The 56,131-nt window shown below is 63.7% G+C and carries 52 protein-coding genes (2 of these 52 only partly in view); 19 read left to right on the plus strand and 33 right to left on the minus strand.

What is annotated here, in order from left to right; genetic code table 11:
• The 6 genes from dapC to CLU86_RS07600 form a co-directional block, all read left to right on the plus strand.
• A protein-coding gene (gene dapC, locus CLU86_RS07575; RefSeq protein WP_099741186.1) for a succinyldiaminopimelate transaminase crosses the window boundary here: on the plus strand, positions 1 to 550 show its 3' end. The gene continues 656 nt to the left of window position 1, outside the view; the window shows 550 of its 1,206 coding nt (coding positions 657-1,206); its start codon lies beyond the left edge, outside the window; its stop codon occupies positions 548 to 550.
• A 5-nt stretch (positions 551 to 555) separates the two neighbouring features.
• The gene (dapD, locus tag CLU86_RS07580; protein WP_099743398.1) at positions 556 to 1,389 is read left to right on the plus strand and encodes a 2,3,4,5-tetrahydropyridine-2,6-dicarboxylate N-succinyltransferase; all 834 of its coding nucleotides are present in this window, start codon (positions 556 to 558) and stop codon (positions 1,387 to 1,389) included.
• Between the two features lie 95 nt (positions 1,390 to 1,484).
• Complete coding sequence (locus CLU86_RS07585) at positions 1,485 to 2,645, plus strand: PilT/PilU family type 4a pilus ATPase (protein WP_099655529.1); 1,161 nt, start codon at positions 1,485 to 1,487, stop codon at positions 2,643 to 2,645.
• 41 nt (positions 2,646 to 2,686) lie between these two features.
• Entirely contained in the window at positions 2,687 to 3,880 is a 1,194-nt protein-coding gene (gene dapE / locus CLU86_RS07590; protein WP_099741187.1) for a succinyl-diaminopimelate desuccinylase, read from the plus strand.
• On the plus strand, positions 3,877 to 4,788 hold the full coding sequence (gene prmB, locus CLU86_RS07595) for a 50S ribosomal protein L3 N(5)-glutamine methyltransferase (protein WP_099741188.1): 912 nt from the start codon (positions 3,877 to 3,879) through the stop codon (positions 4,786 to 4,788). The genes dapE and prmB overlap by 4 nt, the downstream gene beginning before the upstream one ends.
• A gap of 109 nt (positions 4,789 to 4,897) precedes the next feature.
• Positions 4,898 to 6,943, plus strand: coding sequence for an ABC-F family ATP-binding cassette domain-containing protein (locus CLU86_RS07600; RefSeq protein WP_099741189.1), 2,046 nt, complete (start codon positions 4,898 to 4,900; stop codon positions 6,941 to 6,943).
• Between the two features lie 914 nt (positions 6,944 to 7,857).
• On the opposite strand, the gene phbB is transcribed toward CLU86_RS07600, so the two are convergent.
• The 3 genes from phbB to CLU86_RS07615 form a co-directional block, all read right to left on the minus strand.
• Positions 7,858 to 8,595 (minus strand): acetoacetyl-CoA reductase, encoded by a 738-nt coding sequence (gene phbB / locus CLU86_RS07605; RefSeq protein WP_099655533.1) that lies wholly within the window; start codon positions 8,593 to 8,595, stop codon positions 7,858 to 7,860.
• Positions 8,596 to 8,801: 206 nt separating this feature from the next.
• Positions 8,802 to 9,980: an acetyl-CoA C-acetyltransferase gene (locus CLU86_RS07610; protein WP_099655534.1), complete on the minus strand. Its 1,179-nt coding sequence runs from the start codon at positions 9,978 to 9,980 to the stop codon at positions 8,802 to 8,804.
• Between the two features lie 103 nt (positions 9,981 to 10,083).
• Positions 10,084 to 11,784: an alpha/beta hydrolase gene (locus CLU86_RS07615; protein ID WP_099741190.1), complete on the minus strand. Its 1,701-nt coding sequence runs from the start codon at positions 11,782 to 11,784 to the stop codon at positions 10,084 to 10,086.
• A 104-nt stretch (positions 11,785 to 11,888) separates the two neighbouring features.
• Between CLU86_RS07615 and CLU86_RS07620 the strand changes: the two genes are divergently transcribed.
• A complete protein-coding gene (locus CLU86_RS07620; protein WP_099741191.1) occupies positions 11,889 to 12,215 on the plus strand; it encodes a hypothetical protein in 327 nt (108 codons plus the stop codon).
• Here the strand turns inward: CLU86_RS07620 and CLU86_RS07625 are convergent.
• The 3 genes from CLU86_RS07625 to CLU86_RS07635 all read right to left on the minus strand — a co-directional run bounded on the left by CLU86_RS07625 (position 12,135) and on the right by CLU86_RS07635 (position 14,175).
• Positions 12,135 to 13,052, minus strand: a complete 918-nt coding sequence (locus tag CLU86_RS07625; RefSeq protein WP_233194866.1) for a polyphenol oxidase family protein — start codon at positions 13,050 to 13,052, stop codon at positions 12,135 to 12,137. The two genes, CLU86_RS07620 and CLU86_RS07625, sit on opposite strands and share 81 nt — an antisense overlap.
• Positions 13,049 to 13,717, minus strand: coding sequence for a maleylacetoacetate isomerase (maiA, locus tag CLU86_RS07630; RefSeq protein WP_099655537.1), 669 nt, complete (start codon positions 13,715 to 13,717; stop codon positions 13,049 to 13,051). The genes CLU86_RS07625 and maiA overlap by 4 nt, the downstream gene beginning before the upstream one ends.
• Before the next feature lie 77 nt (positions 13,718 to 13,794).
• Positions 13,795 to 14,175 carry a MarR family winged helix-turn-helix transcriptional regulator gene (locus CLU86_RS07635; protein WP_233194868.1) on the minus strand — a complete coding sequence of 127 codons (381 nt, stop codon included), beginning with the start codon at positions 14,173 to 14,175 and terminating at the stop codon, positions 13,795 to 13,797.
• 283 nt (positions 14,176 to 14,458) lie between these two features.
• On the opposite strand from CLU86_RS07635, the gene CLU86_RS07640 reads away from it, so the two are divergent.
• The 3 genes from CLU86_RS07640 to CLU86_RS07650 all read left to right on the plus strand — a co-directional run bounded on the left by CLU86_RS07640 (position 14,459) and on the right by CLU86_RS07650 (position 16,351).
• Positions 14,459 to 15,154 carry a fumarylacetoacetate hydrolase family protein gene (locus tag CLU86_RS07640; RefSeq protein ID WP_099741193.1) on the plus strand — a complete coding sequence of 232 codons (696 nt, stop codon included), beginning with the start codon at positions 14,459 to 14,461 and terminating at the stop codon, positions 15,152 to 15,154.
• 164 nt (positions 15,155 to 15,318) lie between these two features.
• Positions 15,319 to 15,870: an NUDIX hydrolase gene (locus tag CLU86_RS07645; protein ID WP_099655540.1), complete on the plus strand. Its 552-nt coding sequence runs from the start codon at positions 15,319 to 15,321 to the stop codon at positions 15,868 to 15,870.
• A 10-nt stretch (positions 15,871 to 15,880) separates the two neighbouring features.
• Positions 15,881 to 16,351 carry a hypothetical protein gene (locus tag CLU86_RS07650; RefSeq protein ID WP_143226680.1) on the plus strand — a complete coding sequence of 157 codons (471 nt, stop codon included), beginning with the start codon at positions 15,881 to 15,883 and terminating at the stop codon, positions 16,349 to 16,351.
• Between the two features lie 132 nt (positions 16,352 to 16,483).
• Here the strand turns inward: CLU86_RS07650 and CLU86_RS07655 are convergent, their stop codons facing one another.
• From CLU86_RS07655 to smc, 5 genes are all read right to left on the minus strand, one after another.
• Positions 16,484 to 18,949 (minus strand): penicillin-binding protein 1A, encoded by a 2,466-nt coding sequence (locus CLU86_RS07655; RefSeq protein ID WP_099741195.1) that lies wholly within the window; start codon positions 18,947 to 18,949, stop codon positions 16,484 to 16,486.
• A 199-nt stretch (positions 18,950 to 19,148) separates the two neighbouring features.
• Positions 19,149 to 21,236 carry an NAD-dependent DNA ligase LigA gene (gene ligA, locus CLU86_RS07660; protein WP_233194870.1) on the minus strand — a complete coding sequence of 696 codons (2,088 nt, stop codon included), beginning with the start codon at positions 21,234 to 21,236 and terminating at the stop codon, positions 19,149 to 19,151.
• Entirely contained in the window at positions 21,217 to 21,798 is a 582-nt protein-coding gene (locus CLU86_RS22590) for a hypothetical protein (protein WP_143226681.1), read from the minus strand. Before CLU86_RS22590 ends, ligA begins: the two co-directional genes overlap by 20 nt.
• Positions 21,795 to 22,943 carry a cell division protein FtsZ gene (locus tag CLU86_RS07665; RefSeq protein WP_099741196.1) on the minus strand — a complete coding sequence of 383 codons (1,149 nt, stop codon included), beginning with the start codon at positions 22,941 to 22,943 and terminating at the stop codon, positions 21,795 to 21,797. The genes CLU86_RS22590 and CLU86_RS07665 overlap by 4 nt, the downstream gene beginning before the upstream one ends.
• Positions 22,944 to 23,045: 102 nt before the next feature.
• Entirely contained in the window at positions 23,046 to 26,570 is a 3,525-nt protein-coding gene (smc, locus tag CLU86_RS07670; protein ID WP_099741197.1) for a chromosome segregation protein SMC, read from the minus strand.
• A 398-nt stretch (positions 26,571 to 26,968) separates the two neighbouring features.
• On the opposite strand from smc, the gene CLU86_RS07675 reads away from it, so the two are divergent.
• Positions 26,969 to 27,625 carry a gamma-glutamylcyclotransferase gene (locus tag CLU86_RS07675; RefSeq protein ID WP_099741198.1) on the plus strand — a complete coding sequence of 219 codons (657 nt, stop codon included), beginning with the start codon at positions 26,969 to 26,971 and terminating at the stop codon, positions 27,623 to 27,625.
• A 166-nt stretch (positions 27,626 to 27,791) separates the two neighbouring features.
• Here CLU86_RS07675 and CLU86_RS07680 read toward each other — a convergent pair whose 3' ends face one another.
• From CLU86_RS07680 to imuA, 6 genes are all read right to left on the minus strand, one after another.
• On the minus strand, positions 27,792 to 28,247 hold the full coding sequence (locus CLU86_RS07680) for a hypothetical protein (protein ID WP_099741199.1): 456 nt from the start codon (positions 28,245 to 28,247) through the stop codon (positions 27,792 to 27,794).
• A 56-nt stretch (positions 28,248 to 28,303) separates the two neighbouring features.
• Complete coding sequence (locus CLU86_RS22595; RefSeq protein ID WP_143226682.1) at positions 28,304 to 28,693, minus strand: hypothetical protein; 390 nt, start codon at positions 28,691 to 28,693, stop codon at positions 28,304 to 28,306.
• An 86-nt stretch (positions 28,694 to 28,779) separates the two neighbouring features.
• Positions 28,780 to 29,430, minus strand: a complete 651-nt coding sequence (locus CLU86_RS07685) for a hypothetical protein (RefSeq protein WP_143226683.1) — start codon at positions 29,428 to 29,430, stop codon at positions 28,780 to 28,782.
• 223 nt (positions 29,431 to 29,653) lie between these two features.
• Positions 29,654 to 33,028, minus strand: coding sequence for an error-prone DNA polymerase (locus tag CLU86_RS07690; protein WP_099741201.1), 3,375 nt, complete (start codon positions 33,026 to 33,028; stop codon positions 29,654 to 29,656).
• Positions 33,021 to 34,727, minus strand: a complete 1,707-nt coding sequence (locus tag CLU86_RS07695) for a hypothetical protein (RefSeq protein ID WP_099741202.1) — start codon at positions 34,725 to 34,727, stop codon at positions 33,021 to 33,023. The genes CLU86_RS07690 and CLU86_RS07695 overlap by 8 nt, the downstream gene beginning before the upstream one ends.
• Positions 34,690 to 35,580, minus strand: coding sequence for a translesion DNA synthesis-associated protein ImuA (gene imuA, locus CLU86_RS07700; protein ID WP_099741203.1), 891 nt, complete (start codon positions 35,578 to 35,580; stop codon positions 34,690 to 34,692). Before imuA ends, CLU86_RS07695 begins: the two co-directional genes overlap by 38 nt.
• A gap of 210 nt (positions 35,581 to 35,790) precedes the next feature.
• On the opposite strand from imuA, the gene CLU86_RS07705 reads away from it, so the two are divergent.
• A complete protein-coding gene (locus CLU86_RS07705; protein ID WP_099741204.1) occupies positions 35,791 to 36,315 on the plus strand; it encodes a superoxide dismutase family protein in 525 nt (174 codons plus the stop codon).
• Between the two features lie 158 nt (positions 36,316 to 36,473).
• Positions 36,474 to 37,100, plus strand: a complete 627-nt coding sequence (locus CLU86_RS07710) for a DUF4124 domain-containing protein (RefSeq protein ID WP_233194871.1) — start codon at positions 36,474 to 36,476, stop codon at positions 37,098 to 37,100.
• Positions 37,101 to 37,198: 98 nt separating this feature from the next.
• On the opposite strand, the gene CLU86_RS07715 is transcribed toward CLU86_RS07710, so the two are convergent.
• The gene (locus CLU86_RS07715; RefSeq protein WP_099741206.1) at positions 37,199 to 37,789 is read right to left on the minus strand and encodes an NTP transferase domain-containing protein; all 591 of its coding nucleotides are present in this window, start codon (positions 37,787 to 37,789) and stop codon (positions 37,199 to 37,201) included.
• Between the two features lie 499 nt (positions 37,790 to 38,288).
• On the opposite strand from CLU86_RS07715, the gene CLU86_RS07720 reads away from it, so the two are divergent.
• From CLU86_RS07720 to CLU86_RS07730, 3 genes are all read left to right on the plus strand, one after another.
• Positions 38,289 to 38,771, plus strand: coding sequence for a GreA/GreB family elongation factor (locus CLU86_RS07720; protein ID WP_099741207.1), 483 nt, complete (start codon positions 38,289 to 38,291; stop codon positions 38,769 to 38,771).
• A 295-nt stretch (positions 38,772 to 39,066) separates the two neighbouring features.
• Positions 39,067 to 39,549, plus strand: a complete 483-nt coding sequence (locus CLU86_RS07725) for a hypothetical protein (protein WP_233194872.1) — start codon at positions 39,067 to 39,069, stop codon at positions 39,547 to 39,549.
• 32 nt (positions 39,550 to 39,581) lie between these two features.
• On the plus strand, positions 39,582 to 39,791 hold the full coding sequence (locus CLU86_RS07730; RefSeq protein ID WP_099741208.1) for a hypothetical protein: 210 nt from the start codon (positions 39,582 to 39,584) through the stop codon (positions 39,789 to 39,791).
• 291 nt (positions 39,792 to 40,082) lie between these two features.
• Here CLU86_RS07730 and CLU86_RS07735 read toward each other — a convergent pair whose 3' ends face one another.
• From CLU86_RS07735 to CLU86_RS07750, 4 genes are all read right to left on the minus strand, one after another.
• Positions 40,083 to 41,534, minus strand: a complete 1,452-nt coding sequence (locus CLU86_RS07735; protein ID WP_158236320.1) for a toll/interleukin-1 receptor domain-containing protein — start codon at positions 41,532 to 41,534, stop codon at positions 40,083 to 40,085.
• A gap of 319 nt (positions 41,535 to 41,853) precedes the next feature.
• The gene (locus CLU86_RS07740) at positions 41,854 to 44,127 is read right to left on the minus strand and encodes a xanthine dehydrogenase family protein molybdopterin-binding subunit (RefSeq protein ID WP_099741210.1); all 2,274 of its coding nucleotides are present in this window, start codon (positions 44,125 to 44,127) and stop codon (positions 41,854 to 41,856) included.
• Positions 44,128 to 44,140: 13 nt separating this feature from the next.
• A complete protein-coding gene (locus CLU86_RS07745; protein ID WP_099741211.1) occupies positions 44,141 to 44,602 on the minus strand; it encodes a (2Fe-2S)-binding protein in 462 nt (153 codons plus the stop codon).
• Positions 44,603 to 44,800: 198 nt separating this feature from the next.
• Positions 44,801 to 45,373 carry a TetR/AcrR family transcriptional regulator gene (locus tag CLU86_RS07750; RefSeq protein WP_099741212.1) on the minus strand — a complete coding sequence of 191 codons (573 nt, stop codon included), beginning with the start codon at positions 45,371 to 45,373 and terminating at the stop codon, positions 44,801 to 44,803.
• A gap of 364 nt (positions 45,374 to 45,737) precedes the next feature.
• On the opposite strand from CLU86_RS07750, the gene pdxH reads away from it, so the two are divergent.
• The 3 genes from pdxH (at position 45,738) to CLU86_RS07770 (ending at position 47,677) form a co-directional block, all read left to right on the plus strand.
• Positions 45,738 to 46,376, plus strand: a complete 639-nt coding sequence (gene pdxH / locus CLU86_RS07760; RefSeq protein ID WP_099743408.1) for a pyridoxamine 5'-phosphate oxidase — start codon at positions 45,738 to 45,740, stop codon at positions 46,374 to 46,376.
• Positions 46,377 to 46,540: 164 nt separating this feature from the next.
• A complete protein-coding gene (locus CLU86_RS07765; RefSeq protein WP_099743410.1) occupies positions 46,541 to 47,122 on the plus strand; it encodes a hypothetical protein in 582 nt (193 codons plus the stop codon).
• 198 nt (positions 47,123 to 47,320) lie between these two features.
• Complete coding sequence (locus CLU86_RS07770) at positions 47,321 to 47,677, plus strand: hypothetical protein (RefSeq protein WP_099743412.1); 357 nt, start codon at positions 47,321 to 47,323, stop codon at positions 47,675 to 47,677.
• 350 nt (positions 47,678 to 48,027) lie between these two features.
• Here the strand turns inward: CLU86_RS07770 and CLU86_RS07780 are convergent, their stop codons facing one another.
• The 11 genes from CLU86_RS07780 to CLU86_RS07825 all read right to left on the minus strand — a co-directional run.
• Positions 48,028 to 48,735 (minus strand): SDR family oxidoreductase, encoded by a 708-nt coding sequence (locus CLU86_RS07780; RefSeq protein WP_099741213.1) that lies wholly within the window; start codon positions 48,733 to 48,735, stop codon positions 48,028 to 48,030.
• Positions 48,736 to 48,798: 63 nt separating this feature from the next.
• On the minus strand, positions 48,799 to 49,800 hold the full coding sequence (locus CLU86_RS07785; RefSeq protein ID WP_099741214.1) for an NADP-dependent oxidoreductase: 1,002 nt from the start codon (positions 49,798 to 49,800) through the stop codon (positions 48,799 to 48,801).
• Positions 49,801 to 49,939: 139 nt separating this feature from the next.
• Positions 49,940 to 50,551, minus strand: a complete 612-nt coding sequence (locus CLU86_RS07790; protein ID WP_099741215.1) for a TetR/AcrR family transcriptional regulator — start codon at positions 50,549 to 50,551, stop codon at positions 49,940 to 49,942.
• Between the two features lie 331 nt (positions 50,552 to 50,882).
• Positions 50,883 to 51,098, minus strand: a complete 216-nt coding sequence (locus tag CLU86_RS07795) for a molybdopterin-binding protein (RefSeq protein WP_015013774.1) — start codon at positions 51,096 to 51,098, stop codon at positions 50,883 to 50,885.
• A 70-nt stretch (positions 51,099 to 51,168) separates the two neighbouring features.
• Positions 51,169 to 51,990, minus strand: a complete 822-nt coding sequence (locus CLU86_RS07800) for an ATP-binding cassette domain-containing protein (protein WP_099741216.1) — start codon at positions 51,988 to 51,990, stop codon at positions 51,169 to 51,171.
• Positions 51,991 to 51,994: 4 nt separating this feature from the next.
• Positions 51,995 to 52,996, minus strand: a complete 1,002-nt coding sequence (locus CLU86_RS07805; RefSeq protein ID WP_099743414.1) for an aliphatic sulfonate ABC transporter substrate-binding protein — start codon at positions 52,994 to 52,996, stop codon at positions 51,995 to 51,997.
• 17 nt (positions 52,997 to 53,013) lie between these two features.
• Entirely contained in the window at positions 53,014 to 53,901 is an 888-nt protein-coding gene (gene ssuC, locus CLU86_RS07810; RefSeq protein ID WP_099741217.1) for an aliphatic sulfonate ABC transporter permease SsuC, read from the minus strand.
• 8 nt (positions 53,902 to 53,909) lie between these two features.
• Positions 53,910 to 54,272 carry a VOC family protein gene (locus tag CLU86_RS07815; RefSeq protein ID WP_099655565.1) on the minus strand — a complete coding sequence of 121 codons (363 nt, stop codon included), beginning with the start codon at positions 54,270 to 54,272 and terminating at the stop codon, positions 53,910 to 53,912.
• 31 nt (positions 54,273 to 54,303) lie between these two features.
• The gene (gene ssuD, locus CLU86_RS07820; RefSeq protein ID WP_099655566.1) at positions 54,304 to 55,467 is read right to left on the minus strand and encodes an FMNH2-dependent alkanesulfonate monooxygenase; all 1,164 of its coding nucleotides are present in this window, start codon (positions 55,465 to 55,467) and stop codon (positions 54,304 to 54,306) included.
• Positions 55,468 to 55,547: 80 nt separating this feature from the next.
• Entirely contained in the window at positions 55,548 to 55,700 is a 153-nt protein-coding gene (locus tag CLU86_RS22895) for a hypothetical protein (RefSeq protein ID WP_199173420.1), read from the minus strand.
• Between the two features lie 48 nt (positions 55,701 to 55,748).
• On the minus strand, positions 55,749 to 56,131 hold the final stretch of the coding sequence (locus tag CLU86_RS07825) for a sulfonate ABC transporter substrate-binding protein (protein WP_099741218.1). The gene runs 589 nt beyond the window's last position; 383 of the gene's 972 nt are visible here — the last part of the coding sequence; the start codon falls outside the window, past its right edge; it ends in the stop codon at positions 55,749 to 55,751.

The following is a 56,131-nucleotide window of genomic DNA, read 5'->3' on the forward strand; positions in this document are numbered from 1 at the left end:
TGGACTCGAAGCTGCTCACAAGCTGGGGCGCCACGATTTCAAAAACCTGATCTCCTTCACCAGCCTGTCCAAGCGCAGCAACGTGCCGGGCCTGCGCAGCGGCTTTGTGGCGGGCGATGCGGCCCTGATGAAGAGCTTCTTGCTCTACCGCACCTACCACGGCAGCGCCATGAGCCCTATCGTGCAAGAAGCCAGCATTGCCGCCTGGGCCGATGAAGAGCATGTGGTGCAAAACCGCGCCCTGTACCGCAAGAAGTTTGCCCAGGTCACCCCGCTGCTGGCGGGTGTGATGGAGGTGGCCCTGCCCGACGCCGGCTTTTACCTCTGGGCCAAAGTGCCCGACGCACTGGGCATGACCGACGCCGAATTCGCGAAGGCGCTTTTGGCTCAATACAATGTCACGGTGCTGCCTGGCAGCTACCTGGCCCGCGAGGCCCAGGGCAGCAACCCCGGTGCCCAGCGCGTGCGCATGGCCCTGGTGGCCGACACCGAAGAATGCGTGGAAGCCGCGCTGCGCATCGTCCAATTCATCCAATCCCGTACTGCTTGAACAACATGAGCCAACAACTGCAAAACACCATTGAAACCGCATGGGAAAACCGTGCCAGCCTCTCCCCAGCGTCCGCCCCCAAGGAAGTGGTCGATGCCGTGGACCAGGTGATTGCCGAACTGAACAACGGCACCCTGCGCGTGGCAACACGTGAAGCCGTCGGCCAATGGACCGTGCACCAATGGATCAAGAAGGCTGTGCTGCTGTCCTTCCGCCTCAAAGACAACGAAGTGATCCAGTCGGGCGACCTGACCTTCTACGACAAGGTGCAAACCAAGTTTGCGCACCTGAGCGCTGATGAACTCAAGGCCACTGGCGTGCGCGTGGTGCCTCCAGCCGTGGCACGCCGTGGCAGCTACATCGCCAAGGGCGCCATCCTGATGCCTTCTTACGTCAACATCGGCGCCTACGTGGGCGAAGGCACCATGGTGGACACGTGGGCCACCGTGGGTTCGTGCGCACAGATCGGCGCAGGCGTTCACCTGTCGGGTGGCGTAGGCATTGGTGGCGTGCTGGAACCACTGCAAGCAGGCCCCACCATCATTGAAGACAACTGCTTCATCGGCGCCCGCTCTGAAGTGGTCGAAGGCGTTGTGGTCGAAGAAAACTCGGTGCTGGGCATGGGCGTGTACCTGGGCCAAAGCACCCCCATCTTCAACCGAGCCACCGGCGAGATCAGCTATGGCCGCGTGCCTGCTGGCTCCGTGGTGGTCAGTGGCAACCTGCCCAAGACGGCCGCCAACGGCGCGCCTTACAGCATGTATGCCGCCATCATCGTCAAGCAGGTCGATGCGCAAACGCGCTCCAAGACCAGCATCAACGACTTGCTGCGCGACTGATTTCGCCCAACTGCGACGCGCCCGCGTGATTGCCGCCGAAAATTTGAACAAAGCCCGCTGAGGCTGTTGGCAGACCGATACGAGAGGGATACACCATGAGTACGATGGAGCGGATTCTTCGCCTGATGAGCGAGAAAAAAGCGTCAGACGTTTACCTGTCTGCCAACGCCCCGGCGCTGATCAAAATTAACGGCGAGTGCATCCCGATCAACAACCAGATCCTTCCGCCGGATGCACCGCGCAACCTGCTGTCTGAAATCGTTCCCGCAGAACGCATCGAAGAGCTGGAAGAAACGGGTGAGTTGAACATGGGCGTGCCGCTCAATGGTGTGGGGCGCTTTCGCGTCAGCGCCATGCGCCAGCGCGGCAGCTACGCGGTGGTGATTCGCTTCATCTCGCAGCAGATCCCGGAGTTCTCTACGCTGAACCTGCCCCCGGTACTCACCGAGCTGATCATGGAAAAGCGCGGCCTGATTCTGGTGGTGGGCGCTACGGGCTCTGGCAAAAGCACGACGCTGGCGTCGATGATCGACACGCGCAACGCCGCCATGTCGGGGCACATCCTCACCATCGAAGACCCTGTGGAATACCAGTTCCGCAACAAGAAATCGATCGTGAACCAGCGCGAAATTGGCAGCGACACCCAGTCACTGCAAACCGCGCTCAAAAACGCGCTGCGCCAGGCCCCCGATGTGATCTTGATTGGCGAAATCCGCGACCGTGAAACCATGTCCTCGGCCATTGCCTATGCGCAATCCGGTCACCTGTGCCTGGCCACCCTGCACGGCAATAACAGCTACCAGGCCCTCAATCGCATCTTGAGCTTCTACCCCGTGGAAGTGCGCCCCACCATGCTGGGCGACCTGGCTTCAGCACTCAAAGGCGTCATCTCACAGCGCCTGGTGCGCACCACCGACGGCGGCCGCGTGCCAGCGGTGGAGGTGATGCTGAACACCAAACTGGTGTCTGATCTGGTGGAAAAAGGCGACTTTTCTGGCGTCAAAGAGGCCATGGAAAAATCCATGGCCGAAGGCTCGCAGACCTTTGAAGAAGCGCTGGCCCACCTGATCGTGGAAAAAAAGATCGACCGCAAGGAAGGCATGGCCTACGCGGATTCACCAACCAACCTGATGTGGCGCCTGCAAAACGACTTTGCCCTGGCCGCCAATGCCGCCAAGGCGCAAAAAGAAGCCCGCGACACCCCCGATGACCAGCCCTCGTTCACCGAGATCGTGCTGGACGTCAAAGGCGGCTGAGCCGCAACGGCACAGCGCCCCTCGAAACCTTGTGATTGCCAATGACCCGTACCCTGCAACTGGCTGAACAGCTGATCTCCCTGCCCTCCGTCACGCCTTTGGACGAGGGCTGCCTTGAACTGCTGGCAGCGCGCTTGCAGCCCCTGGGCTTTGTGTGTGAACGGCTGGACAGTGGCCCCGCAGACTTTCGGGTCAGCAACTTATGGGCAAAAAGGCCTGCAGCGCACTCCACAAAAGCGCAAGCAGCTATCAAAACCATAGTATTCGCAGGCCATACCGATGTGGTTCCCACGGGTCCCTTGGCCCAGTGGAACAGTGACCCGTTCACGCCGACGCACAAAGACGGCAAGCTGTATGGCCGAGGCGCCAGTGACATGAAAACCTCGATCGCCGCCTTTGTAGTGGCGGTCGAAGAGTTTCTGACGGCTTCGCCGGATGCGCCCCTGCACATGGCCTTCTTGCTGACCAGCGACGAGGAAGGCCCATCGGTCGACGGCACCAAGGTGGTAGTGGAGCAACTCAAGGCGCGGGGCGAAGTGCTGGACTATTGCATCGTGGGCGAGCCCACCTCGGTCGAGCGCACGGGCGACATGATCAAGAATGGCCGCCGTGGCACGCTCAGCGGCAAGCTCACCGTGCGCGGCATCCAGGGGCACATCGCCTACCCGCAACTGGCGCGCAACCCCATTCACCAAGCCATGCCCGCCCTGGCAGAGCTGGCAGCCACTGAGTGGGACCAAGGCAATGCCTTCTTCCCGCCCACCAGCTGGCAGGTCAGCAATATCCACGGCGGCACAGGCGCCACCAACATCATCCCGGGTGACGTGGTGATCGACTTCAACTTCCGTTTTTCGACCGAATCCACCGCCGACGGCCTGCAGCAGCGTATGCACGCCGTGCTGGACCGCCATGGCCTGGAATACGACCTGCGCTGGACGCTGGGCGGGCAACCCTTCCTCACCACGCCGGGTGAATTGGTCGAGGCAGCGCAGCAAGCCATCTTGGGCGAGACAGGGCTGACCACCGAACTGTCCACCACTGGCGGTACCAGCGATGGGCGCTTCATTGCCCAGATCTGCCCTCAAGTGATTGAACTCGGCCCGCCCAACGCCACCATCCACAAAATCGATGAGCATGTGGTGGTGGCCGACATCGAGCCACTCAAAAACATCTACCGCCGCACGCTGGAAAACCTGCGCACCCAAGCCCTGGACCGTGCGGCGGTGGCCGCATGAGCGCCCCCATCACACTGTCTGCACTCGTCGCGCAGGCCGCACACCAGCTGCAATCTGCAGGCCTGGCGTTTGGCCATGGCACCACCAATGCGCAAGATGAGGCCGCCTGGCTGGTGCTGTGGCGCCTGGGCTTGCCACTGGACACCGACTTGTCAGAGGCATCGGACTCCGAAGCGCAGCGCAGTGTGTCCGCAGACGAGCAGGCCGCGGTGGCGGCATTGCTGGAGCAGCGAATCCATACCCGCAAACCCGCCGCATACCTGACCCAGGAGGCTTGGCTGCAAGGCGTACCGTTCTACGTGGATGAGCGCGCCATCGTGCCGCGCAGCTTCATTGCCGAGTTGCTGGCCGACGGCAGCATTGACGATTTTTTGGGTGAACACACACGCCGCGTACTGGACCTGTGCACCGGCAACGGGAGCCTGGCTGTGTTGGCGGCCATGGCTTATCCCGACATTGAAGTCACCGGCGCCGACATTTCTTCCGATGCACTGGCGGTGGCGCGCATCAACGTGGACAAACATGACTTGGCGTCGCGCATCACGCTGCAGTTGTCAGATGGCTTGTCCGCACTGCCCGGTCCTTGGGATTTGATTCTGTGCAACCCGCCTTACGTTAACGCCCAAAGCATGTCTAGCCTGCCGGCAGAATACCGGGCCGAGCCTGAGCTGGCGCTGGCGGGTGGCACTGACGGCATGGACTTCATCCGCCAACTGCTGCAAGACGCCCCTTCGCGCATGAGTGAACATGCCGTGCTTGTGCTCGAGATCGGCAACGAGCGCGAATTCTTTGAAGCAGCCTTTCCCACATTGCCTGTGTTTTGGCTGAATACCAGCGCGGGTGAAGACCAGGTTTTGCTGGTGACTCGGCAGGCCTTGACCGCCCAATCCCGGCTCACGGCACAATAGAGGGTTACGGGCCCCCTTTTTTGCGTCGGTTGCCCCTATAAGGCAGCCTTTAGCCCCAGCTTCTTAACGCCACCCGCCCCGTGCGGGTGCGCTTTTTTCTGAACTCCGGATGATCACCCTCAAGAACGTTACCTTGCGACGCGGCGCCAAAGTCGTGCTCGACAGCGTTTCCGCCACCATCAACCCTGGCGAAAACGTGGGCCTCGTAGGCCGCAATGGTGCAGGCAAGTCGAGCCTGTTTGCCTTGCTCAGCGGCAAACTCCATGAAGACGGCGGAGACTTCCACATCCCCAGCAGCTGGCGCATGGCCGAGGTGGCGCAGAACATGCCCGAGACCGACCAATCGGCCACCGACTTTGTGCTGGAGGGCGATACCCGCCTGGCCGAAGTCCAGCAACAGTTGCTCGACGCAGAAGCCAGCGACGACGGCATGGCCATCGCCCATGCCTATTCAGACCTGCACGACGCCGGCGCCCACGATGCCGTAGCACGGGCACAGGCATTGATTTTGGGCCTGGGCTTTCGCGTCAGCGAACTGGACCACCCCGTCAACAGCTTTTCGGGTGGCTGGCGCATGCGCCTGCAACTGGCCCGCGCACTGATGTGCCCCAGCGATTTATTGCTGCTGGACGAGCCCACCAACCACTTGGACTTGGACGCCCTGGTCTGGCTTGAAGCCTGGCTCAAGCGCTATGCAGGCACCATGATCGTGATCAGCCACGACCGCGAGTTCCTCGATGCCATTACCAACGTCACCCTACAAATCCAGCAAGGCGAGTTGAACCGCTACGGCGGCAACTACAGCAAGTTCGAAGAATTGCGCGCCCAGCAGCTTGAACTGCAACAGGCCAGCTTCTCCAAGCAACAGGAAAAGATGGCCCACCTGCAGAAGTTCATCGACCGCTTCAAGGCCAAGGCCAGCAAGGCCAAGCAGGCGCAAAGCCGCGTCAAGCAGCTCGAACGCATGGAGAAGATTGGACCGGTGCTGGCCGAAGCCGACTTCACCTTTGAATTCAAGGAACCGGCCAACCTGCCCAACCCGATGCTGGCCATCAGCGATGCGTCGTTCGGCTATGTGGACGACGAGGGCACGCCCACCACCATCCTCACGGGCGTCAACCGCTCCGTGCTGGCCGGTCAGCGCATTGGTATTTTGGGCGCCAACGGCCAGGGCAAATCCACTCTGGTCAAAACCATCGCCCGCACCATGAAAGCCCTGGGCGGCAGCGTGACCGAAGGCAAGGGCCTGAACATCGGCTACTTTGCCCAGCAAGAACTCGACGTTTTGCGCCCCAGCGAAAACCCGTTGGAGCACATGATCCGCCTGGCCAAGGAACTGGGGGCCGACGCCAAGCAACCCAGCCGCGAGCAAGATCTGCGCAGCTACCTGGGCACCTTCAACTTCACGGGCGACATGGTCAAGCAGGCCGTGGGCACCATGAGCGGGGGCGAAAAAGCCCGCTTGGTGCTGGCCATGATCGTCTGGCAGCGCCCCAACCTGCTGCTGCTGGACGAACCTACCAACCACCTGGACTTGGCCACCCGCGAAGCCCTGGCCATGGCCCTCAACGACTTTGACGGCACCGTCATGCTCGTCAGCCATGACCGCTCGCTGCTGCGCTCGGTCTGCGAAGACTTCTGGATGGTGGGCCGTGGCGTCGTGGGGCCCTTTGATGGCGATCTGGACGACTACCAGCGCTACCTGCTGGAAGAATCCAAGCGCCTGCGCGAGCAGGCCCGCCTGGATGAGGTGGCTGCACGCTCTGTGGCGACCACAGCACCATCAACCCCTGCACCTGTGCCCGAAAAGACCGCCGAAGTGGCCAAGCCCCCAGCAGCCCAACCACCGGCGACAGCCCCTGCAGTGCGCGACAGCAAAGAGCAACGCCGCCTGGACGCCCAAACCCGCCAACAACTCGCAGACAAGGCTCGCCCCTTGAAGAAAGAGCTGGAGCAAATCGACAAACGGCTGGCGGCACTGTCTGCCGAGCGCGCAGACCTGGAAGAACGCCTGACACAACCGCTGCCCCCTGCAGAGATTGCAGACTGCGGTAAACGGCTCAAACAAGGAAACGATGAAACCCAGGCGCTGGAAGAACGGTGGCTGGAAGTTTCTGGAGCCCTTGAAGAAATGGGCGCCACCAGCACACTGTAATATGCAATAAAGTGTATATTTTTTGCGATCATATCGGGCTCTATCGCTTACCTATTCGGCGTAGAGCGCTGCATTTTTTATAGCAGCCCCGTCCATCGCAAAATCGTTGCATTTTTTTGCAGAATGGCGTCAACCTGCACTGCGGCGAGCGCGTTGTTGGTCTATCACAGGAGTTTTCCAGTATGAACCGCACCGCAATCTTGACCGCTTGGCCCGACGACGAACGCGATCGCAAACGCGCCCCAGCGCGCTGCTGAAGCGTTATGCGGCCCCTCACAGGACCGCTTTGCACCTGAACCTCCCCCTTCATTCCTTAAACCCCGCTCTGCGGGGTTTTTTATGTCTTACCGCCCAGCTGCCTTAAAAAATATTGCAGCAGCCTGTCAACCCAAGGTAAACGGTGTGCGTTGTAGGTCTATCTCAGGAGTTTTTCTCGTATGAACATCACTGCAATCACCACCGCTTGGCCCGACGACGAACGCGATCGCAAACGCGCTCCAGCCCGTTGCTGAAGCAGGATACCGTTCCCAAGAACGGATGCATTTTCAGATTACCTCCTTTCAAAACCCCGCTTTGCGGGGTTTTTTCATGGGCAGATGTGATGTCATTTTTCTGGATTGACCTGTCAACCGTCTGTTTCTAAGCCGCGTTAAAGATCCATCTAAGGAGCTTTTCAGCATGACAACCACCGTAATTTTGAACGCCTGGCCTGACGATGAACGCGATCGCAAGCGCGCTCCAGCCCACGCTTGACAACGAAAGTGCATCAATCCGCATGCGGTGTCATCTAAGCGCCCAATAAAAAACCCCGCTCAGCGGGGTTTTTTATTGGGCGCTTAGCCCTGTAGCTTAGGCGATGGCTGTGGGGTTCACTCAAAGAGCAGGCCCATACAGCACGCCCACCGGCATCGGCTTTAGCCCATGTGCAAGCCGCCATTCACGGAGAAGTCGGCCCCCGTGGCGTAGCCGCCCTCTTCCGAGGCCAGCCAGGCGATGATGGACGCGATTTCGCTGGGCTCACCCAGGCGCTTGACGGGCACGGTGGCCACAATTTTTTCCAGCACGTCCGGGCGAATGGCCTTGACCATGTCCGTACCGATGTAGCCAGGGCTCACAGTGTTCACCGTTACGCCCTTGGTGGCCAACTCTTGCGCCAAGGCCATGGAGAAGCCGTGCATGCCCGCTTTGGCTGCAGAGTAGTTGGTCTGGCCTGCTTGGCCCTTCTCGCCATTCACGCTGCTGATATTGATGATGCGGCCCCAGCCCTTTTCCACCATGTCGGCAACCACTTGCTTGGTCACGTTGAACATGCTGTTGAGGTTGGTTTCGATCACCGCATCCCAGTCTTCGCGAGACATTTTCAAGAACATGCGGTCACGGGTGATACCTGCGTTGTTCACCAGCACATCGATGGTGCCGTGCTCGGCCTTGGACTTGGAAAAGGCTTCCACAGTGGAATCCCAATCGCCCACATTGCCCACCGATGCGTAGAACGAGTACCCCAGAGCCTTTTGTTCTGCCAGCCATTTGCCATGGTCGCGTGTAGGGCCACAGCCAGCGATGACCTTGAAGCCATCTTTGTGCAAACGCTGGCAGATGGCGGTGCCAATGCCGCCCATGCCACCGGTTACATACGCTACTTTTTGGCTCATGCGATTTCTCCTTGTGTTAGTGATCTGCCTCGCACCACTCTACCCAAGATTTATGTGCTCCCAGTGCAGGTAAACACTGGGGCATGTGGTCTTTTTGAAAAAAAGCACGGAAACAGCTGAGCCGTCGCATGGCTACAACGGGCACGAAAAAGGCCGCGTACCTTGCACGGTGCGCGGCCTTGACACGATCAAGCCAGTCGAAGAACTTAGCGTTCCAGCGCCAACGAAACCCCCATGCCACCGCCGATACACAGTGCAGCCAAGCCCTTCTTGGCGTCACGGCGCTGCATTTCATGCAGCAGCGTCACCAGGATGCGGCAGCCAGAGGCACCAATGGGGTGGCCAATGGCGATGGCGCCACCGTTGACGTTGACCTTGGCAGGGTCAATGGCCAGTTCTTTGTTGACGGCGCAGGCTTGCGCAGCAAAAGCCTCGTTCAGCTCAAACAGATCGACATCGGCCGCATTCCAGCCTGCGCGCTGCAGCGCCTTGCGCGATGCGGGCACCGGGCCCATGCCCATGGTGGCGGGGTCCAGGCCGCTGGTGCCGAAGGCGGCAATGCGGGCCAGGGGTTTGAGGCCCAAGGCCGCAGCCTTTTTGGCGCTCATCACCACGACAGCGGCAGCGCCATCGTTGATGCCAGAGGCATTGCCCGCCGTCACGCTGCCAGCCTTGTCAAAGGCGGGGCGCAGGCCGGCCAGGGCTTCAGCGTTGGACTTGCGATTGATGAACTCGTCGGCATTGAACAGAATCGGGTCGCCCTTCTTCTGCGCCAGGCTCACGCCCACGATTTCATCGGCAAATTTGCCTGCGTCTTGCGCCGCTGCTGCCTTTTGCTGGCTGGCCAGGGCCAGGGCGTCCTGCATGTCGCGGGTGATGCCGTATTGCTTGGCCACGTTTTCGGCGGTGATGCCCATGTGGTATTGGTTGTAGACGTCCCACAGGCCGTCCACGATCATGGTGTCCACCATCTTCCAGTCGCCCATGCGCTGGCCGTCGCGCGAGCCATTGAGCACGTGGGGCGACAGGCTCATGTTTTCCTGGCCACCCGCCACAACGATCTCACTGTCGCCCCAGGCAACGGCCTGGGCCGCCAGCATCACGGCCTTCAGGCCAGATCCGCACACGGCGTTGATGGTCAGCGCCGGGGTTTCCTTGGCCACACCGGCCTTCATCATGGCCTGGCGTGCTGGGTTTTGCCCTACGCCAGCGGCCAGCACCTGGCCCATGATGACTTCACCAATCTGATCGGACGACAGCCCGGCGCGTGCGATGGCTTCACGGATCACCACAGCGCCCAACTCGGTCGCAGGCGTCTTGGCCAAAGAACCACCAAACTTGCCCACCGCAGTGCGGGCAGCAGAAACGATAACGATGTCTTCCATGAAAGTCCTTTCTAGGTGAATAGGTGCACAGACTGCGGCAGCAATTCAACGCTGCCGCAACCTGCGGGGGTTGTCTCGGTGAATATTCTCGCAGCCCTTCAAGTCAGGACTTTTGCTTAACGTAGCGGCCCGGCGCGGGCTCGATGGCCTTGAACTTGGCGCCCTTGCCGTAGGCCTTGGGGGCGGCAACCTGCTTGCCCGCATGGGCCTTGAGCCATGCAGACCAGTCGGTCCACCAGCTGCCGGGGTGCTCGGTGGCGCCGCTGAGCCATTGGTCCAACGTGGCGGGCAGTTTGCCGTCGGCACGTATCCAGTGGCTGCGCTTGTTTTTGGCGGGGGGGTTGATCACGCCTGCGATGTGCCCCGACGCGCCCATGACAAAGCGCTTTTTGCCTGGCAGCACCTGGGTGGAAGCATAGGCTGCGTTGATCGGCACGATATGGTCCTCGCGCGAGCCGTAGATGTACACCGGCAAGGTGAGCTGCCCCAGGTCCATCTTCTCGCCACACACGGTGAGCTTGCCGGGCTGCACCAGGTTGTTTTCAAGATAGAAATTACGCAGGTACCAGGCGTAAAACGGCCCTGGCAGGTTGGTGCTATCGCTGTTCCAGTAAAGCAAGTCAAACGGCGGCGGCGTTTCGCCCTTGAGGTAGTTGCCCACCACGTAGTTCCAAACCAGGTCATTGGGGCGCAAAAAGCTGAAGGTGGACGCCAGATCCTGCCCCTTCATCAGCCCACCCTGGCCCATCTGCAGCTCGCGGAACTTCACGAACGCCTCGTCGATGAACACATCCAGGATGCCGGTGTCGGTGAAATCGATCAGCGTGGTGAGGAAGGTGGCGCTGGCCACGGGCTCTTGCCCCCGCGCCGCCAGCACGGCCAGGGCATTGCTCAAGATGGTGCCCCCCACGCAAAAGCCCAGCGCGTTGATCTGATCGGCCCCGGTGATGCTCTGCACCACGTCAATCGCAGCCATGGCACCGTCTTCCACGTAGTCGTCCCAGGTCTTGTGGGCCAGCTCGTCGTGGGGGTTGCGCCAGCTCACCACAAAAGTGCGGTGGCCCTGCTCCACTGCGTAGCGGATGAGCGAGTTGTCGGGCTGCAGGTCGAGGATGTAGAACTTGTTGATGCAAGGCGGCACCAGCAAGAAGGGCCGCTCGTACACCTTGGCCGTGAGCGGCTTGTATTCAAGCAGTTGGAACAGCTCGTTCTCAAACACCACCGCGCCCTCGGTGGTGGCCACATTGCGCCCCACTTCAAACAGACTTTCGTCGGTCATCGACACATGGCCCTGGCGCAGGTCGTGCAGCAGGTTCTGCATGCCTTTGGCGATGCTCTCGCCCTTGGTCTCGATGGCTTTTTTCTGCGCCTCGGCATTGAAGGCCAGGAAGTTGCTGGGGGCCATGGCCGCCATCCACTGCTCCACGCCAAAACGGATGCGTGCCCGGGTTTTTTCGTCGCCTTCCACCGCGTCGGCCAGACCCATGAGGGTGCGCGCGTTGAGCAGGTAAGCGGCGGCTGAAAATGCCGCCACCGGGTTGCTGGCCCAGCCCTCACCGCTGAAGCGGCGGTCTTTCACCTCGGGCGTGCCTTGCAGGCTTTGAGCCCACAGCGCCTGGGCTTCTTTCATGTACTGATCTTGTAGCGCCTGCAGCTTGGCAGGGGCCAACTGCACGGAAGGCGCCTTGCCCGGAACGCCTCCTAAGTCCAGGTGCTGGAAGGATTGCAGTGCCTTGGCCCAGCTGTCTCCAAAGATCTGTTGGAATTGCTGGGCGCTTTGGGCCCAGAGTGCTTCAGAATTCATGCTGCTTCCTCAAAGGTTAGTCAGTCGCACGGGGCTTTGAAGTCATTGTTGCCCACTGCCTGGGGCATGGCAACCCGCATTCAGCGTTTCACCCACATACACCAATGTACCTTGTCCTTATTGCCTGGCTTTACGTGACCCTGATGATGGCGGTGGCCGAGGCCAGCAGCCCCACGGGCACCCTGTTTGGCGCCATCATGACCTTTGTGCTGTATGGCCTGCTGCCCATGGGCATCGTGGGCTACATCCTGGGCACGCCATCGCGCAAGCGGGCCATCAAGGCGCGTGAGATGGCAGAGCAAGCAGCCCATGAAGAAGCCCAGGCGCGCAAATCTGAGGAGGCAGCAGCTTCAGCCGCGCCAGATGCAAGCGGCCAGCCGCCCGCTGCCGCCGAGCACCGCAGTGTCCCGCCGGTGCGAAAAGAACCGTGACGACTGCGTGACGGTGCACCAGCCTGGGCTGCTGTCGTTGCCGTAGATGGCCGTGACGCCCAGGGCCTGCAAGCACAAACGGGCCAGCGCAGCCAGATCGGCCAGCCACTTGCCAGGCTGGGTGGGTGACGGGGCAAAACAGGTGGTGTATTGCGGCGCGTGGGCACAAAACGCCTCACGCACTTCAGCACCCACCTCAAACGCATGGGGCCCAATGCACGGCCCCAGCCAGGCCAGGGTGTCGGCAGCCGCAGCAGCAATCCCAGCCCCATCATTTGCTACATTTTTAATAGCTGCCTGCGCTTTTTCATTAAGCGCTAGCGCCGTATTTTGTTCAAAAACGGAGCGCATGGCAGACTCCAGAACCCCCACCCCACCCTGCCCCGCCAGCCCCCGCCAACCCGCGTGGGCTGCAGCCACCACCGCACCGCTGCGGTGGGCGAGCAGCACGGGCAGGCAATCGGCCACCATGATGGTGCAGACCACGCCCGGGTCGGTGGCCACGCAGGCATCGGCCTCGGTGCCATCGGGGGTGGATTCGCTCAGTGCGGCCACCGCTGTACCGTGCACCTGGCTCAAGAAAACGGGGCGGGCCCCCGGTGTGCGCTGGGCCAGCAAAGCTTGCAGCCGGGCGCGGTTGGCTTGCACGGCCTGCGGGTCATCGCCCACGTGGCTGCCCAGGTTCATGCTGGCGTAAGGCCCCTGGCTCACCCCGCCCGTGCGCGCCGTGCACAGGGCATGCACACCGGGCGGTGCAGGCCATTGGGGCACCAGCCAGTGCTCGGGCAGGGCCCATGCGGCAGGCTGTGTGGGCACAGCGTCTGTTGCGCGCGTCACGCCGCGTTGTCCGGGCAGGCCGAGGGCTGGGCTTGCTGAAATGCGGGCAAAGCCATGCACGCATCAAACGCCGCCATGGTCAGCGGCAAGCCGTCCAGGTTCACATCAAAGCGCTTGCCGTTGAAGATCTGCGGCACTAGGCAGCAGTCGGCCAGGGTGGGCGCATCGCCCCAGCAATACACCGACGGGGCCAGGCCAGCGGCAGCGCGCTCAGTGGCCAGCAGCACCAGTTGGCGCTCAAATGCCTCCAGCCCCTGGCGCACCCAGTGGCGGTACCAGGTGGTCTTGGCGTCTTCGTCTGCGCCCAGGGTGCCGGTCAGGTACTTGAGCACGCGGGGGTTGTTCAGCGGGTGGATCTCGCACGCCACCATTTGCGCCAGGGCGCGCACGCGGGCACGCGCCAGCGGGGTGCTGGGCAGCAGGGCGGGGCTGGGGTGCAACTCTTCCAAGTATTCCATGATGGCCATGGACTGGGGCAGCACGGCGCCTTCGTCCGTCACCAGCGCGGGCACCAGCGCATCGCCCACCAGGCTGGCATAGGCCGGGTCGCGGTGCTCGCCGCGCAGCAGGTGCACCGGCAGGTAGTCATACGGCAGGCCCTTGATGTGCAGCGCAATGCGCACACGGAAAGAGGCCGAAGAGCGAAAGTAGTTGTAGAGCTTCATGGTGAGTGGCCCATCGACAGGCAACAAAAGACGAAAGAAGGCGCGGTGGCGTGGACCGTCGCGGGGCGGCAGGCCTATCAGGTTGCGCAGGCACTGCCCCCCGGCAGGTTGCCGCTGAACACCAGCTTGGTCAGCAGCGCATTGAGCTGGCGTTGCTCTTCCGGCGTCAGGGGTGCCACCAGGCGCTCTTGCACCCGCTGGGCGGCGGGGCGCATTTTCAGCACGGCGGCTTCGCCCTCGGGGGTGATCCACAGCAGCTTGCGGCGGCGGTCCTGGGTGTCGGGCTCGCGCCGCACCCAGCCGCGGGCCTCCAGGCGGCCAATGACCGAGCCCGAGGTGGCCGCATCAAACGCCACGCGAGCAGCCAGTGTCACCTGGTCTTCGCCTGGCTGCTCCAGCAGCGCATGCAAGATGGCGAACTGCACAGGGGTCACATCAAAATCGGCGGCTTCTTCCATGAAAAGCGCCACCGACCGCTGGTGCGCCCGCCTGACCAGATGGCCTGGCGCGGTGTGTAAATCGAAGCTCTTTGGCATGCGCGCGAGTGTAGCGCCCCACCCTGGTGGCGATAGCCGCCCACAGCGGTGGCCCAAGCCCACTGCGAGGCTCGGGCGACAGCAAGCCAGCGCAGCCCGTGGCACACTGCAAAGTCCTTGCAAACGACATGGCTGCAGCCCATGCTTTGCCCCCGTTTTCAGACCGCATTCAACACACAACCAGCAATAACCAGGAAAGGCAGACATGAGCTACGTATTTCAACCGGCCGCCGTCATCAGCGTGCCCGTGGTGGGCAGTGGTGCACAGTTTCCCGTGCACCGCATTTATTGCGTGGGCCGCAATTACGAAGAGCACGCCAAAGAGATGGGCTTCACCGGCCGGGAGCCGCCCTTCTTCTTCATGAAGCCTGCCGACGCCATCGTGTACACCGCCCCCGGCGAAACCACGCCCCTGCCCTACCCCAGCCTCACGGCCAACCTGCACCATGAGATTGAGCTGGTGGTGGCCATTGGCAAAGGCGGCAAGAACATCGCCGCAGCCGATGCCCTGCAGCACATCTACGGCTACGCCGTGGGCCTGGACATGACCCGCCGCGACCTGCAAAACGACATGAAAAAGCAGGGCCGCCCCTGGTGCATTGGCAAAGGGTTTGACCACAGCGCCCCCATCGGCCCCATCACCCCCGCAGCGCAGGCGGGCGACGTGGGCCGGGCCGCCATATGGCTGCAGGTCAATGGCGCAGACCGCCAGCGCAGCACCGTGGCCCAGCTGATCTGGAACATTGCCGAAACCATCGAGCACCTCTCCACTGCTTGGGAGCTGCAGCCCGGCGACCTCATCTACACCGGCACCCCTGAAGGCGTGGGCGCCGTAGTGACTGGCGATGTGCTGGAAGGTGGGGTGGACGGCCTGGGCAGCATCCGCCTGAAGCTGGTGTAAACCAGCCTGGGGCTGGCAGCGATTTTGAAGCGCCACGCCAGCCCCCATGCGTGCAGCCAGGCCGGCCTGCGCAGCGCATCCCTTTGCCTATGGCACTACACATTTCATAGCTGGCAGCGCTTATTCAACAAGCGCTGCGGGCCGATTTGATTCAAAATCCCCGCATGACCTTTCGCAGCCCCATCAAACACTGCCGCAACTGCGGCACCGCCGTGGTGTACCGCCAGCCCGACGATGGCGACACCAAGCTGCGTGCCGTGTGCCCCGCCTGCCACACCGTGCACTACGAAAACCCGCTGAACGTGGTCGGCACCGTGCCCGTGCTGGCTGATGGCCGCGTGCTGCTGTGCAAGCGCAACATCGAGCCGCGCTGGGGCAAGTGGACGCTGCCCGCAGGCTTCATGGAGCTGGACGAAACCACCGCCCAAGGCGCCGCCCGCGAAACCGACGAGGAAGCCGGTGCGCAGATCGAGATGGGCCCGCTTTTCAGCGTGCTGAACGTGCCCCGCGTGGGACAAGTGCACTTTTTCTACCGCGCCAGCTTGCTCAGCGAGCAGTTCAACCCCGGCTTTGAAACCATCGAAGCGCGCCTGTTCACTGAAGACGAAGTGCCATGGGACGAGATCGCCTTTCGCACCGTCAAGGAAACGCTGCAGGCCTACTTTGCCGACCGCAAGGCGGGGGCGTTTGGGCTGCATTGCATTGACATTGAGTGAGAGGCTGCGCGTGCCGATGCGCCACACCCACAGCATCATGGTGAAACAGGCATGGGTGGTGGCAGGCTTGGCGATCCATGCCTTCGCCAGTGCCGCAACCCCCTGCACGGGCATAGACCGGTCACTCTCGGCAGCCCAGCAGCGCAACTACGCAGTCGCCATAGAGCAGCACCTCAACCAGCAACTCGGCCCAGAGGTGCAGCAGAAAATCACCACGGCGCCGCAAGACGTCCGACAGGTTTTTCGGCTGGGCACGTGGCATATCGTCTACGTCCACACCCATGTGTCTGACGAACCCTTTTTGTTCTACCCGCAGCCACCCGACAAGGCCGCAGCCTACGTCACCGCCTGGGCTGGTAGTGCTGCCTCTGACGAGGCTCCCAGCATTCGCGCTTGGCTGCGCAAGAACGCGCCGGGCATCCCACCAAAGCTGGCCCGGTGTTTTGCATGGCAGGTCACCGCAGCCAGGGACGTGCAGTGATCGGGTGCAGGCCTAAGAACCTGTTCAAAACACCAGTTCATAGAACGCGTTCAAGGGACAAGTACACCCCCTCACACCATCAACAGTGCGGTTGAAAAGGGCGCAGCGTGCAACACCAGCGCGCCGGTGCCCTCACTGGTCTCCGTCGCGCGCGGGCCGCTCGGTAGCTGAAGGCACCACCACCCCAGGCACCGGGTTGGCCGCAGCCTCGGTCGGCGTCAGCGGCACCTGGCCGCCGAACACGGCACCGCCCTGGCCCCCCTGACCACTTTGCCCTCCCGTTGCGCCAGTCCCTGGTGCGCCCGGTGTGTACGGATCGCCATCGCGGATCACCGGCGGCAGTGACCCAGGGGGCATGGGCTGAGACGGCTGCGGAACAGGGTCCGTCCCCACCTCGGGCGGCGGCGGCACATCGCGGCCAAACAAATCGCGCACCCAGCTGCGCACACCGTTCATGGCATCGCCCAGCACGCTGGGGGCTTCCTCGTCGATAAAGCGGTCGCGGCCGTCCAGGGTGTTGGTGCGGAAGGCCTGCTGCAAAAATTCGCCCACCATGGGCAGCGCGCTGTGGGCGCCCTGGCCCCAGTAGTCGCTGCGCAGGGTGATGCGCCCATCGTTAAAGCCGACCCAGGCACCCGCCACCACGCGGGGGTTCAGGGCGATGAACCAGCCATCGGTGTTGTCTTGCGTGGTGCCGGTTTTGCCCGCCAAGTCAGCGCGCAGGCCGTAGCGGCTGCGCAGGGCCGCGCCCGTGCCCCGATCGATGGTGCCGCGCATGGCGTTGCGCAGGGTTTGGGCGGCCTGCAAAGGCATGGCCTGCTCGGGAGCGGGCGGGGCAAAGGTCTGCAACACCTTGCCGTGGCGGTCTTCAATGCTGGTGATGAGGATGGGCTCGATGTAGCGGCCCGCATTGGCAATGCTGCTGTAGGCCGTGACCATTTCGCGCAGCGTGACGGGGCTAGTGCCCAGGGCCAGCGATGGCACTTCTTCGAGCTTGCTTTCGCGCACGCCCATGGCGCGGGCCAGCTCGGCCACGCGCTGGGGGCCCACCTTGTACATGACCTGGGCGGTGATGGTGTTCTTGGAGAACGCCAGGCCGTCGGCCAGCGTCATGGGGGCGTTGCTGGGCGCGCCGCCATCGGTGGGGCGCCACACCTGGTTGCCGCCCAGCGGAATCTCCACCGCCTCGTCCATCAGCTCGTCGGTGGGCAGCGCGCCTTGCATGAAGGCCGCGCCGTACACAAAGGGCTTGAAGGTGGAGCCAGGCTGGCGGCGGGCAGCCTGCACATGGTCGAACGGGTCGGCCGCAAAGTCGCGGCTGCCCACCCAGGCCAGCACATGGCCGGTGACCGGGTCCATGGCCATGAAGCCGGCCTGCACGCGGGTTTTTTCCTGCTTCAGCGCGGCCATGAAGCGGCTGTCTGCCAGCAAGGTTTTGAGGGCCTCGTCCGGCGGCGCGCCTTCGGCCAGCGCGTTGCGGTAGTCGTTGGTCTCACGCACCAGCGTGTGCACCAGCTCGCTCTTGGGGTTCCAGCCGTTGCGGGCCGACCAGGCATTGTCCGCAATGCCTTGCAACTGGCGGCCTTGGCGCGCCACGGCCTGGTTGGCAATGGCCTGCAGGCGCGAGTCAATGGTGGTTCGCACGATGAGCCCATCGGCATGCAGGCTGTAGCCGTTGGCATCGGCCCAGGCAATGAGCTGCTTGCGCAACTGCTGCGCAAAGTGCGGGGCCAGGCCCATGGCCTCGGTCTGGCGCTCAAAGTCGATGCGCAAGGGGCGCTTTTGCAGGGCGGCCAGCTTGTCTTGCTCCAGCTTGTCGCGCTTGACCATTTGCGCCAGCACGATATTGCGCCGCGCCTGCGAGCGCTCGGGCTGCGTCACGGGGTTGTAGTAGGCCGTGCCCTTGAGCATGCCAATCAGCGTGGCGCTTTCCAGCAGGTTGAGCTTGTCGGCCGACTTGTCGAAATACGTGCGAGCGGCCATTTCGATGCCGTAGGCGTTGTACAAAAACGGCACGGTGTTGAGGTAGGTCTCCAGGATTTCATCCTTGGAGTACGCCCATTCGATCTTGAAGGCAGTGATGGCCTCCTTGAGCTTGCGCGTGAGGGTGCGCGAGCGGCCGATTTCTTCCGGGAACAGGTTGCGCGCCAGCTGCTGCGTGATGGTGGAGCCGCCCTGCGGATCGCCCCGCAGCGTGTGCAGCACCGACGACGCGGTACGCCGAAAGTCCATGCCCGAGTGCTCGTAAAAGCGGTGGTCTTCGGTGGCAATCAGGGCATTGACCACGTGGGGCGAGATGCGGTTCAGCGCCACCCATTCGCGGTTGGCCCAGCGGTACTCGGCCAGCACCTTGCCGTCCACCGACAAGAGCTGCGCGGGCCGCTCGGTCTTGGCCTTGGTGATGTCGGCAATCGACGGGGTGAACGGGATGAGCAGCAGCGTGTACACCGCCAGCAGCACCGGCAGGGCCAGCACCAGCCAAAGCCAGGTGTGCCAGCTGCGGGGCTGGAAGCGGGCCCAAAGGGTGCGCAGGGTTTGCAGCACCCAGCGCGCCCCAGCCAGCAGGCCCGTGCGCAATGTGGAGAGAAAACGGAGCATGGTTCATTTCAACCCGGATGGGGCTGCGCGATAGAGGGAGATAGGGGATGCGCCAAGGAGCGCCCTGGCTTCGACAGGCTCAGCCCGAACGGTGGGGAGTCAGCGGGGCCATCGCATGGGGGCCAGGTTGCACAGCCAAGGCGCGCCAAGCCATGTGGACACGGCCTGATCGCGGCCCAAACAGCATAAGCCGCCACACTCACGCGGCACCGCCCTCGCCCGCACCGGCCAGCAGCGCCAGCATGCCTGCCTCGTCCAGCACAGGCACGCCCAGCTCCTCGGCCTTGGCGAGCTTGCTGCCGGCCTCTTCCCCTGCCACCACGTAGCTGGTCTTTTTGCTGACCGAGCCCGACACTTTGGCGCCTGCGGCTTCCAGCATGTCTTTGGCCGCATCGCGGCTGAGCGTGGGCAAGGTGCCCGTCAGCACAATGGTCTTTCCTGCCAGCACCTGCGGGCCGCGTTCGGTGGGGGCGCCCTCGGGCCAGGTCACGCCGCAGGCGCGCAGTTGCTCCACCACCTCGCGGTTGTGGGGCTGCTGGAAGAAGGTGTGCACGCTGCGCGCCACGATGGGGCCCACATCGGGCACTTGCAGCAGTTGCTCCTCGGTGGCAGCCGATGCGGCGTCCACCCCCATCAGCGCATCGAGCGTGCCAAAGTGCTTGGCCAGGTCTTTGGCGGTGGACTCGCCCACATGCCGAATGCCCAGCGCAAACAAAAAGCGCGGCAGCGTGGTTTGCTTGGACTTTTCCAGCGCGGCCAGCAGGTTCAGGGCCGACCGGTCGGCCATGCGCTCGAGCATCACCAACGCACTCAGGCCCAGGCGGTACAGGTCGGGCAGCGTGCGGATCACGTTGGCATCCACCAGCTGGTCCACCAGCTTGTCGCCCAGGCCCTCCACATCCATGGCGCGGCGGGCGGCAAAGTGCAGGATGGCCTCTTTGCGCTGGGCAGCGCAAAACAGGCCGCCCGTGCAGCGGTGGTTGGCCTCGCCTTTTTCACGCACCACCTCGCTGCCGCAAATAGGGCACTGCCGGGGCATGCGGAAGTTGTGGACATAGGCTGGGCGCGGGCCGGACGCCATCACGCCCACCACTTCAGGAATCACATCGCCCGCACGGCGCACGATGGCGGTGTCGCCCACGCGCACCTTCTTTTTGCGGATTTCAAACACGTTGTGTAGCGTGGCGTTCGTCACCGTCACACCACCCACAAACACCGGCGCCAGGCGTGCCACGGGCGTGAGCTTGCCGGTGCGGCCCACCTGGATGTCGATGCCCTCGATGCGGGTCGCCATCTCTTGCGCGGGGTACTTGTGCGCCACGGCCCAGCGTGGCTCGCGGGTCTTGAAGCCCAGGTCGCGCTGCAACTGCAGCGCGTTGACCTTGTAGACCACGCCGTCGATGTCGTAGGGCAATGCATCGCGGCTGGCGCCCACCTGCTGGTGAAACGCTACCAATTCCGTAGCACCTTGCGCAATCTGCACCTGCGCTGCGACCGGAAAACCCCAAGATTTCAGAGTCTGCAGCATCTCGTAATGCGTGCGGAACACCGGCCCGCCCTGGTCGGGCGGCGTGATGGCGCCCAGGCCGTAGGCGAAAAAGCTCAGCGGGCGCTGGGCGGTGATGTTCGAATCCAGCTGGCGCACCGCCCCCGCAGCGGCGTTGCGCGGGTTCACAAAGGTCTTGCCACCCTGCTCGCGCTGGCGCTCGTTCAGGGCATCAAAGTCGGCCCGGCGCATGTAAACCTCGCCACGCACTTCCAGCACTGGGGGCACGCCCTCGGGCAAGCTCAACGGGATCTGGCGAATGGTGCGGATGTTGTGCGTCACGTCCTCACCCACCTCGCCATCGCCCCGCGTGGCGGCCTGCACCAAGCGGCCCTTTTCATAACGCAGGCTCATCGCCAGGCCATCAAACTTGGGCTCGGCCACGTATTCAATCGCGGGGTCGGCCTCGCTCAGCCCCAGCTCGCGCCGCACGCGGGCATCAAACGCCTGCGCGCCCGTGGCCTCGGTGTCGGTCTCGGTGTGGATGCTGAGCATGGGCACCACATGGCGCACCGAGGCCAATCCCTCCATCACCGCGCCAATCACGCGCTGCGTGGGCGAATCGGGGGTCAGCAGGTGCGGGTGCGCAGCCTCCAATGCCTGCAACTCGCGGAACACGCGGTCGTATTCGGCGTCGGGCACGGTGGGCTCGTCCAGCACGTAGTACTGGTGCGCCCATGCGTTGAGCTGTTGGCGCAGCGCGGCTGCTTGGAGTTGCGGATCAGTCAGCACGGAGGACACCAGAGAGTTGAAGAGGTTCTTCTATTTGAATAGGGATGGATGCGGGTAGTTTCCGCTGCAAGAAATCGACGATTCGTTCTTCTAAGCGGCCCTGTTGAAGCAGTACTTGGATGGGATAGCCCTCATGCGGATAAAACGCAACTAATCGACTTCGCGCCTTACCGTGCACCACCACAGCCTTCACGTCAGATAGGCGCACAACTTTCAATCGCTGCGACAAAAAGGTGGTGAACGACACCGAAATCGATGACTCATCCACCCGGACCAAGGGTCGTCCTAATGCTCCAAATTTTCGATGCGCTACCCAGAAATAAAGCCCTCGCATGGCCATAAGGGCTGCATACCCAAGGGCTAAATAGCTAGGCTTTCCGCGCGTCACAGACCACCAGTAAATGCCAGTTATAGCTGCGGCCGCAAAGATATAGGCACACAACGCCAGCCGCTGAGGCACAGGGCGATAAAGCCCTTCGACCGTCTCGACTAAAGGTGGAGAAAAGATATGCCACCAGCGCATACGCGTTCTTTCGACCGTCGTGCGTTGAAAGAAGCCGTTGCCGGTCAACTGAACAACCGCCGTGCCAAAACCGACCCTGCCGACAAATCGCGCGCATCGAGCTGGTCGTACAACAGTTCCAGATCGGCGGCAATCGGGTCCATGGCCATGGCGGGCAGGGGCTGGCCGTTTTGGTCGCACAGCACGCCGTCCATGGCCTGGGCCAGGGCGGCGCCCACGTCGCGCAGGCGGGCAAAGGGTTGTTCGGTGCGGTGCACCTGGGCCACGTCCAGGCTCAGGCTGATGTCGCGGATGGCAGATTGGTCTGGGTCGTCAGCCAGGGCGGCCTGCGTGTCGTAGCCCAGGGTGAGCACGGGCGGCAGGCCCGGCGCGCTGGCGGGCAGCACCAGGCGCCCGGGCATGGAGCCCACAACAAAGCCCACACGGGCAGCGTTTTGCAGCAGGTAGCCAGGGCTCCAGGCGGCCTGGCGGGCGCGCAGCATGAACATGAGTTGCGCGTCGTGGTCGCTGGCGAACTGGTCCAGCTCGCGGGCGCGGGCCACTTCCTGCAGCATGTCGGGGAAGTCCGGGGCAGCGTTGATGGCGTCGGCAAAGCCCTGGGCCTTCATCACGAATTCAGAAAACTCGATTTCGTTGAGCGCGCCCATGCGGTTGGCCAGTTGCACCCCGGCCTGGAAGCTGCGGTAGCGCTGGCCGGGCGCGGGGGTCTCCCACTGCTGGGTGGCGTCGTTCAGGCCTTCAATGGCGAAGGGCTTGCTGCCCGCGCGGCGCGTGGGGGGCAAGGCGACCAATGCGGCGTCGCCAGACACGAGGTGCTCCAGTTGCAACGCAGCGATGACGTCGATCAGCGGGTCCAGCCCCGGGCGGCGCTCCAGCGTGGGCAAGGGGGCGGGCATGCGCAGGGCATCGTCCGCGTCCACGGCATGTTCGTGGGGTTCGGGCCCACGGTCCAGGCCCGCATAGCTGGCAACGGCGTCCGGGCCCAGGTCTGCGTCCAGTGATGGCTCTTGGCGCAGCGTGGGCTCGGTCAGGGCGTCGCCCGCACCGGGTGTGGATGCGTGGCTGCCGTGGGCGTCCGGTGGCAGGGCTTTTTTGGGTGCGTTGCGGTGCAGGGTCCAGGCGTTGTAGGCCACGATGGCCGCCAGCACCAGCCCACCGGTGATTGCCAGACTCAGTAACAGGGATGAGTTCATGGGGTCAGTTCAAATCGATAGGACTTGCACAAGCGGGGATGCCGTACGGACCTTGCTTTGCGGCAGGCCGGTGGACTGAGCCTTGTTGTGCGTCCGTCATGGTCAAGCATCGGCCATGGACAGGGCGGACTCCATGTCCACCGCCACGATGCGCGAGACGCCTTGTTCCTGCATGGTCACGCCGATCAGTTGCTCAGCCATTTCCATGGCGATCTTGTTGTGGCTGATGAACAGGAACTGGGTGCTTTTGCTCATGCTGGAGACCAGCTTGGCGTAGCGTTCGGTGTTGGCATCGTCCAGCGGCGCGTCCACCTCGTCCAGCAAGCAAAACGGCGCGGGGTTGAGCTGGAAGATGGCAAACACCAGCGCAATCGCCGTGAGTGCTTTTTCACCGCCCGAGAGCAGGTGAATGGTCTGGTTCTTTTTGCCGGGCGGCTGCGCCATCACCTGCACGCCCGAGTCGAGGATTTCATCGCCGGTGATGATGAGCTTGGCCTGCCCGCCGCCGAACAGCTCGGGGAACATGCGGCCAAAGTGCCCGTTCACCGTCTCGAACGTGCCCGACAGCAACTGGCGCGTTTCGCCATCGATCTTGCGGATCGCGTCTTCCAGTGTGTTCATGGCCTCGGTCAGGTCGGCCGTTTGCGCGTCCAGGAACACCTTGCGCTCACGCGCCAGGTTCAGCTCATCGAGCGCGGCCAGGTTGACGGCGCCCAACGCGGCAATCTCGCGGTGCAGGCGGTCGATTTCGCCTTGCAGGCCTTGCATGCGCACATTGCCATCGGCAATGGACTGGGCCACGGCCTCCAGGTCGGCCTGGGCGTCGGTCAGCAGCGTGGTGTATTGCTCCAGGCCCAGGCGCGCGGCCTGTTCCTTGAGCTGGAAATCGGTGATGCGCTGGCGCAATGGGTCGAGCGCGCGTTCGAGTTGCATGCGGCGCTCGTCGCTGCCGCGCAGCTTGGCCGTCAGGTCGTCGTATTCGCTGCGCTGGGCAGACAGGGCTTTTTCGCGCTCCATCTTCAAGTCCAGCGCCTGCTGCAGGCCGCCCTTAGCCGCGGCGTCTGACAGGCGGGCCAGCTCATCGCGGGCGCGCTGCTGCTCGTCCGTCAGGGCTGTGGCCTGCTGGGTGGCTGTTTCGATGGAGCGGTTCAGCTCCGCGCGGCGCGCTTCCAGGCTGCGCTGCGAGAAGGTGGCCTCTTGCACCTGGCGCTCGAGCATGCGCTGCTGCTCGCGGCAGGCGTTCAGCTTGCGCTCGGTCTCGATCACGCGGTCGCCCAGCTGGGCTTCGCGCTCCTGGCTATCGGCCAGTTGCATGTCCAGCTCTTCAAAGCGGGCCTCGGCGGCCACGCGGCGCTCTTGCAGGTCGGCCAGTTGGGCTTCCACCTCGGCAATGTCTGCGCCAATTTGCTCGCTGCGCGCACGGGTTTGCTCGGCCAGTTGCGTCAGGCGCAGGGTTTCCACCTGCAGCTCGTGGGCGCGGCTTTGGGCCTCGGTGGCCTCGCGGCGGGCAGCCACCAGGCGCTGCGATGCGTCGGCGTAGGCGGCCTCGGCGCGGACCAGCGCGGTGCGCGATTCGTCGGCAATCAGGGCCTGGGCGCGCAGTTCTTTTTCGAGGTGCTCAATCTCTTGCGCGCGCGCCAGCAGGCCCGATTGTTCGGAGTCTTGCGCGTAAAAGCTCACGCTGTGGCTGCTGACAGCGTGGCCCGTGGGCACATAGATCACTTCGCCGGGCTGCAGGCTGGCGCGGCGGTTGAGGGCCTCGTCCAGCGTCTGGGCAATGGTGCAGCCCTGCAGCCAGTCGGTCAGCACGGCGCGCAGGCTGGCGTCGTTGATGCGCAGCAGGTCCGCCAGGCGGGTGTGTGCGCCCGTGGGCTCGGGCACCCCGGCGGCGGGGGCGCTGTAGAAGGCCAGGCGGGCCGGGGGAGCATCGCTTTCGTTCGAGCCGAGAAAGCCGCGCACCATGTCCAGGCGGCCCACTTCCAGCGCGCCCAGGCGTTCGCGCAGGGCGGCTTCCAGGGCGTTCTCCCAGCCGGGCTCGATGTGGATGCGGCTCCACAGGCCCTGCATGCCATCGAGGCCGTGCTTGGCCAGCCAGGGGCGCAGCTTGCCGTCGGTCTTGACCTTTTCCTGCAGCGCCTTGAGGGCTTCCATGCGGGCTGACAGGTCGGTCTGGCGGGCGCTTTCGGTGTTCACGTCCTGCTGGCGGGCGCGGCGGTCGTCGTCCAGCTGGGGCACGCTCTCTTGCAGCTCGGCCAGGCGGGCTTCGGTGGTTTCGGCAAGTTCCTGCGCGGCGTCAAGCTGGCTGCGCAGGTTGATGAGGCGGGCTTCGTCGGGCGCGGCCAGGGCGTTGCGGTCGGTGCGCAGGCGCTCGTAGCGGGTGTCGAGCTGGCGGCTTTGCTCGTCAATGCTGCGCTGCTCTGCGGCCAGCACGCCAATTTGCTGCTGCACCTGCACCACGCTGGCACGCTGCTCGCTGGCGCGGCTTTGGGCCTGGCGCAGGGCTTCTTCCAGGTCGGGCAGTTGCATGGCCTGCTCTTCCATCTGGGCGGCCAGCAGCTCGGCACGCTCTTCGGCGTCCACGCCCGCACCGGCCAGGTTCTCCAGCTCGATGTCGGCTTCTTCTTTGCGCGACTGCCACTGGGCGATCTGCTCGGCCAGGGTGACCAGGCGCTGCTCCACACGCACACGGCCTTCGACCACGTAGCGGATCTCGGCTTCGAGCCGCCCCACTTCGGCCGTGGCCTCGTACAGCTTGCCTTGCGCCTGGTTGACCTGGTCGCCCGCAGCGTAGTGCGCCTGGCGGATGGTTTCGAGGTCAGATTCGACAGCGCGCAGGTCGGCCATGCGCGATTCGAGGTCGTTCACGGCCTGCAGGCCATCCAGGCGCACCTTGGTCTGCTCGGCCTCGGCGTCGGCGCGTTTCAAGAACCACTGCTGGTGCTGCTTGAGGGTGGCGTCAGCGTTTAGCGCGTTGTATTTGGCGGCCACCTCGGCCTGCTTTTCGAGCTTTTCGAGGTTGGCGTTGAGCTCGCGCAGGATGTCTTCCACCCGCGTGAGGTTTTCCCGCGTGTCGGCCAGGCGGTTTTCCGTCTCGCGGCGGCGCTCTTTGTATTTGGAGACCCCGGCCGCTTCTTCGAGGAACAGGCGCAACTCTTCAGGGCGGCTTTCGATGATGCGGCTGATGGTGCCCTGCCCGATGATGGCGTAGGCGCGTGGGCCCAGGCCCGTGCCCAGAAACACGTCCTGCACGTCGCGGCGACGCACGGGCTGGTTGTTCAGAAAGTAGCTGCTGGTGCCGTCGCGGGTGAGCACGCGGCGCACGGCCACCTCGCCGTATTGGCCCCACTGGCCGCCTGCGCGGTGGTCGGAGTTGTCAAACACCAGCTCCACGCTGGCGCGGCTGGCCTGCTTGCGCGTGGTGGTGCCGCTGAAGATCACATCCTGCATGCTCTCGCCACGCAGCTCGCTGGCCTTGCTCTCGCCCAGCACCCAGCGCACCGCATCCATGATGTTGGATTTGCCGCAGCCATTCGGCCCCACCACACCGACCAGTTGCCCGGGCAGCATGAAGTTGGTGGGTTCAGCGAACGACTTGAAGCCGGAGAGCTTGATGGAGGTAAGACGCACGGGTCAGGCAGATGGGGCTGGGGGCAAGGACAACGGCGAAAACGGCGCGCACAACGCCAATGGCGCTAAAAATGGCTCCCCAGGAAGCTGCAGGCGACCTGGGCAGGCCCGGATGATACCGCGCCGCAAGGGGCCAGCCCGTGGCGCAAGGCCCGCCTGGGGCTGCGCCATGGCGCAGTGCAACATGGCTGGGCAATATTTCAATCAAAATACGGCTCTAGCGCTTTATAGATAAGCGCTGGCAGCTATCAATACAGGAGTAACCCATTACCCACCCATGGCTGACCAGCATTCAGGGGCTCCCACACAGCGGAGGCACGCTCGGCGCAGTCCTCCAATAATGCGGCCCACGCCCCGTTGGCTTTGATTTCTGGCCCCGTTCCTGCTTTCTTCGCTGCATGACCCCCCTGCCCACCCCTGCCCCCCACCGCCGCGACCCCGCTGCCATGCTGGCCCAGACGATGGCGCAGTGGGATGCGCGGCACGACCTGTGGCTGTTTGGCTATGGCTCGCTGATCTGGCGGCCAGACTTTGACTACGCCGAGCAGCGCCCGGCCAAGGTGCATGGCTGGCACCGGGCGCTGAAGATGTGGAGCCGCGTGAACCGGGGCACGCCTGAATGCCCTGGGCTGGTTTTTGCGCTGCTCACAGGGGGCAGTTGCCGGGGCATGGTGTTCCGCATTGACCGGCACCGCGTGCCCGAGGTGATGCCCAGCCTGTGGGCCCGCGAGATGGTCAACGCCGTCTACGACCCGCGCTGGCTGCCCTGCCAGACGCCGCAAGGTACCGTGAGCGCGCTGGCGTTTACCCTCTCACGCCGCAGCCCCAACCACACGGGCGTGCTGCCCGATGCGGAATACACCCGCATCTTTGCCCAGGCCCGGGGCCGCTATGGCACCACGCACGACTACGCCCGCGCCACGCACGAGGGCCTGGTGAAGATGGGTATCCACGACCGGGCGCTGGCAAGGCTGCTGGCGTTGGCAACTGAGGAGCAGGCAGGCCATTTGCCAAAGGCTGCGAGCGGCAGTGGGCAGTTGCCGGATCGACCCTGAAGGTTCGCGGGCTATAGGGTCTGAGACGCTTAGCCAGATGGGGGCGACCACTGCGAGGTGGGTGCAGTGATCTACGGATCTACGGTTCTACGACGAGTGCGAACTATCGGCCAGAAGCGTCGGTGGTGGCAGGTGAAAGGGACGCTCAACGTTTGACATGAGAGGGTTAGGCATCGCTCGCATCGCGGTGCGGAAACAGTGCTTGATGACACTCAAGCATGACATTGTCGAGATGGGGCCGCAGAGTCTCCCACCCCATGCATTGAAGAGCTTCGGCTGCGGCTGATCGGAGAGCCGACCACTCCTCGGCATAGAACATATTGGAGTCATCGCAGCGGAACGCGCTTTCGGGGAGTTCGTTGCTAAGGATCCAAACAGTATTGAGAGCCTCGCTGCAAGGCGCAGTGATGTCTACCGAACACCTCTCTAGGAAGCTGTTCACCGGCAACATCATCACTGACCAGGTTTCACACGCAGGGCAGTCCGGAATGTTGGCGGCTTGCACAGATGCTGGAGACTGCAAGAAACTGAGCGCCTTCATCAGTTCGCAGGCGTCCAGGACAAGTCGGAACTCGTCGGTTGCATACCAAGTCCAGAAGCTGTCTGTGAAGTCCTCTTGCATGCGATGCCTAACGCAAAGGCCAGCGGACGCCGCAGGCGGTCCGTTGGGCCGCAGTGTTAGCCATTTCGCGAAAAGGAAGCATTGAGTGCCCTCCATTGGATGAATGACGGCCACGGGTCCCGTGAAGTAAATGCAAAGAGGATTTGAACGACCTGATCTCGCACAAACCACTCGTTTGAATCCATAGGAATATTGCCGGCACTGAACTGGAGAACCGTGCCGTTCGGGAACGGCACTTTCGCGACTTCCTGCATTGCACGGTGATGCTGTCCTGCTGAATCACGATACTCAAGCAAAAAGAGACCGGGACCGCCCGCGATCTGGAGGTAAGAGCCTTCATCACTCGTCAGGTGTGCGAATGATGACTTGACGGACGACAGTTCTCGATCAAGCCTCGCTGCGCTCAGCGATGAGACCGGTTTACAAGCTTCGCGCTGAAAAATCATGGATGGCTAACGTCGAAGGCGAGCCGCGAGTGGCGGCTTGCCGACGCGAGTCGGCTCGAGCGACTGGTTGGACCCCGCGAAAAAGCTCACTTCCAGACCTGCCACCACTTTGACCTAGAGGAAGACGGGCAGACTTGATTCGGCCTCATCGCTGGGGCCCGGCTCAAGAATGAAACTGCACTCTCGATTTCTTCTCTCGGAATCATCACACTGCTCTCGGCAACGGCGCTATTGACAAGTATTCCGTGGCAGTCCGGGTTGTGAAGCACAACCTCAAACAGCGCCTTTCCCTGCATCTCCCCATTGCACTTGGGGCCGAACCGCCGATTGAACTCGCGCGGATCCGCAAACGCAACAACCCGGCTCTTGCCATCCCCGTGGATGGTGTTCCCGACGGAGATCTCCCCGTCGCCCGCCACAAGATTCCGCTCTGTAGCTTGTGGAGCTAGACCAGACAAATGGACACCCACCGCCACGGTGGCGAAGTACTCGACAAAAGCGTCAAAGTCCTTGATCGAAGTCGACTCTTGATACGTGCGCATCAAGTCAGAAAGCGGCGTGGTGTTCATTTCCCTGGGGTCCAACGTGATGTAGACGGCAAAACCCGGTTGATACATCCGGGGCGTGACGATACATATTTTGAAAAAAGGTCCCGCAACCCGCATGCCTGTTGGCTTGCAAACGACGGCACTGTGCAAATAAGCAGGTATAAATTTTTCATGAAACCCGGCACGCATGAGGTCGGCAAACTATAGCGCGACAGCAACTCCCGCCGGGCGCGCCTACTGCAGGCTCTGTAGCACTGATCCATCGGTTTTGAATCAACAGCTGCTTTGGGGTACTGCGGTCCACCCCAGGGATGCAGAGCGTGCGGCCTGTCCCTCCCAGGAGTCTGAGAAAGACCTACGCTTGTGCAGGTAGCGAGGCATATTTTCATGGGCTGGATGCCTGCAATTGGAATTAATGAAAGTCCCGACTGCCCTGCAAAGCGCCACCTAAGCGGCCCAGCAGCGGCGTGAGGTCTTTGAACCGCTGCGCTACCAGGTGGCGGACGACGGGTACGGGTGCGCTGGAAGGTGCCGCAGCCTCGCTCACGGCATCAGCGTTGGAGACCAAGCCTGCGGCCCCCCCAGGCTGCTCGCTGCACTGCCACATCCCCTGCACCGCCAGCAGGCGTGACCGCAGCAGCGCATCCCGCCAACGCTCGATGAGCGCTGGCCAGACGATCACATTCACCGGGCCGGTTTCATCCTCCAGCGTCACAAACATGGTGCCTTTGGCTGTGCCGGGGCGCTGCCGCACCGTCACGATGCCGCAGGCGCGCACATGGCGCCCTTGGGGGGTGGACTGCAACTGCAAGGCGGTCAGCAGCTTCCAGCGCTCCAGCCGGGGGCGTAGCAGCGCCAGGGGGTGGCGGCGCAGCGTGAGGCCTGTGGCGGCGTAGTCGAAGACGATTTCCTCGCCTTCATCGGCGGGGGGCAGCTCCAGCGGTGCTTCATGCACGGGCGCATCCCGCAGCAAAGGGGGCATCTGGTGCTGGGCTGCGGCATCCCACATCTGCTGGCGGCGGTGGCCCGACAAGGCCGCCAGCGCGTCGGCCGCCGCCAGGGCTTGCAGATCACGGCGGTCCAGGTGGGCGCGCAGTGCCAGGTCTTCGGTGCTGCGAAATAGCCCATGGACCCCATCACTGGCCCCATTGCTGGCCCCATCGGGTCCACCAGACCCATTGGACCGACGCGCTTGCACCACCCGCTGGGCGGCCTTTTGGCTCAGGCCACTGACCAGCCGCAAGCCCAGGCGCACGGCGGGCTGGGGCGGGGCCACGTTTCGCATGCCGGGCATGGGCCGAGGGGGTTGCAGGGGCGCTAGTGGCCCTTCCAGCGTGCAATCCCAATCGCTGTGGTTCACATCGATGGGCAGCACGCGCACGCCGTGGCGGCGGGCGTCTTGCACCAGTTGCGAGGCGCTGTAGAACCCCATGGGCAAGGAGTTGAGCAGCGCCGCCAAAAAGCAGGCGGGCTCGTGGCACTTGAGCCAACTGCTGCTGTAGGCAAGCAAGGCAAAGCTATGGGCGTGGCTTTCTGGAAAACCGTATTCGCCAAAGCCCAGCATCTGCGCAAAGATGGCCTGGGCAAAAGGCAGCGCGTAGCCGTTGTCCACCATGCCGTCGATCAGGCGCTTCTCAAACTTGTGCACGCCGCCCGTGCGCTTCCAGGCGGCCATGGAGCGGCGCAGTGCATCGGCCTCGGCGGCAGAGAACTTGGCGGCGATCATGGCGATCTGCATCACCTGTTCCTGAAAAATTGGCACGCCCAGCGTGCGCTCCAGCGCTTCTTTCAGCGCAGGCTTTTCCAGCACCAATGCCTCACCCCGGCGCCGCCGCTCGCGCGCTTGCAGGTAGGGGTGCACCATGCCGCCCTGGATGGGGCCAGGCCGCACGATAGCCACTTCGACCACCAGGTCGTAAAACTCGCGCGGCTGCAGGCGCGGCAGCATGCTCATCTGGGCGCGGCTTTCGATCTGGAACACGCCCACGGTGTCGGCGGCGCAAATCATGTCGTAGGTGTGCGGGTCTTCGGCGGGGATGTCGGCCAGCCGCCAGTGTTCGCCCCGCAGCGTGGCGCGCAAATCCAGGCAGCGGCGCAGTGCGCTGAGCATGCCCAGCGCCAGCACGTCCACCTTCATCAGGCCCATCTCGTCCAGGTCGTCCTTGTCCCACTGGATGATGGAACGGTTGTCCATGGCCGCGTTTTCAATGGGCACCAGCCGCGACAGCGGCCCCTGCGTGAGCACAAAGCCGCCCACATGCTGGCTCAGGTGGCGCGGAAACCCGTGCAGCTCACCCGCCAGCTCCAGCCACAGCGCGGCGGTGTGCGCCCCCAGGCTCTGGCCCAGCGATGCGGCCAGGGCCTGCAGCTTGGGGCCTGCCAGTTCCTTGTCAAACCACTGGTGCTCTTTGGCAAACGCGTCCACCACCGCCGGGTGCACGCCCAGGGCCTTGCCCACGTCGCGCAGCACGCTGCGGGTGCGGTAGGTGGTGACCACGGCGGCAATGGCGGCCCGGTCGCGCCCGTATTTGCTGTAGATGTACTGAATGACCTCTTCGCGCCGGTCGTGCTCAAAGTCCACATCGATGTCGGGCGGCTCTTTGCGGTCTTTGCTGATGAAGCGTTCAAACAGCAGGTGCGAGCGGGTGGGGTCCACCTCGGTAATGCCCAGGCAAAAGCACACGGCCGAATTGGCCGCCGAGCCGCGCCCCTGGCACAGGATGCCCTGGCTGCGCGCATAGCGCACGATGTCGTGCACCGTCAGGAAGTACATCTCGTACTCGCAGCCTGCAATCAGCGCCAGCTCGCGCTCCAGCTGGGCCTGCACCCCATCAGGCACACCCTGGGGGTAGCGGCCCGCCGCGCCTGCGTGCGTGAGCCAGGCCAGGCCCTGGGCGGGCGTCATGCCGGGGGGCACGGCCTCTTGCGGGTATTGGTACTTGATTTCGTCCAAGTGGAAAGTGCAGCGCTGCGCAATCTGCACCGTGGCGGCCAGCAACTCGGGCGGGTAGATGCCTGCCAGCCGCACGCGCTGGCGCAGATGCCGCTCAGCATGCGGCTGCAGCGCAAAGCCGCATTGCGCCACGGGGCGACCCAGGCGCACAGCGGTAATCACGTCCTGCAGCGGCTTGCGCGAGCGCACATGCATGTGCACATCGCCCGCCGCCACCAGCGGCACGCCCACCGCCGCGCCCGCCTGCTGCAGCGTGGCCAGCCACAGGTCGTCGTCGGGGGCCAGCAGCAGCTCGACCGCCAGCCAAAAATCCAAGCCAAATTGGGCTCTAGCGCTTTTTAATAAAGCGCTAACAGCTACCAAATTCATAGCATTTTGCGCCGTGCGCTCGGGCACCAGCAGCAGCTCGCAGCTTTGCAGCTGGCGCACATCGCTCAGGGGCCCCATCTGGTAATGCCCCTTGACCGCACTGCGCCGCGCCGTGGTGATGAACTGGCACAGGTTGCCCCAGCCCTGCGCATTGCGCGCCAGTGCCACCAGCCGAAACCCGGGGTACGCAAACTCGCTACCAACGATGAGGTGCAGCCCCAGCGCCTTGGCCCGAATATGGGCGCGCACCACGCCCGCCACCGAGCATTCGTCCGTCAAGGCCAGCGCGCGGTAGCCCAGCGCGGCGGCGCGCTCCACCAGCTCGTGCGGGTGCGATGCGCCGCGCTGAAAGCTGAAGTTGGAGACGCAGTGCAGCTCGGCGTAGTCGGGCAGCGCCCGGGCGGGGGCCGCGGCCTGCTCGCCAGCCAGAGGATGCAATGGCAGGTGGGCAGCGCGTTCAGCCATAAATGCCGTGCAAAAACCAGCGGTCTTGCCGGGTGGGCATGCCTGCATCTGCGGGGGCCTGGGCCGATGGGGCTGTTTGGGGCAAACGCTCGCGGTACACCCACACATGCCCAGCGCGCTCGTTGTGGGCCACAAAGTAGTCGCGCACCACCAGGCCAGGGGCTGGACCATGGGATGGGGTGGCGTTGCCTGCGGCGTCAGGGCCATCCGCCCTATCAACGGTTGGGTCGCTCAACGCGGACTCCCACCAGGCCGCCTCCAGCCGGTGCGGGCCTGCCAGCAACCGCAGCGGGCCCTGGTAGCACGGGCGGCTGCCCTGCACTGTCAGGCGCTGCGGCGGGCGCAGCAGCCAGGTGGGCCACAGGCTGGCGTCGGGGGCCTGGGGAGCGCAGGCCCCAGACGCTGGCAGCCCACCACCCTGCCCCTGCAAGCCTGCAACCGCCCCACCCTGCGCCAAGGCCTGGCTGGCGGGCTGCCAGCGCTGCATGCATTCGGGCCGGTGGTCTGCCACCAGGGCCACGCACTGCACCTGCTCTGGCCCCAGGCGGGCCGACAGGCGCTCCACCCACTGGTGCCAGCTTTCGCTGCGGGCATCGTCTTGCGCGCTGCGCCCGTCACGCCCTGTGGGGGGCAGCAGGCTGGCGCTGGCGTGCGGCATGGGCGCGGTCTCCAGCGCGCGCAGTGCGATCTGATTGACGGGCGCAGCCAGCAGGGTGCGGGCCAGGTGCTCGGCCAGCAAACGGCGCAGGTGGGCCAGGGCCTGGGTGGGCTGGGCCGTGCGCACAGGCAGTGCCTGCCAGGGGGGCACGGGTTTGCCGTCCACCTTGCGCAGGTCATGGTGCCAGGCCAGCTCCAGCGCCAGCACGCCCTGCTGGCGTGCCTGCAGCCAGGCCTGCAAGGCTTGCAACAAGGCGTGGGCCGACCACAGCAGCGCATCGGCCGAGGTGGCCAGCGCGGGCAGCTCGGCCGTCAGGGCAAACACCTCGGGCAACTCCAGCCAGGTGTGCTGGTGGGGGGCGTCGCCATAGGCGCAGTCCAGCGCCCGCAGCGCGGCCGCCCCCAGCCGCCGGGCCACCCCATCGCGCGGCAAGGCGCGCAACTGGCCCCAGGTGTTGCACCCCATGCGCGCCAGGCTGGCCACATGGGGGCGCAGCGCCGTCAGGGTGTGCAGGGGCAGATCGTGCGGCATGCGCCGGGGCATGGCGTGGTGCGCATGGGGCGCCGTGCGCTGCCCGCCCACCGCACCGGCCTCCGCCGCCAGTTGCAGGCGCAGCAGAGCCAAGGCCTGGAAGGCGGTGGGGCCTTCGGCAAAGGGGGTGGTGAATGGTCTGGCCAAAGGTGCCGCAGACAGTGCCGCACAGGGCATGGATACGGCCTGTGCACCCCCCACCTTTGGCCCTGCCTGAGCTGCCTGCCAGGCAACATCGGCGCCCAGCGTATCGCCGCTAGGCGTATCCCCCCATGGCGGGGCATTGGCATGCAGTTGCGCCAGCAGGGCTGCGCGGCCGCCCCACAGGCGTTCGGTGGTCGATACCTCCAGCAGCAAGGCTTCGTCCACCCGGGCCACGCGGGGGGTAAAGCGCAGCGCCCACCATGCCTCGGTGCCGGGCAAGCCCGGCACCACAGCACTGGCCGCACCTGCAGAACTTGCAGAGCGGGCATCAGACGGCGGCAGGCAAGGCCACGCGATCCAGTGCATGCACCACCCCTTTCCATCCCACGGCGGCATCGCCCGGCAGCACTACCGTCACGGGCACTTTCACCGGGGCAACCACCGGCACCGGCAGGCCCTGCCCCCGCCGCTGCTGGCTGCGCGCCGCCGCAGCGGCCAGCACCTGCGCCAGCCGGGCAGAGCCGCCGGGCAGCACCACCGGCTGCGCCAGCGGCGGCCCCCGGCGCTTGAGCACCTGCACCTGCATCGCCAGCGGCGCGCCCACATCACCTTGCACCCACAAGCGCAGCGGTGCGGGCGATGCCTGCTGGCGCGCATGGGCCGGGCGCAGCACCCACAACAGTTGCCCCATGTGCGCAGCAGCCAGCTGCAGGCGGCGCAACTGCTCGGGCAGCGCCTGCGGCAGCCAGGCCACCACGGCCAGTACATCGCGGCAGCGCAAGGCCTGCTCTGTGGCCCACAGTGCGGTGGTGGCTGTGCTGCCCGCCTGGGTGGGCCCGGGTTGCACCTGGCACAAGCGCTCGGGCGGCAGACCGGCGGCCTGCAAGGCGGGGGCAAAGGGCTCAAACGGTGGCGCCACCAGCACCACCGCCCCTGGCCGCGCCGCCGTGGCATGTGCCAGGGCGGGCTGCAACAGCTGCCAGGCGTGGCGGCTGGGCTCGGGCTGCAGCACTTCGGTCAACGCCCCCACAGGCCAGCCGCCGCCGGGCAACTGCGCATCCAACGCTGCATGGCCCGTGGGCTGGGTGGCCTGCACCGCGCTGGACGCCATGGCATCACACAGCTGGTTGCCCAGCCACACCCCGGGCAGTTGCACAGGGCCTTTGACAAACGCACCGCGCAGGGGCGCCGTCAAAGGCGCAATCGATAAGGCAGACATGGTGGGTGGACTCGGTGGGGGTGGTGGCTGTGCGCCCGTCGGGTGCATGCAGCGCATGTTAGCTGTATTTTTATACAGTATTTTATGGAAATCCCCTCACCTTGCCTACACAAACCCTGGCGCTGCCCTGCCACCCGCAGCCCATAGCCCATAGCCCATAGCCTGCACAATGCCTGCGTTTCCCCATTCTTCTTACTTCAGGAGCTTGTTATGAACCCTCGCTTTGGCTTTGTTTTGGCCTCGGTGGCCATGGCCGCATTGGCTGGCTGCGCCAGCTACACCGCAGGCCCCAGCGCCAGCGCCCAGCTGCAAGCCACCAAAGGCAACACCACCGCCGGCACCGTGCGCTTTGTGCAAAGTGGCGATGTGGTGAAGGTGAGCGGCGAGATCACCGGCCTCAAGCCCGGTGCCGAGCACGGCTTCCACATCCATGAAAAAGGCGACTGCAGCAGCGGCGACGGCATGAGCGCAGGCGGCCACTTCAACCCCGGCGGCAAATCGCACGGCCACCATGGCATGGGTGAGCACCACACCGGCGACCTGCCCAGCCTGAAAGCCGACGCCAACGGCGTGGCCAAGTTCAGCTTTGAATCGGGCACCATCCGCGTGGGCAGCACCGACAACAACATCGTCAGCCGCGGCCTCATCGTGCACCGCGACCCCGACGACTACAAAACCCAGCCCACCGGCAACGCAGGGCCCCGCCTGGCTTGTGCGGTGATTGCGGCCCAGTAAAGCGTACCGGCCTTGTGCATGGCGGTGCTTTATCGCCCCGCACCCGCCACCCTGGCCCCAAGCCGCTGCCCCTGCAGCGGCTTTTTTTATGCGCCAAAGTGTCGTACACGGTCAGCGCACGCACGGGCCCAAACGTTGCTCTCGGTACAGGAGGAACCATGAGAACAAGCACACTGATGGGAATCGCCATTTGCGCGGTCATGATCTCTACAGCCCAAGCCCAAGCCCAAGCCCAAGTACATCGCTGCACCAACGCAGCAGGCCAAAGCATCTACACCGATGCTCCTTGCGCCGAAGGGCAAACCAGCAAACTGGTAGAGCGCCAAAAAAGCGCGGCAGAGATTGCGCAGGAGCGCGCCAACGCAGACGCTGCGACCGACAGAAAGTACCGGGCCCAAGCGGCCGAGCGCGCCCAGCAAGACGCACCGCCCTCCTCCCCCAGCCAAGCCAGCACCCAAACGCCCCTTGCCGCCACATCGGCCTGCAAAAGTGCGCAGAAAGAGATGGAGTTCGTGTCCAGCATTCGAACCCTGTCGCAAGACGAAAAGCGCATGCGCACCAATGCCGCCATCACCAATGTGAACGCCGCCTGCGGCACCAACACCCCGCTGATGCAAGAGCCGCCCAAGGTGATTGTGAAAGCCCACCCGGTCATCACCCACTGCGACAGCGGGTTTTGCTATGACGATGCCGGGGCTATTTACAAAAAGAACAATGCGGACTCCATCACCGCTGGAGATGGCCGCGTTTGCACCAAGTCAGCAGGCATCTGGCGCTGCTCCTGAGCCCGCTGCGCAGACCGCCGGGGTCTGCTGAATCGTCCCCGCCCGGGCGGCAATGAACGGATCAGCAGAGGCTTTCTTCGGCTGACCTCCGCGCAAACTCACCCCTCGCCAGCACCCCGCTGCGCTGGCCGCGCCTGAGTCTTCGCCCACAACGCCTCAGCCCGCTCCAGCGCCTGCACGGTGTCAATGTCTGTCACCACGCCCTCATCCTGCACTGGCACAGCCAGCCCGCGCCCCTGCTGTGTCCAGTGCCGCACCACCGGCGCGGCGCCCTTCTCGCCAGACAATGCCAGCAAGCCCTCCAGGCCATCCCGCCCAAACGCCACCGGGTGCCCGCGCTCACCCGCAAACTCCGGCCACGCCACCACGGCACGCTGATCGAGCAGCACCTGCGCCATGGCCTGCAGCGTGGCGGGCTGCACCAGCGGCAAATCGCCCGGCAACACCAGCCAGCCCTCAGCGTTGGCCGTGTGGCGCACTGCGGCGGCAATCGAATCACCCATGCCCGGATGCCCCGCATCCTCCACATGCCACGGCAAACCGCTGGCGCGCACGGCATCCAGCGTGTGCTGCAACACCGGCTTGCCCGCCAGCAAGGACTGCAGCTTGTGCACCGTACCGCCGGACGCTTTGAAGCGTTCGCCACGGCCGGAGGCGAGGATGAGGACAGTGGGTGGTGTCAATGACATGGGCGTGGATAGATCGAAATGCTGGGTGCTGAAGCCAGCCGCATCATGGCATCCATGCGTCCTAAGGTTTTATAGAGATTTGAGGCGATTGATAAAGAGAAATAGGGGCCGCCAAAGAATCTGCGGGCTGTGACCATGTTGACGGCGGCCTCTGCCGCGCTAAACAGCACGACCACGGCAAGCCCGCCGAGGGGTGCAAGGCCCGCGTTCCTGAAACCCGGGCACAAAGTGACCGTGGGAAACAAAGTGCCATCCGCGCGGTTGAGATGAAGTGATTGCAGCGCAGCGCACGCGCCCAAGTCACGCGCTTCGAAATGGATAGCAGCCAGCGCTCATCTAGAAACCGCTGGCAGCACTTTTCATCAAAATTGATGGCCTGCAGCGCCCGGAACAGCTTCGGTCCCATCCTTAACCTGCAGCCCACAGAAGCGTCGAAGGCTGTGGGGCCCTTCACAATCAAGAATTACCGCCCGCTTGTTCGAGATATCTACCCTTCACCATGGATAAATTTTTGCTTCAACAGCATGTGTTGGCACGGCTCGCCGAGGACCTGCTGCAAGCCGAGCAGGCAACGCGGACGGCTCATGAAACCGCGACTCACGAAGAAAACATCGCCGAAAACAAATACGACACATTGGGACTCGAAGCAGCCTACTTGGCCGCTGGCCAAGCTCGGCGCGCCGAAGCCATCCGCGAGGCAATGGCCACTTGGCGCCAATTCCGCCCCCGCCCCTACGACCCCAGCCAAGGCATACAACTCGGCGCACTGGTCTGCTTGGTCGATTCCGAGGGAACGCAGCAAAAGCTCTTTCTCGGCCCGGATGGAGGCAGCATGAAGTTGGCCTGCGGCGCTCAGGTCATTCAGGTCGTCAGCAGCCAAGCCCCTCTGGGCAGGGCCATGCTGGGTAAATGCGCGGGTGATGAGGTGTTGCTACAGGCCGCGCCCATCCGACAGCAGTTTGAGGTGGTACAGGTTGACTAACAGCGACTAACAACAGCGGCTCACAAAACTCTTCTGGCGTTGTTGCCGCGTCTTGTCGTACTGCTCGTACTGCCTGCGAAGCAGCGCCTAGCCAGAACCGCTGCGCTGAGTTTTGTGAGCCGCTCTAAGCCGCATGCCAGTTCATTTGCAGTCGTTCAGTTAAAGTCCCTGCCCTTGGATCCTGCCCATAGGGCGAGTTTTGTCCGTTTCGAGCACTTCGCACCTGAAGGAGCGTTGGCTCCCCAGTGGCTTGGTCTGAAAACACAAGCTACGACTATGGGTGGGATGACGACTGATGGGACTGATGGGACTGATGGGACTGATGCGGCTGTGTAAGCTGCCGCTTGAAAAGCAAGGAAAAAATATGCTGCTAACCGATATCGCCGTCGAGCACACTTTGGTGTCCAAAAAGGATGGCGTTCGTCAGACTTTCTTGCTGCATCCTTTTACCGATACACAGCGAGATTCGCTTGGCAAATTCGAGCTCGTTCGTGACGTCAGCCAGCCAGGGTTCAAAGACGTGAAACGCTCCACCTTCGTATCGTTTCACCAATTGGCGGAGCTGTATGCAAAAGGCACACTAGACGAATTCGGGTTTTCCGTTCGCATGTGTCCGGGCAAAGGCACCTACCCTGCCAAGCTCCCGGCCAAAAAGATACTGCCCACCAGCATCAAGCCCGGCTCTTCGTTCGACCTGGAGGTTCAAAAAGTGGATATCTCCAAACCGGCGACTCGCGAATTGAGAACAGCCTTGCTTCGCACCAACGTGAAAATTTAAGCGTGACGACGCTGATTGATAGGGGAGCCACTGTGAATCCACCCATTGCGCATGCTGAACTCATTGCCACATTCAAGCGGGCCGAGGCAGATGCTGCTCACAAGTTCGGGCTGATTAAAGCTGCGGAGAACAAGGGCCCCAAGGCCATCCAAGCGGCCACCGAAACAGCGGCCAAGGCTGCAAAACGCAGGGACTCGTTTGCGAGAAAGCTGGGCGATCTGGGGGTGAACCTGAAGGATTGAGTGCCGCTCAGCCTACGGCGTGACACCAGCCATTGGCGGCTGCGCGCAACAAGTTCTGATCTTCAAAATAATCTCCGTAATCTGAAAGCAGAATCGGTAATGGGTCTCGCACCGATTTGCTTGCTTTCCATATGAGGCAGCTCAATCGCCTTTGCTTTTAAATCGCAAAGGTGTTTGAAAACAGATGGGTTAATCCGCTTTGGGCTGATATGAGTCGTTCACGTTGGTAAGCCGGACCGACTGCTATGTCATTACCGTACATTCAACCAGCGGCTGGATCCTTGTTGTCTGTTACTTCGTCAGAGCGTCGACGTTGATGGCCTCAAGGAAGCTGAAGCGGCCAAACGAGCGCCCACCAACACGGTTCAAGTTGCTCAGAAGGGTCTCAGAGCTATCAAGCTTGGCCTTGAGCTCAGCGCCCGAGCGCACCCCGATGGCTGTGTAGATGCCATTACGAGTGGTCTCGTCTGAGGCACGCAGAAACACGGGATGCTTGTTCCCATGGGCCGCATAGACGGACGTGCGCGGCGCCCAGTACGAGATCCACCCTTCAGAAGTCTCATGACCGACGAGCAGCGACTTAAGCGCGAGGAACACGTCAGCCTCCATTAGCTCGTTGAACGACGTTTTCTCGGCAGAGCAACGTTCCTTTAGCAGGTCGGCTGACACGGACACACGATTGAGCTTCAACCGTTGATTGCGATGCTGCTCCAATGACTCAAGATGGGAATCGAAGGCGACGAAGCGCGCCGTGGTCATTTCCCGTTGGCTACCGCGAACAATGTAGGTTGTATCAACCAGACGGCGCAAGGTTTTCCAACGCTCGTGCCGCAGAAGCGCCGCAGTTTGGATGAGAAGGGCTTCCTGCGCGAAGAACGCGTAGAAGTCTACCCAGCCTGGGTAGTAGGAGCTTGCGGTATCTGGCGGTCCAAAGTGTGCGCCGATGCCTTCCATCAGTTTGATGAAGGGACCAATCGCAATGGGGTCATCGTTCGAGAACGCAGCGACGGCTTCCACGTATTCAGCGACCTGGTCACGCAGGCCTTTCGTGCCGGTGATGGCCTGGTAGACCCCCTCGTCGTAGTCATTTCCATCCGGCGTGACGTACAGCTTGTTGAGCTCGGTTAGGACGCCTTTGACGAAGAGCGTCTCCAGTCCATGTCGGTTGGGCTTGCCGTCTTGGATGGCACGGACTGCGGCCCCCAATTCCCTGACATAGCTTGTGCCGCCGTTGGAGACGAAGGCGGGCGCACCGCCGAGCTTGGGTTTCTGATGAAAGGGTTGCTCATAGATGAGCCGGAGAAGCTGGTCAAGCCCCTCGCCGTACCGTTCCTCTGACGACACGTCGATGTAGATGAGCCCCTTCATGAAGACAGGGAGGCACGGCTGACCATCGTCGTCGTACTCGCAAACGATGGGGATGAACTTGGTCTGCTTCACTTTGCCGTAGAGCTCTTGGGAGATGATCTGCGACTCGGTGCCAACACCCCCGGCTCGGTTGTTCGCCTTCTCTTGGTACTTACGGTCACAAAGGACGAGGACCTTGAGCACTTCGGTGTCGACAACCATCGATTCCATGAAGACGTACTTGTCTTGACCGGGCTTGAGGTCCCACTTGTCAAGGATTGCGTCTACGCCGTGATTGCGCAGTGACGTAGCCAGGTCCATGACGAACTGCTCGTGCTCGACGCTTGTCCAGCTGTACGAGATGAAAACTTTAGGATGCTCAGTCGTCGCGCTCATAGTCATTTCCAACCTTCAATTATTGGTGCCACATATTCTCGCGTAGGCCTCGGCGATCCTATGTCAGTGGCCATAACACTTCCGTTGATTGCAGAACCCGACAAGCGCCTTACGCCAGTTAGTTTAAGTTCGCAAGTCTTCGCCCACAGACTGAAACCGCAACATTGCAGTCACCTCTCCTCCGCTTGAAGTGGGCCAAAATCCGCTCGCCAAACACAGCCCGAGCAATGCCTTGCACGCCGAACTGGCACAACCGAATAAACCATAAAAAAAGCGCCGGGCTCTTTCAAACCCGGCGCTCTCATTCCATCCAACCGCCTCAACCCAACTTAAACGGCAACTCCCTCGGCGTCTTCCCAGTCAACCGCGCCACCGCATTCGCAAACGCAGGCGCCAACGGTGGCAACCCGGGCTCACCCATGCCGGTGGGCGGCTCGGCGCTCGGCACGATGTGCACGGCCACCTGGGGCATGTCGGTGATGCGAGGCACGGCGAAATCACCGAAGTTGCTTTGCTCCACCACGCCGTCCTTCAGCGTGATGGCGCCGCCGGGCAGGCACATCGACAGGCCCATCAGCGCCCCGCCCTGCACCTGGGCCTCTACGCTCTTGGGGTTGACGGCCAGGTTGCAGTGCACGCCCGCCGTCACGCTGTGCAGCTTGGGCGTGCCGTCTTTGCTGACGGAGGCTTCCACCACGTACGCCACCACGGAGCTGAACGACTCGTGCACCGCTACGCCCCAGGCGCGGCCTGCGGCGAGCTTCTTTTTGCCGTAGCCGGACCGGTCTACCGCCAGTTGCAGGGCGGCCTTGTGGCGTGGGTGTTTGTCGCCCATCAGGCGCAGGCGGTAGGCCACGGGGTCCTGCTGGGTGGCGCGGGCCACTTCGTCCAGCAGGGTTTCCATGGCGTAGGCGGTGTGGGTGGAGCCCACGCTGCGCCACCACAGCACAGGCACGTTGACCTGCGGGTGGTGCACGGACAGGCGCATGGGGATGTTGTAGGGCTCTTTCATGCCCTCCACCGCCGTTGTGTCCACGCCGTTCTTGACCATGAAGGCCTCGAATGGCGAGCCCTTGAGGATGGATTGGCCGACGATAACGTGGTCCCACGCCAGGATGTTGCCCTGGGCATCAAAACCGATCTCGGCGCGGTGCACGTGCATGGGGCGGTAGTAGCCGCCTTTGATGTCGTCCTCGCGGCTCCACAGGGTGCGCACGGGGGCGGTGATGCCTGCGGTGCGCGCAGCCTTGGCCACGCCGCAGGCTTCGACCACGTAGTCGCTGGTGGGGATGGCGCGGCGGCCAAAGCCGCCACCGGCCATCTGGGTGTGCACCTTCACGTTTTGCGGCTGCACGCCCAGTACCTTGGCGGCGGCCATGGCGTCCAGGCCGGGCATCTGGGTGCCCATCCACAGGTCGACCTTGTCACCGTCGAGCTTGACGGTGCAGTTCAGCGGCTCCATGGGCGCGTGGGCCAGGTAGGGGAAGGTGAACTCGGCGCTGATCTTCTGCGGCGCGTTGGCCAGCGGGCCCACATCGGCAGGGATGGCGATGGTGCCGGTCTGCTTTGCCAGGGTGCGGTATTGGGTGAGCAGCTGGGCGGTGTCGGGCTTTTCAACGCTGGCCGTATCCCATTCCACCTTGAGCGCATCACGCCCCTGCTTGGCGGGCCAGTAGCCTTCGGCAATCACGGCCACGCCTTCGCCGCCGCGGTCGGTGGGCACGCGCAACACGGCTTTCACGCCTGCAATGGCTTTGGCGGCGCTGTCGTCCAGCGACTTCAGCTTGGCGCCAAACACCGGTGGGCGGGCCACCACGGCCGTCAGCATGCCGGGCAGGCGCACGTCAATGCCGTAGTCCTGCTGGCCGCTGGATTTGGCCTTGGCATCGAGCCGGCCCGTGGGCTTGCCGATGATGCGGAACTGTTTGGGGTCTTTGAGGGAAACTTTCTCGGGCACGGGCTGCTGCATGGCGGCCTCGGCCAGTGCACCGTAGGCCAGCTTTTTGCCGCCGGGGCCCACCACAAAGCCTGCGTTGGTGCGCAGGGCCGATGCGTCTACGCCCCACTGCGCGGCAGCGGCAGACACCAGCATGGCGCGGGTGCGTGCCCCCAGCTCGCGGTACTGGGTGTACGAGTTTTTCAGAGAGTTGGAGCCGCCCGTGAGGTGCATACCAAAGGCAGGGTCGGCATAGGCGGGGTTGGCGTCACCGTGCACGCTGCGCACCTTGGCCCAGTCGGCGTCCAGCTCTTCGGCCAGGATCATGGGCAGGCCGGTTTGCACACCCTGGCCAAAGTCCAGGCGGTTGATGGTGACGGTGACAGTGCCATCGGTGTCGATGCGCACAAAGGCCGAGGGCTGCTCAAAAGGCTTGAGCCCGGCGGGTGCTGCGCCTGCGCCCTGTGCGGTAGCGACCAACGGGTAGGCCCCCAGCGCAAAGCCGGATGCAGCTGCGGCCTTGAGGAAGGTGCGGCGCGCCACGCCTTCGGGGGCGGCGGCGCTTGCTTCTGTATTGATAGCGCCTTGCGCTTGATCCATAAGCGCTACCAAGCCTTTTGGCATGTGTGCGCGTGCTGTTTGAGCGTCGAAATGCATGGTGTTCTCCTGCTCAGGCCAAGGTTTTGGCGGCGTCGTGGATGGCGGCGCGGATGCGCACATAGGTGCCGCAGCGGCAGACGTTGCCCGCCATGGCCGCGTCGATGTCGGCGTCAGAGGGCTTTTTCTTGCCCTTGAGCAGCGCGGTGGCGCTCATGATCTGGCCGCTTTGACAGTAGCCGCACTGGGCCACGTCGTGCTTGACCCAGGCGGCGTGCACGGCCTTGCCCACCTTGTCGTTGGCGGTGACAGCTTCAATGGTGGTGATCTTTTGGCCCGCAGCGGCCGAGATGGGGGTGATGCACGAGCGTACGGGCGCGCCGTTCAGATGCACCGTGCAGGCCCCGCACAGTGCCTGACCGCAGCCAAACTTGGTGCCGGTCATGCCCAGCGTGTCGCGCAGGGCCCAGAGGATGGGGGTGGAGTCGTCGGCGTTGACGGCGGTGTCTTTGCCGTTGATGTTCAAGGTTGGCATCGTGGGGTGCTCCTGGTTGGGGTGCGGTGGGGGAAATAATTTTGGCTGAATTATTATTCGACTAAAAATTTCTTGCAGCGGACTGTCGGTTTTTGACTTGGCTGGGCCAGTCTGGCTTGGCCTGCGGCCCGGAATCTCTATCGTCCAAAAACTCTGGCGTGGTGCTTCACGGCGAGCGTTGGCACAACGCAGCCAAGGTCAGGCCTTGAGGGCATCCCAGCACAGGCTGAATGCGGTCTGGTGCACGGCATCGTCGTCTGGCAGCACACCGGTGCGTATCAAGTTGGCGGTTTCGCGCACCGAGCCGAGCAGGCTGGCCGTGAGCAGCGAGCCATGCACGGGTTTCAAAATCTCGTTGCGCTGACCCTCTTCCATCAGCGCAAAAAAGCCCGCCATCAGCCGGGTTGAAAACTCGCGGTTGCCCTGGGTGAACCAGGGCGAGTTGTAGTACTGCTCTTGAAACACCACCTCAGCGTACTGGTCGAGCCGGTGGCGCAGCAGGTTGAGCCAAGTGCGCCGCACCCTGGCCTTGAAAGGCATGGCGGGCTCCACGCCGCGCATGATGCGTTCGGCCGTCACGGTTTTGGCGTCTTGGTAGAGCTGGCTGATCAGCTCGTCCTTGGAGGGGTAGTAGACATACAGCGTGCTGGTGGCAATGCCAGCGGCCCGGGCAATCTCGGCCATGGTCAGCCCGCTCAGGCCCGTTTGTGCCACCAGATCAAAGGTGGCCTGGGCAATGGCGCGCTGCTTTTCGTCGTCTTTGGGTTTCATGGCCGGGCCAATATAAACGAATAGATATTCGCTCACAAGCGGGCAAACACCGAACCGCGCAGTGCCCGCCCCTCAGAACCTGTTCAAAGTCTTTTTGAAGTTGCACAAGTGTCTGGCCGGGATGGGATGCAAGGCGCAGCGCGCAGCCAATAGCCCGTGCTATTGGCAAGCGTTGCAACGCCGCAGACCGCCCGGCCAGCCACTTGCCCGCAGGGTTGGAGTGAAATCGGGCGATTGAACGCCTCGGCCGCTTGCATGGGCACGAGCCCATGCGGCGCACCCGTTGCATCCACTCATCCCGATTGCACTCCAATGCAATTTCCAAAAAGACTTTGAACAGGTTCTCAGATGCACAATGGCAGGCATGACCACATCCATCGCAGACCTTCGCAAGAGTTACGAGCGTACCGAGCTGAACGAAGACGCCTCGCACGCAGCCCCCCTGCAGCAGTTTGACCAGTGGCTCAAGGAAGCCATCAGCGCCCAAGTGCCCGAGCCCAATGCCATGACGCTGGCCACCGTGGGCGGCGACATGCGCCCCAGCACGCGCATCGTGCTCATCAAGGGCTATGACGAGCGCGGGATTGTCTGGTTTACCAACTACGACAGCCGCAAGGGCCGCCAGATTGCGGGCAACCCGTTTGCAGCGCTGCAGTTTCATTGGGTGGAGCTGGAGCGCGTGGTGCGCGTGGAAGGCCGCGTGGAAAAAGTGAGCGATGCCGAGAGCGACGAATACTTCCACAGCCGCCCGCTGGACTCGCGCATTGGTGCCTGGGCCAGCCCGCAAAGCCAGGTCATCAGCGGCCGTGGGGTGCTGGTGGCCAACGCAGCCAAATACGGCGCGCAGTTCATGCTCAAGCCGCCACGCCCGCCGCACTGGGGCGGCTACCGCCTGGTGCCCGACCAATGGGAGTTTTGGCAAGGCCGCAAGAGCCGCCTGCACGACCGCTTGCGCTACCGTCTGGACGGCACCGACTGGCTGCGCGAGCGGCTGGCACCGTGAGAGGACGGGCTGACGTGGCCTGCTGATCCAACGCTGGGATTCAACGCATGGATTCAGCGCTCTGACCGCACGTTTCAATCCCCCCTGCCCGACCCGGCCCAGCGCCGGGCTCTTTTTCTGATAGCCCCCTGCCCCTTATGCCCGCCCATTCTGGCAACGCACCGATGCGTTCAACACGCCGCACACCACATTCCGCGCTGACCATTGCCACGACTGCCGTGCTGGCCTGTGCCGCGCTGGCCGCGTGCAACCAAACGGCAGCGCCCCCACAGCCCACGGCCGCGGCGCAGCAGGCCAACGACAGCTTTGCCGCCATCACCACTGCGTGCACCCAGTTCCTGGCGGCGCGTGAGGCGCATGTGGACCCCTTCAGCGGGCCAGGCACCCAAGGCAACGGCACCTGGGCCAAGACCGGCTACAGCCCTGCCCTGGTACAGCCCGAGGTCAACGCCACCGAATCGCCTGTGACGCCCTTCGTGGGCAAAATCGTCATCAAAGACAACGACGCCCGGGCCACGGCCGCCACAGAGGCAGAGGCGAAGGCCATCACGCTGACGCCAGCGCACCTGCTCTCCAACCGCACACACACGCTGGTGTACAGCTTTGACGGCAAACAGTGGCGCTGGCAAAACGGCCAGCGCCTGACCAAAGCCCCCGGCCAGAACGACGCCATGGTGGCGCTGACGCAGGCAGAGGTATCGGCCCCCGGCCCAAAGGGGTTTGCAGGGTGCCTGCCGCAACAGTAGCCGACTCAATAGCTATTAAAAATATAGCTTCCAGCGCTTTACTGTAGAGCGCTAGACGGCAATTTCATTGCGAATGCACGCATGAATGGCCAAAGCGCGAAGCGCCCTGGTGCGCCGCTGCGCGTGCCCCCAGCGTGGAGCGCAGATACCATCGGCAGCATCACCCTAGCTCCGTCTGGCCTACACCCACTGCCCGATATGCTCACGTTCCTGTACTACGCACTCATGCTTTTGGTCGGTTTCTTCTTTTACCGGCATGGGCAAAAGCTGCTCAACCAAGGGCATCGGGACGACAAAGGCGAGCCCACCCAGGGCATGGTGGGGCCGATGGGTTTTTTGGTGCTGGGCGCTGCGGGCAGCTATCTGTTGTTTGCCCTGCTGCGCGCGCTGGCGCGGGGCGAGGTGCCTTGCGTGGGCAAGGGCTGTGCCGGGCAGATTTACACGTTGGCGGAGCAGGCGGGCCCGTACTGGGCCAACGTGTTTTTCCTGGCGTGGTGCGTGGTGGCGTTTGGCTACGCGCTGTATGTCACGCTCAAGATCTGGTTTCGGCCCTAGGCATCCCCCTTTCGATGGAGCCACAAGGCCTAAGAACCTGTTCAAAGTCTTTTTGGAGTTGCACAAGTGTCTTGCCGGGATGGGCTGCTAGGCGCAGCGCGCGGCCAATAGCTCGTGCTATTGGCAAGCGGTGCAACGCCGCAGACCGCCCGGCAAGACACTTGCCCGAAGGGTTGGAGTGAAATCGGGCGATTGGATGCCCCGGCTGCTTGCATGGGCATGAGCCCATGCGGCGCATCCGTTGCATCCACTCATCCCGATTGCACTCCAATGCAATATCCAAAAAGACTTTGAACAGGTTCTAAAGCCGCTCCACTGCGTGCAGGGCAAGCAAGCCGCCCTGCACACCGTCAGGCCTGCGGCGGCAAGTAGCCAGGGCGGTCTGCCGTCATCGACTGCTTGACGTGCTGGGTGATCTCATCGGCCAGCACTTCGTCTGCGCCCGTCTCCAGCCCATCCAGCGCGCGCTGGACGATCTGCTCGGGGCTGGTCTTGGGTACGTCAAAGCCGCGGGTCAGGTCGGTGTCCACATAACCCATGTGCAACCCCAGCACCTGCGTCTTTTGCGCGGCCAACTCGTAGCGCAGCGCGTTGGTCAGCGACCAGGCTGCCGACTTGCTGGCCGAGTAAGCCGCCAGTTCACCGCCGTTGACCCACGAGGCCACCGACAGCACATTGAGCAGTGCCCCGCCGCCGTTGGCCTGCAAGATGGGCGCAAACGCCTTGCTCACACGCAGCATGGCGAAAAAGTTGGTTTCAAAGAGCCTGCGGGTGACCTCTTCGCTCTCGGCTGCCAAAAATCCGCCAGGCTGGGCGATGCCCGCGTTGTTGATCACGAGCGTGACGTCGGACGCCAACGCGGCAGCAGCGGCGACATCGCTGGGGTTGTTCACATCCAGGCGCAGGGCCTGCAAGCCAGCCTGGAGGGTGATGGTGGCGGGATCACGCGCACCGGCGTACACCTTGCGCGCGCCACGGGCGAGCAACTCGCGGGCAAATGCCAGGCCGATGCCGCGATTGGCACCGGTGATGAGGACGACAGCGTTTTCAATCTTCATGGAAATCTCCAGGGGTTGGGATAAAGACGGGGACGGAAAAAGAGCGCTGCGCCAGCAGTCGGCTCACTGGACCTTGACGACGACCTTGCCCTTCGCGCGCCCAGCTTCTACATAGGCCAGGGCTTCGTTGGTGGCGTTGAACGGAAAGACTTTGTCGATCACCGTGCGGATGGCGCCTGCTTCGATGAGGCGGGTGATCTCTTGCAACTGGCCACCGTGCGCCCGCATGAAGAGGAACGAGTAGCCAATGCCCAGCTTGCGGGCACGCCGCCGGGTGCCCGCGCTGAGCAGGCGCATCACCAGTCGCACAAAGCCGGGGGCACGGATGTCCTTGCCAAACTCGGGGTCTGGCGGGCCAGAGATGGAGATGAGCCGACCGCCCTTTTTCAGCACCCGCAGGGACTTGGCCAGCGCCTGGCCGTCTTGGCTGTGAAGGACCACGTCGTAGTCGCGCAGCACGTCTTCAAAGTTTTGCGTCTTGTAGTCGATGACCACATCCGCACCCAGGCTCTTGACCAGGGCCGCATTGCCCGCGCTGGTGGTGGTGGCCACGGTGGCGCCCAGGTGCTTGGCCAGCTGGATGGCAAAGGTACCCACGCCGCCCGAGCCCGCCTGAATGAACACCTTCTGCCCCTTTTGGAGCCGGGCCTTTTCCACCAGGGCCTGCCAGGCCGTCAGGCCCACCAAGGGAATGGACGCCGCCTCTTCCATCGTCAGGCCACGGGGCTTGGCAGCCAGCGATGACTCTTTGACAGCCAGCAGTTCTGCAAAAGCGCCAATGCGGAAATCGTCAGGGCGGGCGTACACCTCGTCGCCGGGCTTGAACTGCTGAACGCGCGAACCGACCTTGACCACCACACCGGCCACGTCATGCCCGAGGACGAGGGGCAGCTTGTAGGGCAAGATGAGTTTGAACTCACCGCTTCTGATTTTCGCGTCGAGCAGGTTGACGCCAGCGGCATGCACCGCCACCAGCACCTCGTCATCGTGCAGGTCGGGCGGCGGGATGTCGGCAGGCCGCAGCGCGCCCTGCTTGGCATAGCGATCGAGGACAAAGGCTTTCATGGGGTTTCCTTATTTCAGCGGGGCCAACGTGGTTGAGCGTGCCAAGCGGGCTTCAAGGTGCAGGCAGCACCGTTTTGCCTCAAATTTCGCATGACAGTCATCATATAAAAATGCAAAAAAAAGCGCGCGGCTGACAGAATCAGCCCGGCGCGCCAGGGGGCGTCAGGTGCTTGATGGCGGCCTCGCGCAGGCTGTCTGACAAGGCGGGCTCATCCACAGCACGGGCCAGCACCAGGGCGCCCACCATGGTGGCAATGGTGACCAGTGCGCCCTCATGGGCTTCAGGTCGGCCCCACTGCGGCGACTGGCGGGCAATCAGGTCGACCATTTCCTTGATGTGCTGGGTCGCGACACGGCGCACCTCGGGGGTCTGGCGCACGGTCTCAGAGCCCAGTGCGGCCAGGGGGCAGCCTGTTTCGACGCCCTCGACATGCTGTTTGGAAAGGTAGGCGTTGAGCATGGTCACCAGCGCCCGCTGAGAGGACTCGCCCGCCACGACGTTTGCAACGAGCGCCGCAGATTCCGCACACGCCTGGGCCGCAGCTTCGGTCAACATGGCTTCGCGGGACTCAAAGTGCGCATAGAAGGCGCCGTGCGTCAGGCCCGCCTCCTTCATGATGTCTGCCACCCCCGTGCCGTGATAGCCCTGGCGACGGATCGCCCGCGCAGCCACCGACACGATGCGTTCGTGGGTGGCCTCTTTGGCAGCGACTCGGGCATTGGGCTGTCTATTTCGCATGACGCATATCATACATTTTATCAGGCGCGCTGGCAAGCAGGCCCCCTGGCCGGTGCCCCATGCCCGCCCTTTGCCTGGTCAGCACCAAAAACTCAGGCCCTGTGCAAGGGCCTGAGGGGTGAAGCGCGCGGCAGGTGCTGCTTTGAACGCAAGCAAAACTGCTACGCTTTCAATAGCACCTCGCGCTTATCCATAAAGCGCTAGACGCCAATTTAATTATGGAGCACGCCTCTTTGAACTTGAAATATCCGTTCGGGTTGAGCTTGTCGAAACCTTGCGCGGCGCTTCGACTGCACTCAGTGAACGGTTCAAGCAGGTTCGTGCCGACCCCATCAAAATCAACTCACAGCTTGGCGATGGACACCTCGGTGGACTTGACCAGCGCGACGACGTCAGAGCCGACGACCAGGCCCAGGTCGTCCACCGAACGGGTGGTGATGACGGAGGTGACGATGCCCCAAGGGGTTTCGACATCGACTTCAGAGACGACATCGCCACGGATGATTTCGCGCACTTTGCCCTTGAACTGGTTGCGTACGTTGATGGCTTGAATGGACATGGGGTTCTCCTTGAAAGTCCGTTGGTAAAAGGCTGACGTTGATAAAAAGAAAGCGGATAAAGAAAACAGATCAGATGGCCCAGCGCAGGCCGTGGGCAGGCACACCGGGCCAACTCGCGCCGCCTGCAGCGGACTCGGGGTCGGGCTTTTGCAGCACGCGGTCGAGGATGCGTTTTTCCAGTGCGGCAAAAGCGGCGTCGCCGTGGGATCGTGGGCGTGGCAAGTCAATGCGTTGGTCCAGTGCGATCTGGCCGTCTTCGATCAGGATCACGCGGTCGGCCAGGGCCACGGCTTCTTGAACGTCGTGGGTGACGAGCAGCGCGGTAAAGCCGCTGCTGCGCCACAGGCCTTCGATCAGGCGGTGCATTTCGATGCGGGTGAGCGCATCGAGCGCGCCCAAGGGTTCATCGAGCAGCAGCAAGCGCGGGTTGTGCACCAGAGCACGGGCCAGGGCCACGCGCTGGCGCTGGCCGCCGGACAGGCGCGCTGGCCATTCGCCCAGCCGGTCGCCCAGGCCCACGCGGGCCAGTACGTCGGCCGCGGCGCCGCGCTGTGCGGGCGGCAGGCCCAGGGCCACGTTGTCGGCCACGCGCTTCCAGGGCAGCAGGCGCGAGTCCTGGAACATGATGCGGGTGCTGTCGCTCAGGCCGCTCACGCCCTCGCCGTCGATGCGGATGGCTCCGCCCGAGACGGATTCCAGCCCCGCCACCAGGCGCAGCAGCGTGCTTTTGCCGCAGCCGCTGCGGCCCACGATGGCGACAAACTCGCCGGGCTCGATCACCAGGTCGGCCTTTTTGAGCACGCTGCGCGCGCCGTAGCGCTTGTCCACGCCGCGCACTTCCAGGCGCACGCCGGTGCCTGCGGGCTTTGCGGAAGAAAGGGGTTCAGTCATGGCATCAGGCTCCGGGTTTGAAAAGGGCCACGTCCAGCGCGTTCACGCGCCGTGGCAGGAGTTTTTCGGACAAGAAGGCATCGGCAATGCGCTGCTGCTCGGCCAGCAAGCCGGGCTGCACGGCGCGCACGTCGTAGCTGCGGCGGCTGTTGGCCTGCTCCACCGTGGCGGCGTCCAGCCCCCACACCGGGGCGAGCAAGGCAGCCGCGTCTTGCGGGCTTTGCTTGACCCACTGGCCGGCTTTTTTCAGCTCGGCAAACAGCACCTGCAGCACATCGGGCCGCGCCTGGGCAAACGGGGTGGAGGCGAGGTAGTAGCGCTGGTACGAGGCGATGTCGCCCTGCCCCTGCCCACGGCCGTCCGCAATCACCCGCACGGCCGATTGGCGCTGCACGGCGGCCAGGAACGGGTCCCACACCACCCAGGCGTCGATGGCACCGCGCTCAAACGCGGCGCGGCCATCGGCGGGAGTTAGGTAGGCGGGCTCGATGTCCTTGAACGCGAGGCCCGCTTTGTCCAGCGCGGCAATCAGCAGGTAGTGCGCGCCTGCGGCCTTGGCAAAGCCTACTTTTTTGCCCTTGAGGTCGGCCACGGTTTTGATCGGCGAATCCGCCCGCACCACGATGGCCTGGGCCGAGGGCGATGGGGCCTCTTGCGCCACAAACGTGAGCTGAGCGCCTGCCGCCTGGGCAAACACGGGCACGGTGTCGGCCACATCGGCGCTCACGTCCACGTTGCCCAGGTTCAGGGCTTCGAGCAGCGGCAGACCGCTGGTGAACTCGTGCCAGCTCACCTTGACTTGCAGGGGCGCCAGCAGTTGCTCCAGCGTGCCACGGGTCTTGAGCACTACGGCCAGGGTGGACGACTTTTGGTAGCCCAGGCGCAGCACCTGGGGCTTGGCAGCGCTGCCCTGGGCGTGGGCCAGCGCGGTCCAGCCGGTGGCGGCGCTCAGGGTTGCCAACGTGCGCAGGGCCTGGCGGCGGGTGGTTGGGTGCAGTCGGTTCATGTCCATGTCCTCCTGCATCAAGCGGCCTGGTAGCCGGGGTGCCAGCGCAGCCAGTAGCTTTCCAGCGTCTTGGCAAACACGTCGGCCAGCTTGCCCAGCAAGGCGTAGAGCAGGATGCCCACGAGCACGATGTCGGTCTGCAGAAACTCACGGGCGTTCATGGTCAGGTAACCAATGCCAGCCTGGGCAGAGATGGTTTCGGCCACGATGAGGATCACCCACATCAGCCCCAGCGAAAAGCGCAGCCCCACCAGAATGCTGGACAGCGCCCCGGGCAGGATGATCTGCTGGTAGAGCTGCCAGCGGCTCAGGCCGTAGGTGCGGCCCATTTCGATGAGGCCAGGGTCTACGTTGCGGATGCCGTGGAAGGTGTTGAGGTAGATCGGGAAGAACACCGACACGCTGATGAGGAACAGCTTGGCCGACTCGTCAATGCCAAACCACAGGATGACCAGCGGGATGAGTGCCAGCGCGGGGATGTTGCGCACCATCTGGATGGTCGAGTCCAGCAGCGTCTCAAAAAACCGCACCGATCCGGTGAGCAGGCCCAGCACCAGGCCCAGCCCACCGCCAATGGCCAGCCCCGCCAGGGCACGGCCCGCGCTGACCTTGACGTGGGTCCACAGCTCGCCCGAGGCGGCCAGGGCCCAGGCGGCCTTGATCACATCCAGCGGCGCGGGCAGCACGCGGGTAGAGAGCCAGCCCAGCGACGAGGCAATCTGCCACAGCACGATGAGGCCCACGGGCACGGCCCAGGGCAGCAGGCGTTGGCCCACGTTGCGGGCAAACAGGGCCAGTTGCGATGGCCGCACCGGGCTGCCGGACTCGTCAGGGGTGTCGGAGACAGTGGCGGCAGAACCTGCAGGGGCGACCTGCAGCTCGCGAACGTTTTGAATTTGGGTCATGCGATGGCTCACGGTGTGTGATCGGGTTCCAGAAACTCCAGCTGGTTGCCCGCTGGGTCTTTGACGTAAAAGCGCAGGTAGCCAGGCAGCGCGCGGTTCTCTACCAGCGGCAGTTGGGCCTGCAGCAGGCGGCCGCGCAGCGCGGGCAGGTCTTGCACCTCAAAGGCCAGGTGCGACACCGCAGGCGCGGGCTGCCACTGCTCGGTGGGCACCAGGTCAATGCGCTGGGTGCCTGCCACAAAGCGCAGCGCATTGCCCGCTTGCAGGCGCACTTCAGGCAGGCCCAGCAGGCTGTTGTAGAAGTTGCGGATCTGCCCCTCGGCCCCCGAAGGAAAGGGCAGCTGCACGTGGTTGATGGAGTGGACGACCATGGTGAATGTCCTGTTTCGCCGTGCCGCCGGCTCAGCTTTGCGACGCCTTGGGCACGTACTGGTTGCCCACGGTTTCGCCAAAAGGCCCCAGCGGGTTGCCTCCGGTGAGCTTTTCCTGCACCTTGACGGGCAGCAGCGGAAACACTAGCTCGGCAAAGCGGTAGGCTTCTTCGAGGTGTGGGTAGCCCGAGAGCACAAAGGTGTCCAGCCCCAGGTCGGCGTATTCCTGGATGCGGGCGGCCACGGTTTCGGGGCTGCCCACCAGTGCCGTGCCTGCACCGCCGCGCACCAGGCCCACACCGGCCCACAGGTTGGGGCTGATCTCCAGGTCTTTGCGGCTGCGCTTGGCGCCTCCGGCATGCAGCGCGGCCATGCGGCGCTGGCCTTCAGAATCCATGCGGGCAAACACGGCCTGGGCGCGCACCACGGTGTCGTCGTCCACATGGCTGATCAGCTCTTCTGCCGCCGCCCAGGCCTGCTCCTCCGTCTCACGCACGATGACGTGCAGGCGGATGCCGAATTGCACCGTGCGGCCCAGCTTGGCGGCGCGCTCGCGCACATCGGCCACTTTCTTGGCCACTTCGGCCGGTGGCTCGCCCCAGGTGAGGTAGGTCTCGACCTGCTCGGCCGCCAGGTCGTGCGCTGCGGCAGACGAGCCGCCGAAATACACCGGTGGGTGGGGCTTTTGCAGCGGCGGGAACAGCAGCTTGGCGCCCTTCACGCTGAGGTGCTTGCCCTCGTAGTCGTAGGTTTCGCCATCGTGGCTGCGCGCCAGAATTTCGCGCCAGATGCGGATGAACTCTGCCGACTGCTCGTAGCGCTCGGCGTGGTCGAGAAACACGCCGTCGCCCTCCAGCTCGGTCTGGTCGCCGCCGGTGACCAGGTTGATGAGCAGGCGCCCGCCCGAGAGGCGGTCGAACGTGGCGGCCATGCGGGCGGCCAGCGCGGGCTGGTGCAGGCCAGGGCGCACCGCCACCAAGAACTTGAGGTTGCGCGTGACGGGCAGCAGGGTCGATGCAATAACCCACGGGTCTTCGCAAGAGCGCCCGGTGGGGATGAGCACGCCTTCGTAGCCCAGGCTGTCTGCCGCGACGGCCACTTGCTTGAGGTAGTCGTGGCTGAGCTGGCGGCCGCCCTTGGCGGTGCCCAGGTAGCGGCTGTCGCCGTGGGTGGGGATGAACCAGAAAATCTGCATGGAGGTCACCTGTGTGCTGGGGGGCTGAGAGTGTTTTGGGGCCCCGGCCTTGGGGCCAGGTGCCTGTTTTTTTTGGGGGGTCAGTACGAGATCGCAAAACCGAAGGTCGGTGCACGCCCCGCGCCGTTGCAAGGCCTGGCACTCAGCCCCCAGGCCTGGGCCGTGACGCACAGCATCTGCTGCAGGCGCTGGTGCAGAGGAAATGGCATGGGTGCAGGCGTACGGGTGGGCATGGTGGGCTCCTCGGTCAGTGCATCAATAGGGCTACAGCGGTGCCTGGATTACTTCAGGTCCACAGGGGCGGCGTGCAGCAGGTTCAACTTTTTGGGAATGAGCTTCAGGTCAAAGAAGGTGTCGGCAATGGCTTGCTGCTCGGCCAGGATGTCGCGGGTGACCACGGTGGTGCCGTAGCCCACGCGGCCCACAAACAGCTCGGTGATGGAGCGGTCCAGCCCCAGCACTTGCGCCAGCTCGGTGGCGGCCTCGGCCTTGTTCTTGGAGATCCAGGTCTCGATGGTGTTGACCTCGTCCACGGCAATGCGCAGCACCTCGGGGTGGCGGGTGGCAAAGTCGCGCGAGGTGAAGTAGTACGCACGGTTATTGACCACGCCCTGGGCGTTGGCCAGGATGCGGGCGCCCAGCGTTTTCTCGGCCGAGGCGAGGA

This window comes from Acidovorax sp. 62 (assembly GCF_002754495.1).
Taxonomy (GTDB): Bacteria; Pseudomonadota; Gammaproteobacteria; order Burkholderiales; family Burkholderiaceae_C; genus Acidovorax.

What these genes read in the sequence shown, in the direction of transcription:
- CLU86_RS07745 (WP_099741211.1), bottom strand. Translation starts at nt 44,602, where the DNA reads ATGCCAACCTTGAACATCAACGGCAAAGACACCGCCGTCAACGCCGAC.
- CLU86_RS07680 (WP_099741199.1), bottom strand. Translation starts at nt 28,247, where the DNA reads ATGCAAGAGGACTTCACAGACAGCTTCTGGACTTGGTATGCAACCGAC.
- CLU86_RS07640 (WP_099741193.1), top strand. Translation starts at nt 14,459, where the DNA reads ATGAGCTACGTATTTCAACCGGCCGCCGTCATCAGCGTGCCCGTGGTG.
- CLU86_RS22895 (WP_199173420.1), bottom strand. Translation starts at nt 55,700, where the DNA reads ATGCCCACCCGTACGCCTGCACCCATGCCATTTCCTCTGCACCAGCGC.
- CLU86_RS07675 (WP_099741198.1), top strand. Translation starts at nt 26,969, where the DNA reads ATGACCCCCCTGCCCACCCCTGCCCCCCACCGCCGCGACCCCGCTGCC.
- CLU86_RS07695 (WP_099741202.1), bottom strand. Translation starts at nt 34,727, where the DNA reads ATGCACTGGATCGCGTGGCCTTGCCTGCCGCCGTCTGATGCCCGCTCT.
- CLU86_RS07770 (WP_099743412.1), top strand. Translation starts at nt 47,321, where the DNA reads ATGCTCACGTTCCTGTACTACGCACTCATGCTTTTGGTCGGTTTCTTC.
- CLU86_RS07740 (WP_099741210.1), bottom strand. Translation starts at nt 44,127, where the DNA reads ATGCATTTCGACGCTCAAACAGCACGCGCACACATGCCAAAAGGCTTG.
- CLU86_RS07610 (WP_099655534.1), bottom strand. Translation starts at nt 9,980, where the DNA reads ATGGAAGACATCGTTATCGTTTCTGCTGCCCGCACTGCGGTGGGCAAG.
- CLU86_RS07655 (WP_099741195.1), bottom strand. Translation starts at nt 18,949, where the DNA reads ATGCTCCGTTTTCTCTCCACATTGCGCACGGGCCTGCTGGCTGGGGCG.
- CLU86_RS07815 (WP_099655565.1), bottom strand. Translation starts at nt 54,272, where the DNA reads ATGGTCGTCCACTCCATCAACCACGTGCAGCTGCCCTTTCCTTCGGGG.
- dapD (WP_099743398.1), top strand. Translation starts at nt 556, where the DNA reads ATGAGCCAACAACTGCAAAACACCATTGAAACCGCATGGGAAAACCGT.
- pdxH (WP_099743408.1), top strand. Translation starts at nt 45,738, where the DNA reads ATGACCACATCCATCGCAGACCTTCGCAAGAGTTACGAGCGTACCGAG.
- CLU86_RS07725 (WP_233194872.1), top strand. Translation starts at nt 39,067, where the DNA reads ATGGGACTGATGGGACTGATGGGACTGATGCGGCTGTGTAAGCTGCCG.
- CLU86_RS07620 (WP_099741191.1), top strand. Translation starts at nt 11,889, where the DNA reads ATGTACCTTGTCCTTATTGCCTGGCTTTACGTGACCCTGATGATGGCG.
- CLU86_RS07720 (WP_099741207.1), top strand. Translation starts at nt 38,289, where the DNA reads ATGGATAAATTTTTGCTTCAACAGCATGTGTTGGCACGGCTCGCCGAG.
- CLU86_RS22595 (WP_143226682.1), bottom strand. Translation starts at nt 28,693, where the DNA reads ATGATTTTTCAGCGCGAAGCTTGTAAACCGGTCTCATCGCTGAGCGCA.
- CLU86_RS07615 (WP_099741190.1), bottom strand. Translation starts at nt 11,784, where the DNA reads ATGAATTCTGAAGCACTCTGGGCCCAAAGCGCCCAGCAATTCCAACAG.
- prmB (WP_099741188.1), top strand. Translation starts at nt 3,877, where the DNA reads ATGAGCGCCCCCATCACACTGTCTGCACTCGTCGCGCAGGCCGCACAC.
- CLU86_RS07735 (WP_158236320.1), bottom strand. Translation starts at nt 41,534, where the DNA reads ATGAGCGCGACGACTGAGCATCCTAAAGTTTTCATCTCGTACAGCTGG.
- CLU86_RS07715 (WP_099741206.1), bottom strand. Translation starts at nt 37,789, where the DNA reads ATGTCATTGACACCACCCACTGTCCTCATCCTCGCCTCCGGCCGTGGC.
- CLU86_RS07765 (WP_099743410.1), top strand. Translation starts at nt 46,541, where the DNA reads ATGCGTTCAACACGCCGCACACCACATTCCGCGCTGACCATTGCCACG.
- CLU86_RS07785 (WP_099741214.1), bottom strand. Translation starts at nt 49,800, where the DNA reads ATGAAAGCCTTTGTCCTCGATCGCTATGCCAAGCAGGGCGCGCTGCGG.
- CLU86_RS07750 (WP_099741212.1), bottom strand. Translation starts at nt 45,373, where the DNA reads ATGAAACCCAAAGACGACGAAAAGCAGCGCGCCATTGCCCAGGCCACC.
- CLU86_RS07800 (WP_099741216.1), bottom strand. Translation starts at nt 51,990, where the DNA reads ATGACTGAACCCCTTTCTTCCGCAAAGCCCGCAGGCACCGGCGTGCGC.
- CLU86_RS07705 (WP_099741204.1), top strand. Translation starts at nt 35,791, where the DNA reads ATGAACCCTCGCTTTGGCTTTGTTTTGGCCTCGGTGGCCATGGCCGCA.
- maiA (WP_099655537.1), bottom strand. Translation starts at nt 13,717, where the DNA reads ATGAAGCTCTACAACTACTTTCGCTCTTCGGCCTCTTTCCGTGTGCGC.
- CLU86_RS07690 (WP_099741201.1), bottom strand. Translation starts at nt 33,028, where the DNA reads ATGGCTGAACGCGCTGCCCACCTGCCATTGCATCCTCTGGCTGGCGAG.
- CLU86_RS07665 (WP_099741196.1), bottom strand. Translation starts at nt 22,943, where the DNA reads ATGAACTCATCCCTGTTACTGAGTCTGGCAATCACCGGTGGGCTGGTG.
- CLU86_RS07685 (WP_143226683.1), bottom strand. Translation starts at nt 29,430, where the DNA reads ATGCGTGCCGGGTTTCATGAAAAATTTATACCTGCTTATTTGCACAGT.
- CLU86_RS07645 (WP_099655540.1), top strand. Translation starts at nt 15,319, where the DNA reads ATGACCTTTCGCAGCCCCATCAAACACTGCCGCAACTGCGGCACCGCC.
- CLU86_RS07780 (WP_099741213.1), bottom strand. Translation starts at nt 48,735, where the DNA reads ATGAAGATTGAAAACGCTGTCGTCCTCATCACCGGTGCCAATCGCGGC.
- ssuD (WP_099655566.1), bottom strand. Translation starts at nt 55,467, where the DNA reads ATGCAGATTTTCTGGTTCATCCCCACCCACGGCGACAGCCGCTACCTG.
- CLU86_RS07710 (WP_233194871.1), top strand. Translation starts at nt 36,474, where the DNA reads ATGAGAACAAGCACACTGATGGGAATCGCCATTTGCGCGGTCATGATC.
- CLU86_RS07790 (WP_099741215.1), bottom strand. Translation starts at nt 50,551, where the DNA reads ATGATATGCGTCATGCGAAATAGACAGCCCAATGCCCGAGTCGCTGCC.
- imuA (WP_099741203.1), bottom strand. Translation starts at nt 35,580, where the DNA reads ATGTCTGCCTTATCGATTGCGCCTTTGACGGCGCCCCTGCGCGGTGCG.
- phbB (WP_099655533.1), bottom strand. Translation starts at nt 8,595, where the DNA reads ATGAGCCAAAAAGTAGCGTATGTAACCGGTGGCATGGGCGGCATTGGC.
- dapE (WP_099741187.1), top strand. Translation starts at nt 2,687, where the DNA reads ATGACCCGTACCCTGCAACTGGCTGAACAGCTGATCTCCCTGCCCTCC.
- ssuC (WP_099741217.1), bottom strand. Translation starts at nt 53,901, where the DNA reads ATGACCCAAATTCAAAACGTTCGCGAGCTGCAGGTCGCCCCTGCAGGT.
- CLU86_RS07585 (WP_099655529.1), top strand. Translation starts at nt 1,485, where the DNA reads ATGAGTACGATGGAGCGGATTCTTCGCCTGATGAGCGAGAAAAAAGCG.
- CLU86_RS07805 (WP_099743414.1), bottom strand. Translation starts at nt 52,996, where the DNA reads ATGAACCGACTGCACCCAACCACCCGCCGCCAGGCCCTGCGCACGTTG.
- CLU86_RS07795 (WP_015013774.1), bottom strand. Translation starts at nt 51,098, where the DNA reads ATGTCCATTCAAGCCATCAACGTACGCAACCAGTTCAAGGGCAAAGTG.
- CLU86_RS07600 (WP_099741189.1), top strand. Translation starts at nt 4,898, where the DNA reads ATGATCACCCTCAAGAACGTTACCTTGCGACGCGGCGCCAAAGTCGTG.
- CLU86_RS07635 (WP_233194868.1), bottom strand. Translation starts at nt 14,175, where the DNA reads ATGGAAGAAGCCGCCGATTTTGATGTGACCCCTGTGCAGTTCGCCATC.